Below are 57,671 nucleotides of genomic sequence, written 5' to 3'. Positions count from 1 at the left end.
CGCCCTCGCGGATGCCCTGCTCGGTGACGATGAGATTGCCGCCGCGCAGGATGGGCGAGGACATCAGGAACCAGCGCATGGCATCGGAACCATCGCGGTCAAAGACCTCATTGACGTCCGGGTAGTTACCCTTGGACTTGGACATCTTAAGCCCGTCATTGCCCAAGACGATGCCGTGGGCCACGACCTTCTTGAACGCCGGGCGGTCAAAGAGCGCGGTGGACAGCACGTGCAGCAGGTAGAACCAGCCGCGGGTTTGCCCGGAGTACTCCACGATGAAGTCCGCCGGCGAGTGGGTTTCAAACCACTCCTTGTTTTCAAACGGGTAGTGCTTTTGCGCAAACGGCATGGAGCCAGACTCGAACCAGCAGTCCAGCACGTCCGGCACGCGGCGCATGGTGGACTTACCGGTGGGATCGTCCGGGTTGGGGCGGGTCAGCTCATCGATGTGCGGGCGGTGCAGCGACTCCGGGCGCTTGCCGAAGTCCCTCTCCAGTTCATCCAAAGAGCCGTAGACGTCCATGCGCGGGTACTCGTCATTATCGGACATCCACACCGGGATGGGCGCACCCCAGTAGCGGGTACGCGAGATATTCCAGTCGCGGGCGCCTTCCAGCCACTTGCCAAATTGGCCATCGCGGATGTGCTCCGGCAACCATTCGATCTCGTTGTGGTTGAGCTCCACCATGCGGTCGCGGAATTCGGTGACCTTTACAAACCATGCGGGCAGCGCCATGTAGATAAGCGGCTCGCCCGAGCGCCAAGAGTGTGGGTAGGAGTGCTCAATGGTCACGTGGCGCACCACTCGACCAGCGGCTTTCAGGTCCTTGATGATGGACTTATTCGCATCGAAGACCAGCTGGCCCTCGTACGGCGGAACCTGGGAGGTGAACTTGCCGTCCTCATCCACTGGGACCACCAGCTCGATATCGTACTCGTTGGTGGTATTCATATCGTCTTCACCAAAGGCGGGCGACTGGTGGACAACACCCGTACCGTCTTCGGTGGTGACGTAGTCTGCCAACAGCACCTGGTAGGCATTGCGCAGGTCTGGGAAGAAGCCGAAGATTGGCTCGTACTTAAAGCCCTCGAGCTGTGCGCCGGTAAAGGTCCCCAGTACCTCGGCCTCACCCAGTTCCTTTTCCAGGGTGCCCAGCAGGTTTTCGGCCATGATGAACGTGCGGCCGGCGAATTCGCCGTCGGTGGCCTTAAATAGTGCGTAAGTGACCTCCGGGTGGACCGCCAGCGCCTCGTTGGACGGCAGGGTCCAGGGGGTGGTGGTCCAGGCGAGGAAGGAGGCATCGGCAAGCGCGGGGTTTTCCGCCAGCGTCTTTTCCGCCGCGGTGCCCTCGCGAGCACCTGAGACTGGGAAGGTCACCGTCAAGGTGGGATCCTGGCGCATCTTGTAGGAATCATCCAAGCGCGTTTCCTGGTTGGACAAAGAAGTATGCTCCGCCCAGGAGTAAGGCAGCACGCGGAAGCCCTTGTAGATCAGGCCCTTGTCATACAGCTCCTTGAACGCCCACATGACCGATTCCATGAAGTTGATATCCATGGTCTTGTAGCCATTGTCAAAGTCCACCCAGCGAGCCTGGCGGTTGACGTAATCTTCCCACTCATCGGTGTATTCCAGCACCGACTTAGCGCAGTACTCGTTGAACTTATCTAGACCCATGTCCTCGATCTGGGCTTTATCGGTGATCCCGAGCTGCTTTTCCGCCTCCAGCTCCGCTGGCAGGCCGTGGGTATCCCAGCCAAAGACGCGGGGGACGTAATTTCCGGCCATCGTGCGGTAGCGCGGCACGATGTCCTTAACGTAACCGGTCAACAGGTGGCCGTAGTGCGGCAGGCCATTGGCAAAGGGAGGGCCATCATAAAAGATGTATTCGGGGCAGTCCTTGGTCTTTTCCAAAGAGGCCTGGAACGTATCGTCCTGCTTCCAGTACTTCTGGACTTCTTCTTCCATATCCGGGAAGCGGCTCGAGCCGCCGGTCATATCGACCTTGGGGTAAATCTTTTTCACCATTATCTTCCTTCACGCTGTAACTTGATGCAGGGACGGGCCAATGGCTCGCGGTACCACCCTGCTTGAGCTAAAAAGCTCCGCTTCGTTTCGGTGAAGGAGATAACGGTCCCACCCGTTCAGTTCTACTGAGCCTTATGGCCGTTCTTCTGAATTGCTTCCCCGGTGATAGCCGGATCATCGCATGTGCCCGCCAGTATAGCGCCACACGAACGCTGTGCACAAAAGTTATCCACAGGTAGAAATTTTCCTGTTGTACGCGGTTGCGCGCGGCCATAGATTATGAAGCATGACCGCGCTCGAGAATTACTTAGCAGCTATGGCCCCGGGGATGGATATCGTCGCCGGGTGCACTGGCCTGTCTGAGGACGATCTGCGGGCGCATGGTGCGCCGGAGCACACGGCGCGGGAGCTTATCCTGCTCAAAGAGGCTTATTGCGGAAACACCAAATTCACCGGCCGGCGCCGGCGAGCCATGGACGGTGCCCGGCGCAATGGCCATTCCATCGTGGCGTTGTCCATCATCGAAAAGTATGCCCGCAAGATGCCCACGCTTTTCGATGCCTGGCTTCTCCGCGAGCAGCTCTGCACCACCAACGCCGGCACGACGGACCTAGAAAAACTGGCAAAATCCAAGCTACCTGCGAAAAAGAAGAAGGTTAAGCCTGGGGTGCGTATCATTCGCCGCAAGAACGCGCCGTGGACCCTGGCCATCGATGCGCGCTCCTCGCTCATTGCGGACCTGCATGCCGCGCTAAAAGAGAGCGGCAAGGAGCCGCTCGAGGCGGTGGAACAGACCTTTTTCGGCGACGGATCCGCCGTAAAGACCACGGTGATGACCAATGTCCTGGTCAACCTGGATGACTACGTGCGCATCATCAATGGCGATGGCGAAGAAATCCAGCTGCAGATGACCAACGGGGCAACTCTTACTGGCGCCGAGTACCTAGAGCGCGCCCTCAAGGAACGCGGGCTCATTACCCTCATTAGCCCCTTTGAAGGAGCGGTCAATCTATACCGCACGGAGCGCTTTGCCAATGCGAAACAACGCCTTATGGCCGCCGCAGAGAATCCCATCTGCCCGTGGCCGCGGTGCAATAAGCCCGCAGACGAATGCCAAATCCATCATTTGGAACCGTGGTTGCACGGTGGATTGACCAATATAGGTAACTTATCCACAGCCTGCGCCTACCACAACGGGGTCAACGACGATGATCCCAATGCCCCGCCACTGCGCGGACACCTGGTCCGCAGGAATGGGACCATCCGGTGGGAACCTCCGGATTAGGCAGGAGCATCTGAAAGCTCGTGGCGCATTCCCGGCGGGGGATCCGTTTGGGAATTCGACGCCGGATCCGAGGAAACCGTCATCCAATAAACCGCAGAAGTTGTGGGTGACACGATTGCTACTGAGGCTCGGGTCCCAGCCAGTTGAGGCGCCGGCGTGCGCCTACTTTGGCATGCCGTAATTGCGTGGAAATTCTTTCTGGCCGCTCACTTTGATCGACTCAACCAAGCCGCACCGAAAGTGAACGGACCTAGACAGATGTGAGCGGTGAAGAGCCTTAGTTCTGCTTCCATCCATGGGACAAGTCTTCTTCAAGGGCATTATTATCCGTTCGGTACTTGCGCGCCCAGTCGATGATAAACAAAACGATGCCAGAACCCGCTGCGATGAAGACGAGGTACAACGCCCAATCGGCGGTATTTAAGACATACGTCACCAAAGCCACGAAGGCCACGAGGGCGAGGACGAGGGCGGCAACGAGCATGGCAGTTCCTCTCAGGGGTTAAAAAGAAGCGATGGGAACAATCATAGCGGGGATAAAACCACAATAGCGCCCACTCCCCTAGAGGTGTGGGCGCTACGGGTAACTAATTTAGTTTAGTTACTGCCAACCAGCTACTTAGTTCTTGCCGGCATCGCCGTTTGGTGCGGCGGTTCCGCGGGTCTCGAGCTCTTCCAGCTGGGACTCGAGGAGGGTCTTCAAGCGGGTGCGGTACTCGCGCTCGAAGGTGCGCAGCTCGGAAATGCGTGCCTCCAAAGCGGTCTGCTGCTGCTTGACCGTGTTCATCACTTCGGTGTGCTTCTTCTCGGCATCGGCCTGCAGCGATGCGGCTTTCTCCTCTGCCTGGCGAATCTGGGCCTCGGCACGGGAGGAAGCATCGGACTCGGTCTGCTGAGCCTTCGACTCTGCCTCAGAAACCAGCTTCTTGGAGCGGGCTTCTGCATCCTGCACCTGAGCGTCGTACTTCTTCTGCGCCTCGGCAAGTTGTGCCTTGGAACGAGAGTCGGCATCGGAAAGCTGCTTTTCTGCAGCCGTGCGGGCCTCAGACAGCATGGACTCAGACTCGGCGCGAGCCTCAGAGGTCAGACGATCCGCCATCTCCTGGGCCAAGCCCAGCACGCGGGCTGCCTGCATGTGCGTATCCGGGGTAGCCAAGCCATCTGCGCCCTGTGCCGCACCAGCACCGGCAGCGGCCGCTGCGGCGCTGGAGGCAGCCGAGTTCGAGGAGCCAGCGGCAGACGCGGACTTCTTCAGGCTCTCGTTCTCGCGCTGGGAAGACTCCAGCTCCTTCTTAGCCTGCTTAGCCTCTGCACGAGCCTCCTCGGCTTCCTTCTTAGCCTTCGCAGCTTCGTCGCGAGCCGCCTTGAGCTCGGCGGTATTAGCGGCAGCGGTGGCACCAGCTGCTGGGGCATCGGCACCGCTTTCCTTTGCCTTTGCGGCCTCAGCCTGGGCGGCCTTGACCTGCTCCTGGGCCTTCTTGGTTTCTTCCTTAGCGCGAGAAACCTCGGACTTGGAATCTGCCAACTTGGTTTCATACTCAGCACGCAGCTTAGCCTCAATCTCCTTGCGCAGAGCTGCTTCATCTGCACCAGAGTTTGCGGCGGCTGCGGCACCAGCCCCTGCTCCGCCGGCCTTGGCCCCGGAGCTAAGATCGCTCACCTGCGCCTGCAGGTCTTCATTTTCATCCTGCAATTGGGCAAGGGCATCCTCAACGAGGTCGAGGAACTGATCTACCTCATCCTCGTTGTAGCCACGCTTGCCAATCGGCGGCTTGCTGAACGCGACGTTGTGTACATCAGCTGGTGACAGTGGCATGACTTGTCTTCCCCTTCGAGTTGATACAACCCCGGAGGTTCCAGGGCCTTAGGAGCTGCGGTTCCAGTTTATTTAAACCTTCCCCACAAAGTTATATGTAGTTCATGATACGGGTTATCGCATTTTATTGTAACCGAAAGTCCACAATAATGGACGTAACGCTGACTCTCAATGTCTACCACAGGTTACGGGGTGATGCGGGGTTGTCCTACAAGAAAATAAGCTGCAGGAAAAGCGTCAGGAACGACAGGATGAAAAACAGCACTAGGACGGAAACATCCAGCGCGATTCCGCCCATCTGCAGCGGAGGAATAACCCGACGCAGCGCTTTGACCGGTGGATCCGTGATGGCGAAGAGGGGTTCAGCGATGATCATGAACCAGCGCGGGGGGTTGAATTGCCGCGAGAAGGATTGGATCATCTCGATAATAATTCGGGCAATCAGTACCCATGTATAAACCCTCACCAAAAAGATGAGAATAATTCCAATTTCAGTCACGATTACTCAGCCTATCGAATAGTCCCCCGCACGTGCGCATTGCGCTCCGTACGGGGGTTATTGGGTGTGCGTCGTTGTGCTTGGGCCGCGCTCCTAGCGCAGGCCGGCGGCGCGCTCCAATTCAGGTTTGGCGATATCGGCGGACTTCGGCACGACGGCGAATACCTTGCGCTGGGTATCCATACCCTTCGACAGGTTGAGCATGCGGCCTTCTAGGCCGAAGCAAAGACCCGCTGCAAAGTCGATGAAGCGCTTAGCGGTGCCGCGCTCGGCATCGGTAAGTTCAAAAACCACTGCATCGCCATCGCGGAAGGGCTCACCCACCTTGGCGGCATCGTTGAACGAGGTCAGGGAGATTGCCACGATAGTCGGGACGAACTTTTCCTCGACGGGCGCCGGCGCCGGGGTTGGCTCATAAGCCTGCGGGGCGCGGCGCGGGGCGTAGGCCGCAGAAGTGGCCGCTCCGTTGCCCGCGTAACGCGGCTCGTCGTTGTAGTAGGCGTCGTCTTCTTCGAAATCCATCGGACCAAGCCCGAAGAAATTCTTCGTCCTATCAATGAATGACATTTTTGGGTCTCCCTCTGACCTAAATTTGTTCAAGTTCAAGCGCGCAAATGTGAATGATGTGACTCATGTGATTTACGCTGTGAAATGCGCTTTTGCGATATTTTTAACCTACTGGGCGCTTTCCCATGATGCTGGTTCCGACACGCACAATATCGGTGCCCGCAGCAATCGCCGCATCCATATCCGCGCTCATCCCGGCCGATAGTTTGAGCTGCCGGCCAAGGCGTTCGGAGAGGCGATCCACGTCCGCGCGCACTGTAGTAAACACCTCCCGCGCATCGGCATCAAGGGGAGGAACCACCAAAAGCCCTGCGAATTCTAGGTGCTCCGCCGCCTCAACGGCCTCAATCACCTCATCCAATTCCTCGCGGATTACTCCCCCGCGGGAGGTATCGCCATCGGCGGAGACCTGAATAAATACCGGAAGGTTAGTATCTCGCTCGCCGCGCTCGTGCGCGAGGCCCACACCACGGTCCAGCGCATTGGCCAGTTTCGCCGAATCTACCGAATGCACGCTAGTGGCCCACCGCGCGACGTGGTTGGCCTTCTTGGTTTGAATCTGGCCAATCATGTGAAAGCGCAGCTGGTCTAGTTTCTGCGCCTTTGCCCGGGCTTCTTGCTCGCGGTTTTCCGCTACATCCTCTACCCCAAGCTCCGCTAGAAGGGCGATATCCTCTGCGGGGTGAAACTTGGTCACGACCAATAACTGCGGTGCTGGGCGGTCATGCTCGGCGGCAATGGCTCTAATGTGTTCTTTTGTTGCGGCGAGATTATCTGCCAATTCTTGTTTCCGGTTACTCATGATTAGCCTCCAACCAAATCACACCGGCCTGGCGGCCAGTGGTTCCTTCGCGGCGATAAGAAAAGAAATCCGTGTCCTCAATGGTGCAGCGCGGATCAGAATCGATATTGGTAATGCCCAAGCCCATCAATTGACGGATCAGCCCCGCGCGCACGTCGATGCCCCACGTCCCTGTCGCGGTCTTACATTTCGAGCCGGGAAGGCGCCGTTCGACATCGTTGGCCATGTTTTCCGGCACCTCGTAGTTTTTCCCGGATGCGGCGGGTCCCATGACCACCTGGATTCGCTCCGGCTGAGCGCCAAGTTTCTGCATCTCGCGCACGGTATTGACCACGATGCCGTTGCGGGCACCGAGCCGGCCGGCGTGGACGGCGGCGATGACGCCGGCGGGGACATCGACAAGCAGCACGGGCGTGCAATCCGCGACGAGGACGCCAAGGCCAAGCCGGCGTTGCGTGGTCACAATCGCATCCGTTGCTGGCACTGGGGACTCTTGCGGGCCATCGATGACGGTGACCGTATTTGTATGGAGCTGTTCCATCCACACAATGTTTTCGAGCCCGATAACGCGCAAGAGGCGCTCGCGGTTAGCCGCCACGTTGGTGGGATCGTCGCCGACGTGGCCGCCAAGATTAAAAGACTCATATGGATATGCAGACGCCCCGCCTGCACGGCTGGTAAAAACCATGCGGACGGGGCGGCTGGTGCGATGTTCCTCGTTTACTGGCATGCACACCAGCGTAGCGGTTTGCGCTTAGCGCATGAAGGACGGCACATCGAGATCGTCGTCGCCATCATCATCGCGGCGCTGGCTTGGCCGGGACAGGCGGTAGTCTTCGCGACGCTCCTCGCGGAAACGATCGGAGTTGGTGAACAGGCCGCTAGACTCGCTGCGGCGCTCCTCGGGGCGGCGTTCTTCCACGCGGCGGTCGTCGTAGCGACGATCGTCTACGCGGCGCTCATCAGCGCGGCGATCCTCCACGCCACCCTGGCCGGCGCGTGGCTCATAGGAGTGGCGCGGTGCGTAGTCATCGGCCGCGGGCTGAGCAGGCGCCGGGGTGGCGGAGTTGCCGGACTCGCGGTCGCGGTTATCAAAGAGCGAACCGGGCTTGCGCTGCTCGGGAGCGCGCTGTGAAGATGCTGCCTGAGCGGCATTAGCCTCGGCATCGAAACCGGTGGCGATGATGGTGATGCGGATTTCATCGCCCAAGGTGTCATCAATGATGGTGCCGAAGATGAGGTTAACGTCTTCATCCGCGCGCTCTTCGACCATGGAGGCTGCGGAGTTGACCTCGTGCAGGCCCAGGTCGGAGCCGCCGGCGATGGACAGCAGCACGCCCTTGGCGCCTTCCATCGTGGATTCCAATAGCGGGGAGTTGATGGCCTGCTCGGCGGCGGTCATGGCGCGGTTATCGCCCCGTGCGGAGCCGATGCCCATCAGCGCGGAGCCGGCATCAGACATGACGGAGCGAACGTCAGCAAAGTCGACGTTGATCATGCCCGGGATGGTGATCAGGTTGGTAATACCCTGGACACCATTGTGGAGGACCTCATCGGCCGCGCGGAAGGCTTCCACGATGGAAAGCTCTTCCCCACCGAGCTGCATCAGGCGGTCATTAGGGATGACAATGAGGGTATCGCAGACCTCGCGCAGCTCCTCGATGCCGGCCATAGCCTGGCGGGTACGGCGCGCGCCCTCGAACTTGAAGGGGCGGGTGACAACGCCCACGGTCAGCGCGCCCATCTTCTTCGCAATGGAAGCTACAACGGGAGCGGCGCCCGTACCGGTGCCGCCACCCTCGCCGGCGGTAACGAATACCATATCGGAGCCCTGCAGGGCGTCCTCGATTTCGGACTTGTGGTCTTCCGCAGAGGTCTTGCCCACCTCAGGGTTGGCGCCTGCGCCCAATCCGCGGGTGGCTTCGCGGCCGATGTCGAGCTTGGTATCGGCATCGGAGAAAATCAGCGCCTGGGAGTCAGTGTTGATGGCGACGAATTGGACGCCCTTCAGGCCTTCTTCGATCATGCGGTTCACGGCGTTGACGCCGCCGCCGCCGACGCCGACGACCTTGATATCCGCGAGATTGTTGTTGGAAGAGATCATGTGAGCAGGTCTCACCTTTCGCTACTTTAAGTCTGCACGTGCATTAAACGAGGATTGTATGCGCTTCACCAGAGTGAATCGCGTTCCCCTCCATCTTTAACGACACACCTGTAATTTTCATGCTCATTTTACGCGTGTCGAGACTCTCAAGTACCACTTTAGGGTTGTTGGCCTGCGGTTTTGTCCGCCACTTCCGCACCATTGACACCACCCGAGAGAGAAAATAAAAGACCCTGCAGCGCATACGCTGGGGGCGCGGCGCGGCAGGGAATTTTTCGGGTCTATCTCAACCTCCACCGAGGTATCTACCCTATCCGCGGGTAGTGACCAGTTCAGGGTTAGAGATATTCCATTCTTGGCCCTCCATCTTCAGCACGGTGGCGAAGGCGCGAGCCTTATCATCGTTATTTTTATCGCTGGCACCCCAGAAAATGCGGCGATCATCCTTGGTAGTGAACTGCAAGGAATAGGAATCGGTGACTTCGAGGGTGGCGACGTGGTGGCGCACGTCATCAGACAGCGCGGCAATGGCAGCCACCGCGTCTTGGGCCTCGGAGGAGCCACTGTCGATGTCCCCGGTAAGTTCCACCGCACCTTCAGGAGGCTCTGCGGAGGTAAACTCCTCCCCCTTGTCATCGATGAGGAAAGTAGTGTCGTCTCGCTTTACGAAGGCGACGGGCTTGTGTTCCTGCACGGAGATAGTCAAGGTCGATGGCAGGTCACGCGAGACCGTCACCGAATCCGCCCAGTCCAAGCCGGCGACTCCACTGGCGGCCGCGTGCGCGTCCACCCGCAAGAGATTTTCGCCCTCGGGCACGCCTGCGGCCTCCTGCACCTGGGCGGCATCGAGTTGGTGCACGCCTTCTACCTCAAAATTTTTCACCTTAAAGATGGGCAGCGCCCACACCGCGATGGCCACCAGCAGCACGAGGGCAAGCAGGCCACCGACGATGCCGAAAATGAGTTTCTTCGACACCCGCACTAGTGGGCCCGCAATTCATCGAGGATTTCCGCGGCCACGAGGGTGATAGAACCGGCGCCAATGGTCAAGATGATATCGCCCGGCTGTGCGATGGAGACCACGTCCTTGGCCGCGGCGGAAAAGTCTGGCTCGAAGATAACCTCCATCTCTTCCGGCATCTTATTGGTAATAATGCGCGAGGTAATGCCTTCCACGGGTTGCTCGCGGGCGCCGTAGATATCGAGTACAACGGCGGCATCGGCAAGCGCAAGCGCCTGCGCAAACTCGGCGTCGAATTCCATGGTGCGCGAGTACAGGTGCGGTTGGAAACAGGCGATGACGCGGCCCCCATTGCCTTCGGCCGCGACCTTAGCGCGCGCGGCCCGCAGCACCGCGGCGACCTCGGTGGGATGGTGGGCATAATCGTCGAAGACGCGGACGCTACCGCCCTGCCAGTCCACGCTGCCCCGGTACTCAAAGCGGCGGCGCACGCCGCTGAAATCCGCGAGTCCCTCCGCGATGGTGCTGGGCTCGCCGCCCGAAAGCACGCCGGCGATAAGCGCCGCCATGGAGTTGAGCACCATATGGTGGCCTGGAATCTGCAGCTGGTAGCTCACGGATTCCTCCACGCCGGGCAGGGAAAGTTGCACCGTGCACGCCATGCCGGCTGCGGTGGTCTCCTCCGCAGTCAACGTTGCGGCAAGCGGCACAGAGGTAGTGCGCGCCTTCTCCGCGCCGCCATAGCCGATGACGTTAATGCCGCGGCTAAGTGCTTGCTCACCGATCTCGGCGGCATGCTCGTCCTCTGCGCACACAACGAGGTAACCGGTTTCCGGGGTGACCAAGTCCGCGAAGTCCGCAAAGACCTTGAAATAGGCGTCCGCGGAGTGGAAATAGTCAAGGTGGTCCGGCTCCGCGTTGGTAATGACGGCAATATCGGGGCTATAGCGCAAGAGCGAGGCATCGGACTCATCAGCCTCGGCAACAAAGGCCTCGCCAGTGCCACCGTGTGCATTGGTGCCGGCGCGATTGAGCTGACCGCCGATGGCAAAGGAGGGATCCAACCCCGCGTGCTGCATGGCGCTGACGGCCATCGAGGTTGTTGAGGTCTTGCCGTGCGTGCCCGCCAGCAGCACCTGGGTGTGGCCCTCCATCAGCGCGGCAAGCAGGTCCGAGCGACGAATGAGCGGAATATTATTCTCCCGCGCGGCGACGAGCTCTGGGTTATCCTGCGGAATCGCTGCGAAGGAGGTGACGACGGTGGTGGGCAGCTCGCCGGAAAGCTTGAGGTTTTCCGCAGCGTGGCCGATGGCTACCTTGGCGCCCATGGAACGCAATACCTCCACTGGGGTGGAGTCCTTCACATCGGAACCGGTAACCACGGCGCCGCGTGCGGCGAGGATGCGGGCCAGACCCGACATCCCAGAGCCGCCGATGCCAATGAGGTGGACGCGGCTGAGATCGTACTGTGCGGGATCGGTCATTTACTTATCCTTCTTTCCTGCCTGCAGTTCTGCGTCCTTCACGCGGGTGGCGATGCGATCAGCGATGATGTGCGCCGCATCCCCCGCTGTGGACTGGTCTGCGGCCCGCGTCATGGATTCCAGGCGCTCTGGGTTATCAAGGATGGCGCGGACCTCTTCGATAAGGCGCTCGGGATCCAACTCGGCATCGGGAATCTGCACCGCAGCGCCGGCTTCTACCATTTCGCGCGAGTTCAACGCTTGCTCGCCGTTGCCGTGCGGCAGCGGGACGTAGATGGCGGGAAGGCCCGCGGCGGTGACCTCAGCCACCGTCATCGCGCCCGAGCGGCACACCACAAGGTCCGCTGCAGCCAGCGCGCCGGCCATATCATCGATATACGGCAGAGCGGCGTAGTTCGGGTGCGGCTTGGGCGGTTCGTTTTTCTTGCCATAGGCGTGCAGGAGCTGGAAATCCTTAGTGAGGTCCTCCGCTGCGCCCGCCACAGCACCGTTGATGCTGGCTGCGCCCTGGGAGCCCCCGGTAATGAGGATGGTGGGCAGCTGCGCCAAATCCCACTTCGTGCGGGCATCCGCGGCGGTATTCCCGTCCTTATCCGCGGCAGCCGCGGCCAGGCTTGGGCGCACCGGGATGCCGATGACTTCGCCCTCCATGCCGGAATTGGCGTGGGCGTTGAGCCCAATGCCGCCGAGCTTGACGCCCAGCTTATTGGCCATGCCCGCCAGGGCATTGGTCTCGAGGACGTAAAAGGGAATGCCTAAGGTCTTCGCCGCTATATAGGCGGGCCCAGAGACGTAACCGCCAGTACCGAATACGACATCGGCCTCCACATCCTTTAAGACCTTCCGCGCCTGGCGGACAGAGCGTGCGAGCTTGACAGGCAGCTTGGCCAGGTTGGTGCTCACCTTGCGGGGAATCGGCACGGGGGTAATCAGGCGCAGGTCCACGCCGCGGGCGGGAATAATATCGCTTTCCAGCCCCTTTTCGGTCCCTAATGCGGTAATCCGAGCGCCGTAGCGCTCGCGTAAAGCTTCACCGACGGCAAGTGCGGGCTCAATATGTCCTGCAGTGCCGCCACCTGCAAGGACGACGGAAAATGGCGTGGAATTCATAGCCTAAAGGCTACCAGCGCCTACCGCCTCGGGCGGTGCTCGGCGCGCGGATACCTCCGCCCACTTCCGGTCACCGGCCGGCCGTAGCGCTCGTCGCGCACCCGCGGACGGGGCTCCTGCGGCTGAGCATGCCGGCCCCGCTTTTTCGGCTTCCTCGCCGTCGGCGCCTGCGGCTCACCAATGAAAAAGAGGCGATCAAACAGTGGGCGCCCAAAGTTCTGCATGGCAGAAATCTGCATCGGTTCGTGGCGCGCGACGTTGCACAAAATGCCCATCGAGCCAATCGTGATAATTGCCGCCGTACCACCCGCGGAAATCATCGGCAGCTGAATACCGGTCACCGGCAACAAGCCAACGACGTAGGCGATATTGATAAACGCCTGGGTCACCACGCCGATGGTCAGCGTCGCAGCCAGCAGGGATTGGTACTGGTTCTGCGCGCGGGTCGCCGTGCGCAGCCCCACATAGCCCAAGGCGGCGAAGAGGAAAATAACTAGTGCCCCGCCCCACAGGCCGAGCTCCTCGCCCACGATGGCGAAGATGAAGTCGTTCTTGGCTTCTGGCAGGTAGAACCACTTGGCGCGGGATTGGCCGAGGCCAACGCCCCAGAAGCCGCCATCGGCAAGCGAGAGAAAGCCCTGGTAAGACTGAAAGCCCGTGCCCTGGGTATCGGAGATATTGCCAAAGAGTGCATCGAAATAGGTGTGGAAACGGTGGGAGCGGAAGCCGCCGATGAGGAAAACGGCGACCAAGCCCAGCGCACAGAGAATGCCGATGATGATGGGCACGCGCCTGTTAACACCAGCGAAAAAGAGCGTGAAAACCACCACGAGGGCAAAGGACAAGGCCATGCCTAAGTCGCCCTGTCCCACAATGAGCAGGAACATCAAGCCCGCGATGAGCGAGTACATCATGAACGGGTCCGAGAGCTTGAGGGAATGGTGTTCCTTATCCGCCAAGACCGAGGCGCCGAACATTCCTACCGTGATGCGCGCCAGCTCGGAAGGCTGCAGGGAAATCGGGCCGATATAAATCCACGACTGGGAGCCGACCTCCTCGCGGCCGGTACCGACGCCCGGGATGAGCACCGCGATCAACAGCAAAATAGAAAGGGCCAAAAGCCACGGGATGAATTTGCGCAGCGTATGCGGGGAAACTTTCAGGCCGAGCCAGAATGCGCCCAAACCAATGATGACCATGGCGGTTTGCCGCAGCGCCTGGTTCCACACGCCACCATCTTCTGTCAGCGACGTAGCCATGGACGAGGAAAAGACCATAACCACGCCAATGCCAATGAGCGAGAAGATAATTAGGCGCAGCAGCTGATAATCCAGCCCGGCTTGTTGGCGGGCTTGTTCGCGCACATCACTAATGCGCTCGCGCAGGCTCTTTGCCCGGGGGCGCTGCGGGGAGGTGGCCGTCATGAAGTCTCCTAATTTTTTAAAAAGGTCTAATGCGCGCGGGCGATATCCCGCGCTGCCGCGGCAAAAAGGTCGCCACGTTGGGCCATTCCGGTGTACATATCCAACGATGCCGCAGCCGGCGCCAAGAGGACGGTATCGCCTGCCTCGGCGTGTTGCACGGCTGCGCGCACTGCAGCGTTCATCGCTGCCTCCGGGTCGGTAGCCTCGATGAGCTCAACCGGGGTTTGCGGGGCGCGGCGGGCCAGCGCTTTAGCAATAATGCTCTTGTCGATGCCCACCAGCACCGCCGCCTTCAACCGCGCGGCGTGAGTAGCGATGAGCTCATCCACATCCGCGCCCTTAAGCTGCCCGCCGGCGACCCAGACAACAGAATCGAATCCCTCTAGGGCAGCATCGGCCGCATGCGGGTTGGTGGCCTTGGAATTATCGATAAAGGAAATCCCGCCGTACTCGTGTACCACGGCGCCGCGGTGACCAGCCACCGCGTAGGCGGCCAGGCCCTCCTGAATGGCGGCGGGGCTGGCACCCGCCAACCGCGCCACGCTCGCGGCAGCCGCCGCGTCGAGGACACCTGCAAGGCCCGCCGGCTCGATTCCCTCGGCGGAGGCGAGATCTATGGCATCCTCTCCGTCCAGCCTGGAGACCAGGCGCCCGGCGCTCACCCCTACCTCACCGGCAACCGGTTCGCCGGCTGTAAAGCCGTACACGCCGTCGATTCCTTCGGCGTAGCTGCCCGCCGCGGCATCGTCCTTGCCCACCACGGCGCGAGTGCCGCGCAAGGCCTTGGCCTTGGCGCGGGCGTAGGCATCGAAGGACCCGTGCCAATCCAAGTGGTCTTCGGCCACGTTGAGCAGCACGCCGACATCGGGGCGCAGCTCGCTGGACCAGTGCAATTGGAAGGACGAAAGCTCGGCGCACAGCACGTCTACCCGCGGGGTGGCGGTCAGGGCATCAAAAAGCGAGACCCCAATATTGCCCACGGCTTGTGCGCGTAGCCCGCTGCGGGCGGTATCGGCCTGCATGATCTGGGTCAGCATTCCCGTGGTAGTGGTCTTGCCATTCGTGCCGGTGACTACGAGCCAGGTGCGAGGTGAGCCGAAAACCTCGGCGCGGTCGAGACGGTAGGCCAGCTCGACGTCGCCGATGACCTCCACGCCTGCGGCCTGGAAGGAGTCTAAGAGGGCGGAATCGGGCCGCCATCCCGGCGAGGTCACCACCAGGTCATACTCACCCGGTGCTGGAGCGTCGGTCGATACGGTCGCTACGCCGAACTCTTCTGCCAAGGCCGCTAAGGCCGCTGCGTTGGAATCGGCGACGGTGGTATCTACGCCTAGGCGCGCGAGCATCGCCACGCACCCACGGCCAGAGACGCCGGCTCCTGCGACGAGGACGCGCCCGCGCAGAAAAGGTGGTAGCTCAGCCATGATGAGTGCCTCAATCCTTAAGTATCTAGTGCCAAAACTTTATTGCAGGTTTCCAAAGCTGACTGCAGAGAGCCAATCGCCGTAGAAGATGCAGATGCCCGCCATTGCGGCCATTGCGCTTAAAAGCCAGAAGCGCGTGACAACCGCGGTTTCGGCCCAGCCGCCGTTTTCAAAGTGGTGGTGGATGGGCGCCATTCGGAAAAAGCGCTTGCCCGTCGTGCGGAAGACCACGATCTGGATGACTACGGAGACCGTCTCGATGACGAAGATGGCGCCGATGATGATCATCAGCAGCTCGGTGCGGGTGGTCACAGACAGGCCGGCGACGAGGCCACCGAGCGCGAGCGAACCGGTATCGCCCATGAAGATTTTCGCCGGTGCGGCATTCCACCACAGGAAGCCGAGGCAACCGCCTAGGCCCGCCGCTGCGAGAACCGCGAGGTCAAGAGGATCGCGGACCTCGTAGCAGCCGGCGGCCGGGGAAATCGAGCACGAGTTGCGGAACTGCCAGAAGCTAATGAGCGTGTAGGCACCCATCACCATCGCCGTGGTACCGGCGGCGAGGCCGTCGAGGCCATCGGTCAGGTTGACCGCATTCGACCACGCGGCGATGAGCAGGTACAAAAAGACCAAGAAGATGATCGTGCCAATAACGGCGCCGCCGACGGCAATATCGAAGGTGTCGAAGTCGCGGACGAAGGACAGGTTGGTCGAGGCCGGGGTCAGCCCATTGGCATCCGGGAATTGTAGGGCGAGGATGCCGAAGATGAGCGCGATGGCCAGCTGTCCTACCAGCTTCGCTGTTTTATTAAGGCCGAGGTTGCGCTTTTTAAACAGCTTGATGAAGTCATCAGCAAAACCCAGTCCGCCGAGTCCCATGGTCAAGAAGTAGACCAATAACCCCGAGGGGCTAAATCCACCGTTGCCTGTCGCGCGGGCATAAATTCCCACGATGAGGTAGGCCACGGTGATGGCCAGCAGGATCGCCAGTCCGCCCATCGTCGGGGTGCCCCGCTTGCGCAGGTGGAGCTGCGGGCCGTCTTCGCGGATTTCTTGGCCTTTTCCGACGCCAGAAAAATACCGAACCAAAACTGGGGTGGTAAAAATCGCGACGAGGAAACTAACGACGCCCGCGATAATGATCTGAGTCATTGCTAGAGATCTTTCTCCTTGAGATAGGGACTATCGGCGATTGAGCTGTTCTGCCACGCGCCACAGGCGCTGGGCATTCGAGGATTTCACGAGGACGACGTCCTTGGCCGTGCGCGCGAACCAATCCTCCACCCCAGCAGGGGCTACCCGCAAGATATTGTCCACGGCCGCCGTCGCGGCCTCAATATCGGGGCAAAGTTCAGTCTGGATGCCGTGCGCGTGCGCGGCCTCCGCCATGGCTACGGTATGGGCTCCTTCTCCTACCGCGACGAGGTGATCCACATGGTACTTCGAGAGCACCGATCCAAGAATGCGGTGGGCTTCGACGGCCTCGCCGCCGAGCTCGCCCATCTCACCGAGCACCGCGATGGAGCGGGCATCGGGACGGGCCGCGGAGGTATAGGCCAAGGCGGCAATCGCCGCGTGCATCGAATCCGGGTTGGCATTATAGGAGTCATCGATGACGGTGACGCCATCGCGGCGGGTGCGCACGTCCATACGGTGCGCCGAACTCGTCTGGTGTCCGCTGAGCGCACGCGCGACAACCGTGGGTTCCACGCCCGATTCGATGGCCGCTGCGGCCGCAGCCAGGGCGTTGGAGACCTGGTGCTTTCCAAAGACCTGCAGTTTAATCTCCATCGGCGCGACGCCAGGGGCGTGGAAGGTAAAGGACGGGCGGGCGACATCGTCAAGCTCAATGTCTGTGGCATAGTACTGCGCATCCGCGGCTTGCGGTCGATTGGCGGAATAAAATACCACCTTGGCCTGCGTGCGCGGTGCCATAGAAGCCACGAAGGGATCGTCCGCATTCAGCACCGCTACCCCGCCGTCTGCCGCGGCGGGCAGGGCCTCAATGAGCTCGCCCTTGGCCTGGGCGATATTTTCGCGCGAGCCAAACTCCCCCAGGTGGGCGGTGCCCACGTTGAGCACCACGCCCACCGTAGGGGCCGTGATCTCGGTCAAGTGGCGAATATGGCCAATCCCGCGCGCGGACATCTCCGCCACGAGGAAACGCGTATGCTCATCGCAGCGCAGGGCGGTATAAGGAAGGCCCACCTCGTTATTGAAAGAGCCGGGCGGGGCGACGGTTTCGCCCTCGGCGCGGAAGATGGTGGCCAGCAGATCCTTGGTAGAGGTCTTGCCCGCGGAGCCGGTAACGCCGACAATATCCAGGCCTTGCTCTGCGGCGAGGCGGGAGGTCACCTCGCGTGCGAGATCGGATAATGCCCCGATCACAGCCGCGGCGGAACCATCCTCATCATTGGCATAAATATCCGCATTCGCGGAATCACCAGTCACGCGGCCTTGGGGCTTGACGATGACCGCCGGTACCCCCACCGGCCGAGCGGCCAGCACGGCCACGGCGCCTTGTTCTATGGCTTTTTCAGCAAAATCATGGCCATCGACGCGGGCACCCGGCAGGGCTACGAACAAGCTGCCGCTGGTGACCTTGCGCGAGTCAAACTCCACGAAACCGGTCACGCGTTCATCGGGATCATCAACGCTATCCAGGCTACCGCCGGTTATCGCGGCGATATCTCCAATAGAAAGTGGAATCATTACTACTCCTTCGTATCCCTAAGAGTATCGCGATGCGCCGTTCCTGCCAGCTTTTCCTCAATGGCGCGCGCCATTTCCTCTCGGTCATCAAAGTGCAGGGTGCGCTCGCCCACAAGCTGGCCTACCTCGTGGCCCTTGCCGACGACGATGATGGCATCGCCCGGCTGCGCCCAATCCACGACTTCATCAATGGCGCGTGCGCGCGAGCCCTGCTCTCGGATATCGGCGTCCGGCGCAGCTTCCCGGGCGCCCTGGATAACCGCCGCGCGGATTGCGGCGGGGTCTTCGGTGCGCGGGTTATCATCGGTGACCACCGTGAGATCCGCCCGGGTGGCCGCAGCCTCTCCCATAATCGGGCGCTTGGTGCTATCGCGGTCACCGCCGGCGCCGACGACGACACCCACTCGCCCGGAGGTGCCCTCCAATTGCAGGCGCAGGGTATCGAGCACTGCAGCAATGGCTGCGGGCTTGTGGGCATAATCCACTACGGCCACGAAGTCCTGACCGCGGTCGATCCTTTCCATGCGGCCCGGAACGGCGACGTTTTCCACGCCGGTCAAAAAGACCTGCGGGTCTTCGCCCACCGCAGTAGCCATCCCTAGGGCGAGCGCGGCGTTGGAGATATTGAATTCGCCGGGCAGCGGTAGCCGGAAGGAATAGTCGGTGCCATCTAGGTTGAGGTCAACCTCCTGTGCACCGGTAGCCTCGGTGGCCGTCTGCTGGGCGGAGATCGTGGCATCGCCTGCGCGCGTAGCCACCGTCGTAACCGGGGTATCCGCGTCTTCTACCATTCCGTGCAGACGCTCACCCCACTCATCATCAACGCAGATGACCGCGCGCTCGGCGGCCTGCTCACCTAGGAATAGCCGGGACTTGGCCGAAAAGTACTCCTCCATCGTGGGATGGAAATCCAGGTGGTCCTGGCTGAGGTTGCTGAACCCAGCCACGGCAAAGTTGGTGCCGCGCACGCGGCCGAGCTCCAAAGCGTGGGAGGACACCTCCATGACTACGTGGGTAACACCCTCGTCCTTCATGCGGGCGAAAAGCTCTTGCAGCCGTGGGGCTTCCGGCGTGGTCAAGGAGGTGGGCACCGGCGTGCGATTGATGCGGGTGCCGGTCGTGCCGATAAGGCCTACGGAGTGGCCAGCCTGCAAGAGACCAGCCTCCAACAAGTAACTAGTCGTCGTCTTGCCGGACGTGCCGGTAATCCCCAAGACCGTAAGATCGCGAGTGGGGTGCCCATAGATTTCTGCGGCGATGGGGCCTAAGACGGAGCGGATATCGTCTACCACGATGATCGGCCGAGTCTCGTTGGCCTGGCGGAGGTGGTCGAGCCCGGGGGCATCGGTAAGCACCGCGCCCGCCTTGGTATCCCCGACGAACTGCGCGCCGTGCACGCGCGTGCCCGGAAGGGCGGCAAATAATGCGCCTTCGGGAAGGCTGGTGGAATCCAATCCGCACGCGCTGACCTCAACGGTGCCATCACCGATGACGCGTCCGTGCGAAAGCTGCGCAAGTTTTTCTAAGGAAACAGACATTTCAAGCTCCTATTGTTCCCGCAGGGTCATCCGCGGCGCTGGTGTCGAGGTCGGAATATTGTCGCGATTGAGCAGCCAGGAAGAAATATCCCGGAAGATGGGGGCCGCGGACTGGCCGCCACCACCATTGTCTTCCACGCCGGACTTAGGCTCATCGAGCATGACTGCGACGACGAAACGTGGGTCATCGGCAGGCGCAATGCCCGCGAAGGTAATCCAGTACGCGGAATTAGAATACGCCCCGGAATTCGGGTCCACCTTCTGCGCGGTACCGGTCTTGCCGGAGAGCTGGTAGCCATCCAATTGGGCATTAGCGGCCGTACCGTTTTGCACCCCGGCATCGTCATCTTGGAAGACGGCGCGGAACATATCCACCGTAGTTTTGGCGGTTTCCTTGTCTACTACCTGGGTCTTCTTTGGCTCGGGCAGCTTTTCCGTTTCGCCATCGGGGTCTTTGATCTCGTCGATGATGCGCGGTTCGATGCGCTCGCCGCCATTGGCCAACGCTTGGTACACGCTAGCCATCTGCAGCGTCGTCCACGCCTGACCTTGGCCGATGGGCAAGTTGGCAAAGGTGCCGCCTGACCACTGCTCTTGGTCTGGCACCGTGCCGGCGGATTCATTCGGCAGCTCAATGCCCGTGTTAGCGCCCAAACCAAACTTCTTCAGGTACTCCGCATATTTCTCAGGCCCGAGCTTATCCGCGATCATCAAGGTGCCCACGTTGGAGGACTTACCAAAGATGCCGGTGGTGGTATACGGCTCGGTGCCGTGAGTCCAGGCATCGTTGACGGTCACGCCAGCCATGTCGATGGAGCTCGGAACCTGGTGCACCTCGTCCGGAGTAGTGATACCCTCCTGCAATGCGGCTGCCGCCGTCACTATCTTGGCAACGGATCCCGGCTCATAGGGGTGGGAGATGCTGCGGTTCTCAAAGTCCTTGCCCTCTTTGAGCTGGTCTTCGATATTCTTATTCGGGTCCACCGTATCGGTATTAGCCATGGCGAGCACCTGGCCCGTCGCGGCATCAAGCACTACAGCCTCGGCACCCTCCGCCTGCGAATTGGCCTTAGCCTTTTCCAGATTTTGCTGGACGTAAGTCTGCAGATCCAAATCGAGGGTGAGGGTGACGTCGCGGCCGTCAACGGCATCCACGACATCGCGCAGGGTGCCGGGGATAACCTGCCCATCGGTGGAGACATCCTCCGTTGACTGCCCATCAATGCCGGTCAGCTCGGTATCACGGGCTGCCTCAAAGCCAAATTGGCCGTGGCCATCCATCGAGACCTTGCCCACGACGTTTTCTGCAATCGCCCCATTCGGGTACTGGCGGATATCCTGCCGGTCCGCCGCCACACCGTGGTACTTATTGGAAATCTCTACGGCAACATCTGGGTCCACATTGCGGACCAAGACCTCGTACTGCGTATCGGCTTTGAGCTTGTTTTTAATATCGTCCGCATCCACCTTGGAGGCAGAGGCACCCGAATCCTCAATCATCTTCGGAATGCCCTCAGACATCTCCTTGAGTTTGTCCTCCATTTGTTTGGTGAGGTACTCCTCTTTTTTGTTGTCATCCATGCCCTCGAGTTTCCCCTCGGACGTGGCTTCCATTTTCGCCTGCTCTTTCAGTTCATCGCGCAGGCGCGTGGGAGAGACAGTCAAGGAACGAGACTTCATCGTATAGGCCAAACGCTGACCATCTCGGTCCAAGATCTCTCCCCTGCGGGCGGGGTCGATGTAGACGCGTTCGCGCTGGGTAACAGCCTTCGCCGCAAGGTCTGGACCCCAGACCAATTGCACCCAAGCAAGGCGGCCGCCCAAAGCGACGGTGGCGACGACGACACAGGTCAAAATGATGCGCAGGCGCTGGCGCATGATCGCTTTTTGGGGCACAACAGAGCTAGCAGCGCGGCGCGGCCGCGGACGGTGTCCACGGTTGCCACCATTATTCGGTGCAGTCACGGTGTTCAGTCACCTTCCCTTCGCCGCCACAGGTTCTTGCGTGTATCGATTGTGCCCTACAAGATGGGCAGTGCCCGCGCTACCACGCGCGAGCACAGAGAATTTCACCACTTATTCTGTCCGTTTAATCGGCCTGGCTGGTGTACGGCGCGCGGGCGGGAAGGTTGGGGCGACTATCGCTGGCGTTATCGCGGTTTTCGTCGTCATCGCTGCCACGGTGCTCATCCCGGTTCTCGTCCGCATCGTTGCCGCGGGCATGTTGCTGCTGTCCGCGCGGCACAGCGTTGAGGGAATCAGACATCCCCTCCGTATCCTTTGGATCGCTCGAGGCTTGGCCCGGGCGGATGGGTTCACCGTTGACATCGATAAGCTTTTCCGTATCCGGGGTGCCTTCGCGCTTGGCGATGATCTCTCCATCCCCGCCTACCTCAGTCACGCCGGGTTGCTTGGGCACTGCCATGCCCAATTCATCCGCGCGGCGGGCAATATCAGCCGAGGAGCTCAAGTTTTCGGCGTCCCGATTCAGCGATTCAATCTGATTATCCAACTGCGATTCCTGCACCGTCAGCTGCTGGATTTTAAACGTCTGTGAGGTGGACAAACCAGAGAGCCACATGGCCAGCACTACCCCGCCAATGAGCAAGGTAACGGCCAAGACGGCAACTCGGACAAAAGCGTTATTCTGCTTCGTCTGCTGTTGCAGCCGCCGGCCGCGGAAGCTGACGACCTGCTTCGAACCAAGCCGGTTCGGCCCGCGGTGCGGCACCCGGGTACGGCTAGGGGCCGTGCGGCGCGCCGTTTTGCCAGTGGTCCTGGTGGAGGTGCGCTCGCGCACTGCGGTCGGCGCTCCCGTATCGATTCCGGTGGTGAAGTCTCGGCTGGCGCCCATGCTGCGAGTGGCCTCCCTGTCGCGGCTATCCGTTAAGTGCTGGTTTCGGCGTGGGATAGTGCTCATTTCTTGCCTCCCGGGGTTAAAAATTCTGGCGTGCCTTCAAGCCGTTCTAGGGCGCGCACGCGCACCGACGCGGCGCGGGAATTTTCTTCTACTTCCGCCTGAGATGCCTTTTCGGCCCCACGGGTAACCGTGGCGAATTCCGGTGCGGTACCCGGCAGGTCCATCGGCAAGCCGGCAGGCGTAGTGGACGTAGAAAGGTCCTTGAATGCCGCTTTTACGAGGCGGTCTTCTAAGGACTGGTAGCTCATAAAGACCGCGCGCGCCCCAATGGAAAGCGCATTTGTAATAACGGGAAGCACATTTTCAATGGCCTCCAACTCGCGGTTGACCTCTACCCGCAGCGCTTGGAATGTGCGCTTTGCGGGATGCCCACCCGTGCGGCGCGTTGCCGCCGGAATGGTCGAGTAAAGAAGCTCAACCAGTCGGCCCGAGGTGCTAAAAGGTTCCTTCTCGCGCTCCTTGAGCACGGCGGAGGCAATCTTGCCCGCGAAGCGCTCGTCACCATAGGTCTTAAGAATCCGCGCCAAGTCCCCGTGCGAATACGTATTGAGTACGTCAGCGGCGGTAAGTCCATGGCTCGGATCCATCCGCATATCCAGCGGCGCATCCGTCTTATAGGCAAAGCCGCGCTCTGCTTGATCCAGCTGCATGGAAGAAACACCCAAATCAAAGAGGGCTCCCGCAATACCGTGGGCGCGGGCAGCTTCAAAGATATCGCCCTCGCCCTGGGCAATGGCGGTGCCGAGCTCATCGAAGCGAGCATTAACCGCGCAAAAACGCGGGCCGAAGGCCTCTAGCCTGGCCGAAGCATTGCGCAATGCCTGCTCATCGCGATCCACACCGATAACGCGCGCCTGCGGAAAGGTCTGGAGGAAGTACTCGCTGTGGCCGCCGGCGCCCAAGGTGGCATCGACAAGCACAGCCTGCGAGCCCGCATCCTCTACCCCGGGGCGCAGGAGCTCTGCCATGCGCTCGCGCATGACCGGCACATGGCCGTGGTTATCCGCCACATCGTAATTAAGGTCAGTTGTAGCCATGTCTCCCCGCGTCCCCCTTTCTTATTTCCGCTGTGCAGGACTTCCTATCGTGGAAAGCACGACGAGTGCATATAGGGCCCTGTCCGAGGCAGGTTTCTGATATCGGGGAAGTACACCAGAATCATCCGCCTCGGACAGAGTCCTTACACGCACTCGAGATGCGGGCTTCTACAGCAAGCCCGCAAGTACGTCATCGGCATCTGCTGCCGAATAAGCATCTTCAGTTTGCGATTGATACTCAGCCCACGCGGCTGCATCCCAAATTTCAAGGAAATCTACCGAGCCAACCACCACGCACTCTTTGGACAAGCCCGCGTACTCACGGTGGCCTGCGGACAAGGTGATGCGACCATGCCCGTCGGGCCGCTGTTCGTCCGCACTTGCCGCCAAGTTACGAATGAAAGCGCGTGCTTCCGGATTGGTTCGAGAAACCGCCGCAGCCTTCCGTGCGCGTTCGGCGAACTCTTCGCGCGGGTACACGGCCAAAGAATGGTCTTGCCCCTTAGTGACCATCAGGCCACCTGCGAGTTCATCACGAAATTTTGCAGGAAGCGTTAAGCGCCCTTTGTCATCAAGTTTCGGAGTGTAGGTTCCGAGAAACATCCCGGCGTCCACCTTCCTCACTCGACAACTCCGGATTCCCTCACGTCAGAAGAGAGTTTTTCAACCCCATTCCTCCGCTGCGCCCCACTCTACCCCACTTTCCCCCACATGCCCCACTTAAATCGCTATATTCTTAATAACTCAAAACGTATGTGCAGTTAAAAGGGTGTTTTTACGGTGGGCAGATTTCCCGCGCTCCACCTTGACAACCCCGGAGATCCACCCCTTTAATCCCACCTACAACATCAAAATTACTTCACCCCATACACCACTTACAGCGCATTGCCTGCATAGAGCCCAGGTATTTCCCCCTCCAGCGCCCATAATCCCCCACCGCACCGCAGTTTTGGTAAGAAGGTGGGGCAAAGTGGGAAATTTTGGTGAGCCATAAAAAATCCCCAGCCACCCTTTATGGTGACTGGGGAAATGAAAAGTTCGCGGTTAGCTCTCCTCAAAGCGCCGACGGAAGTTTTCTTCCAGCTTGCTGCCTACTCCATTACTACGGGATGACGCTGCCTTCTTTGTCCGCCCATTAGTGGACTTTTTCTTTCCTGTGCTAGCGGGCTGGTCGCCACGAAGCATCCACACACCAGAGGCAAACATGACAAGGAATCCGGCGATGGACAGCGCAATAAACCACAAGTTTTGCTGCGCCAAGGCCACGCCGCCGACGAGCATGCACAGACCAACCACGATGAGCGCAACCCCACGCAGGGTAAAAGCGCCGCCGGAACCGCCGATCGAGGTAGATTCAGACACAGAAGCGCCAAATTTAGGATCGTCCGCTAATAACGATTCCTCTATTTCACGGAGCGTGCGTTGCTCCTGTTCAGAAAGAGACACTTTTCCTCCAACTAGGGACTGGGCTTCGGCCGATATATCTTCTACCAATACTAACGTCCAGAGTAACCAGTATGTTCCCCAAAAGGTAGTTATTCCTCTCAGCAGTGATTATGCCGCGGTTATGCCGCAAAAGAGCCCAGAATTGTCTCGGCTTCACTCTCATCTAAAAACTGCGCTGCCTGCTGCATTAATCCGTAGACATACTCCTCATCCGGAGTTGCATCCAGGCCAGATGCAACCCGGGCGCGAGTGCGAGAATAGGACTTGAAAGCCTCCGCCCACTGCTTTTCTTCGGCCCCGATTAGAGCCAAGCGATCCCACGCGCTCGTTGGCAGGCGCCGGCGACGAGAGACCACCGATACCGCTACCCGCGCGCCAGCCGTACGCAATGCAGACTGATAGGCCACCTCTAACGCCTGATCAAAGCGACCCTCCGCCGCGTAGCTTCTCGCCTGATCTAAAAGCTCGCGGGCTTGAAATAAAAAGTGTGCCCGCTTCGCACCCCGCTTACCAGTGAAGCGACCGGTAGTGCGGGACTGCGTTGCCGAAATAATCTGTGCCATTGTTTTTCTCCTGTAGTGCGCCAATAACTAACCGTGTTCGACTGCCGTTGACTTTAAGCAGCCGACTGGACATCTAGTTTCTATTATAGGTCACTTGTTCGAATCATTCAAGAGTTTTACCAGCCATACCTCTCTGCGTATCGAACATTGTTCGATAGTTTTTAATGTTCGATGGAATAACCCCACCCCACCCTCGTCCGCCGGTAGCCGCACGTATCTGGTGAGATAGATACCGTGAGTTTCGAAATCCGCCGCTTAACCCCGCAAGAATTCTCAATGTTGTCTCCTCAGCTCGTGGAGATATACATCGAGGCCATGGGATATGACCCGGTCACGTTTTCGCGCAGTGTTGACCATTGGCGGGCGGATTCCATGCGCCCAGGGTTTACAGCGCTTATCGCCACGCATGACAACGGCGTCGTGGGCGTGGCATATGGATTTTTGGGATCACCGGATAGCTGGTGGGATTCCGAGCTGCGCCGAGCCCTGCGCCGAAATGGCGGCCCAACGGAGTCCGAATGGCGCATGCTGCGCAATTACTTTGAAGTAGCCGAAGTACACGTGCTACCGGCCTTTCAAGGACACGGTTTAGGCAGGCAGCTACTTAAAGGGCTGCTGTGGAATATCCCTGCCCAATACGCTTTATTATCAACACCGGAGGCGCCACAGGAAGCCAACGGGGCGTTTCGCCTCTACCGGTCTGTGGGCTTCTTTGATGTCGTGCGTCACCATCGCTACCCCGCGGATCCCCGGCCCTTCGCCATTTTGGGAGTGAGCCTGCCGCTATAAACCTGCGTTATTTCTTCTTGGCCCTAGGCGGTATCGTGTGGAGGTGTGACTATGACGAATATTCCTGAGCTTGCGGATATCCCCGGCGCGGTGCGCGAAAAACTGGCCATCTTCTTGGATCAGCGCCGGGATCACGTGGCAGAGATCGGCGCCCCGGTCAGTACCGCCATGAGCTTCTTGGAATCATTCGTCCTCGATGGCGGAAAAAGAATGCGCCCCATGTATGCGTGGGCGGGTTACCTCGCCGCAGGCCGCGGCTCGGAATCCCCTGAGGCCATGCTGCGCGCGGCGTCCTCGCTGGAGTTTATCCAGGCCTGCGCACTTATCCACGATGACATCATTGACGCGTCGAATACCCGGCGCGGGAAACCAACGGTGCATCGGGAAGCAGAGCGCCTCCACCGGGAATCTGATTTCTTAGGGGATCCGGAATTCTTTGGTACGTCGGTCGCCATCTTGGTGGGTGATTTTGCGCTGGTCTATGCCGAGGATATGTTTCAGGATTCTGGGCTCAGCTCGGAGGCGTTGCAACGTGCACGCGGGCCTTGGCGTGGAATGCGCACCGAGGTTTTGGGCGGCCAATTGCTCGATATTTCCCTCGAGGCAGCCGGTTCCGAATCCGTGGCGCTGAGCAATTCCGTCAATCGCTATAAAACCGCCGCCTATACCATCGAGCGGCCCCTGCATTTGGGCGCTGCCATCGCGGGTGCGAGCGAAGAGTTAATCTCGGCTTTCCGCGGCTATGGGCACGATATCGGCATTGCTTATCAGCTGCGCGATGACCAATTGGGAGTTTTTGGGGATCCTGCGATCACCGGCAAGCCCGCTGGGGACGATCTACGGGAAGGCAAGCGCACGGAGCTTCTCGCCCTAGCGCTACAGCGCGCCGATGAACGCGATCCCAGCGCCGCCGCTACCCTGCGGAAATTCATCGGCCGCACCTCCGATCCGCAGGACTTGCTGCGCCTATCCCAAATCATTGCGGATTCCGGCGCCCCCGATGAGATTGAGCGCCGCATTACCGCGTTGACGGAATCCGGGTTGGCTCATCTGCGTGCGGCACATGTGGATCCGCAGATTACGGAAACACTAGAGCACCTAGCCATTCAGGCGACGACGCGACAAAAGTAGGTATCACTGTGGCCAAAACCTACTCCTTGCCAGTCCCCCGCGCGCTCCCGCTGGGCCTCGTGGCCTCGTGCATACTTCTTTTTTCGTCTTTTTCTGGCGGCTCGACCCGCAATCGCGGCGGCGTGCTCGAAGCGCTCAATATCGGCTTCTTATCGTATGGTCACGGGCGCAACCTCGGGTTGGTGCTGTATTGGGTGGGCATTTTCCTCCTCGCCGCCGCCTGGGTGCTTGCCGGGCGCATGATTATTCGCCGGCAGCTTAAGCACCCGCGCCCGGAGGGAGGGGTGCGCGAGTTACAACGCATTCTTATCGCATGGGTCACCCCGCTGCTTTTCGCCGGCCCCATGGCTTCCAGGGACGTGTATTCCTACCTCATGCAGGGCGCCATGGTGCGCGACGGGTTCGACCCATATACCGAGGGCGCCGCCATCAACCCTGGGCCCTTCCTGCTGGAGGTCTCGCAAGATTGGCGCAATACCACCACCCCGTACGGGCCACTGCACCTGTGGATTGGCAAGATCGTCACCACCGTCGTGGGCGATAACGTCACTGCCGGGATCATCATCTATAAGCTGCTTTCACTATCAGGCTTTGTCCTCATTGCGTGGACGGTGCCGCGCATTGCCCGAAAGCTCGGCGCGGATCCGGCGGTCGCGCTGTGGATTGGCGTTGCCAACCCGGTCATCATCTTGCACCTTATCGGTGGCATGCACAATGAATCCCTCATGGTTGGCCTCGTGTCCTTGGGGCTATTGGCCGCGCTGCACCAGCGCTTCCACGCCGCGTTGCTGTTAGTCGGTACGGCGGTGGCAATGAAGGCTACCGCGATCTTCGCCGCCCCCTTCATCGTCTGGCTCATGGTGCACCGCTACGCGCCTCAGGGTTCTACCGTGGTGCGCACGGCAGTAGCCTTCTTCTGCTCAAGCGTCATCGCGGCCGTGGAAATCATCGCCACGGTAGCGCTTATTACTTGGGGCTCCGGCACCTCATGGGGGTGGCTTTCCCAGGTCAGCGGCAACTCCAAGGTGATTAACCCCTTGGCGGGGCCGACATTGGCCGCAGACATCATCGTTCCCGCGGTCCACATTTTTGATCCGGACGCCTCCTATAACGCCATCTTGGGCGTTCTGCGCACGATCGCGATGGTATGCATGCTCATCGGCTTAGTCATCGTGTGGTGGCTAAGCCGACATACTGTCCGCGATGCCATTATGGGCACCGCGGCGGCCTACCAAGTTGCCTTCGTATTCAACTCGGTGACCCTGCCGTGGTACTACGCCTCCATCTTTACGCTCATGGGCACCTTCCGCCCGCCGCTGTGGCTGCTGAAGTTTACCTCTGGCGTAGCGTTATTTATCAGCTTGAGCTTTTCCGGCGACGGCAACCACCAGCTCTATAACTGGTTCTGGGTCATCGGCCTCATCGTTGTGTCCTGGTCCGCAACGCAGTGGATGTTCGATGGCATTGGGCACAAAGGCCCTCAACTGCCCACACGCAGGGCTAAAAAGCAGACGCCTGAGCCCGCCGAATAACCTCGCGCGCCAGGTGCCCGTGCAAGGCGTCAATGGCCCGGCCAGGCAGGGAGTCATCTGCGGTAAATAGGTGGCGCAGGATTTCCTCGTCGTCATAGCCGCCATCGGTAAGCACGGTAATAACGCCGGTGACATGCTTGGCGATGCTCCCCTTGTCATTGAAGAATGCCAGCGGCACACGCTTGCCTTCGGGCGAGTCCCAGACAATGAATTTGCGGTCCTGGAGCAGGTCATAGGCGCGCGTGATGGGAAGACCTAGCTTGTCTGCCACCTGCTGCATGCTGAGCAGCTCTTCGCCGGCCAATAAGGAATTCAGGGAATTTTCTGCATTAGTCACGCCACCTACTTTAACGCGCCCTAGTGGATCGGCCATACTGGGAGTATGACTAGGTTGGAAATTGGTGACGTGTTGGAAGACCGTTACCGCATCGATCGCCCCATCGCCCGCGGCGGTATGTCTACCGTCTATCGCTGCGTGGATATGCGCTTGGGCCGCCAAGTGGCCGCAAAGGTCATGGATGAGCGCTATGACGATGACCCGGTTTTTATCAAGCGCTTTTCCCGCGAGGCCCGCGCGATGGCGCGGTTGCAACACCCCAACCTCGTGGCCATTCATGATTTTTCCGCCGATGGCGAGCCCATTTACCTCATCATGGAGCTTATCGATGGCGGCACCCTGCGCGAGCTGCTTGCCGAAGGCGGCCCGCTGACCGTCCCTGCCGCATTATCGACCCTGCGCAGCGTGCTCCAAGGCCTGACCGAGGTACACTCTACAGGGCTTATCCACCGCGATATTAAACCCGACAACGTGCTCATTACCTCGCATCACCGGGTGAAATTGGGCGATTTCGGCCTGGTGCGTGCGAGGAATGCGCAAGCGACCTCGAATATGATCGTCGGCACCGTTTCATATTTGGCGCCGGAACAGGTCACCGGTGAGGATATAACCCCCGCCACCGACGTGTATTCCGCCGGTATTGTGCTATTTGAACTCTTGACTGGAACCGTGCCCTTCTCCGGGGATACCCCGATCGCGCACGCCACCGCTCGCCTATATGCGGATGTTCCCGCCCCATCCACGCGTGGTGAGGACGTGCCCAAGCTTGTCGATGCCCTCGTGGCCACCGCCACTGCCCGCGATCCCCGCGAGCGCTTTGCCGATGCCGAGGAATTTTTGGATGCCCTCGAGGACATTTGCCGGGAATTGGATCTGCCCACGGTAACCATCCCGGTCCCCCGCAACGCCGCTGCCGCGCGCACCGCACAAACGCCCACTGACTATTCCGGCATCGGCGCCACGGATGTATTTGAGCCCACGCGGACCATCCCGCAGGGCGCCACCGAGCACTTGGACGGCGGGCCCACCGAGGTTATTCCTCCCGAGCCGGATCCGCAGCAGCCGGACTTTGAAACGCGCCTCGATGTGCCCAAGGCACCGGTCCCCCCGGAGCCGCCACTGCCGCCTGCTCCAGCAGCACCCGCTGCGGGCGTGGGGGAAGCGCATTCTCCTGTACAAGCCCCCGCGCAGGTGGCAGAAGAAGAACCCGCTGAGCGGCCGCTAACCAATCGCCATCCTGCATCACTGCTGGTCTTTCTCCTCGCAGTGGTGGTGGCAACCGGTGCGGTCGCTATCAGCGGGTGGTGGTTTGGTTCCTCCTATTACGAAGGAACTCCTTCCCTCTGGGTCTAGTGGGAGCTAGTTCCGCAGCATCTCTGCGATGAGGAAGGAAAGCTCGAGGGACTGTTGCGTGTTCAGGCGCGGATCGACGGCGGATTCATAGCGGCCCGGCAGATCTAGGTCGGTGATGTCCTCGGCGCCGCCGAGACATTCCGTGACATCTTCGCCGGTGAACTCGAGGTGCACGCCGCCCGGGTGGGTGCCCAAATCGCGGTGTACCTCGAAGAAGCCCTGCACCTCGTCGACGATCTTGTCAAAGTGGCGGGTCTTGTACCCGTTGGACGAGGTAAAGGTATTGCCGTGCATGGGGTCGGACTGCCACACCACGGTGTGCCCGGAGTCTTCGACGGCCTTGATGATGGGTGGCAACACGCTGCGGACCTTATCGTGCCCCATGCGGGAGATGATGGTCAAGCGGCCGGGCTCGCGGTTGGGATCCAACTTTTCGGCATATTCCACGGCCTGCTCAGGCGTGGCGCCAGGACCAAGCTTGATGCCCACCGGGTTGCCGATCATGGCGGCGAAGTTGACGTGGAAGTCATCCAGACCACGCGTGCGCTCACCAATCCACACTTGGTGCGCGGACAGGTCATAAAGCTTGGTATCACCATTATCGTCTTGGCCCAAGCGCAGCATGGAACGCTCGTAATCCTTCAACAGCGCCTCGTGTGAACAGTAAATATCCGCCGAGTGCAAGGTGGAATCCTGCACGCCGCAGGCATTCATGAATTTCAGGCCGTTTTCAATCTCGCGGGCCAGATCCTGGTAGCGGGCACCGGCGCGCGATTTACGGACGAACTCCCGGTTCCATTCGTGCAGGCGGTACAGGTCAGCGGTGCCGGAGGAGGTCAAAGAGCGTACCAAGTTCATGGCCGCGGAAGAGTTAGCGTAGGCGCGGATCATGCGTGCCGGGTCATGACGGCGATCCTCATCGGTGGGTTCCACGCCATTGACAATGTCCCCACGGTAATTCAACAAGCCATTCGCGTCCGTATCCGAAGAACGCGGCTTCGCATACTGCCCAGCAATGCGACCCAGCTTCACCACTGGAACGGAAGCACCATAGGTCAAGACGACGGCCATCTGCAGTAAGGTTTTGACGTTGCCGCGAATATGCGGTTCGGTATTCGATTCAAAGGTCTCGGCGCAATCGCCGCCTTGCAGGAGGAAAGCGTTTCCTAGTGCGACATCGGCAAGCTGCCGCTTGAGCTTCTCAATCTCCGGGGCAACCACGATGGGCGGCACCGACTCGAGAATCTTGCGCACGTTATCGGCTTGGGTGGGATCCCAACTAGGCTGTTGCTTTGCGTCACGCTTGATGACGTCCTGGAAGACCTCCTCAATGCCCTCTGGCAATGGTGGAAGATCAGGCAGAACACTTTGCGGAATATCTACTGTCCAACTCACTCTTCCATTTAACCATTTACTGCCTGTCGATTGGTAGTTAACTGCTAGAAATTGATTCTATTCCCCTTGGACAAGGGCAAGACCTCGGTGCAGGCGCGGAATTTAGCGAGGTTATGGCGGGCATCGACAAGCGCATCGTGATTGCCCTTAGGCACGGCCGGCAAGCTGGGGCGGCCGGCGAACTCCCACAGCTGCTTCAACTCGCGGGTATAGCGCGGCAGGCGCTTGGGCAAGCTCGCCATATCGCCCCACAGCTGCGCCAAGACCACGTGGTCATACGCGCCGACCCAAGCCCACAATTCAATTGGCGTAGAGCTGCGCGTGAGAAACTCCAGGATTTCCGTGCGGATGGTGCGGGCCGGCTTCCATGCAGAATCCTGGGGGCTGGGCAGCTTAGCCAACACGTTTTCCTTGACCCAAGAATTGGCCTTAGACGGGTCAAAATCCGTGGATACGGCATAATATTCACTTCCGTTTTCACCGACGATGCCGATGGAGACCAATTCAATGGTCTTGCCATCCTCGATAAATTCGGTGTCATAGAAGTAACGCACGTTTCCCAAGCCTAGCGCTGCGGCGATGGGCGCGGGAAATTGGCCCCACGATCGCGCCACTGTAAAATTTTGCGGGTGAGCAGAACCGATAATAAAGCCCTGTGGATCACCGCCCTCCCCCTAATCCTGTCTGCGCTCGCGGCGCTGTGGTGGATTATCGATATTCCTGCGTTATTCTCGGGCGAGCTTCGTGCCTTTTACCACATTGACCTCAATGTTTACCGCGAAGGCGGGGCAGGTTTCGGCAGCGATCTTTATGATCGTGACTATTTCGTAGGCACTGACCGCAACTTTTCCCTGCCTTTTACCTACCCACCGTTTGCGGCCCTGCTCTTCGCCCCTCTGCAGTGGATCCCCCTCACCGCTGCCGCCGTGGTAGTCACGGTCCTCTCCGTACTCGCATTGTGGGTGTGCATTGCGCTGGTATTGCGCTCCCTCAACTGCCAGGAATGGGCGGCTTGGGGGCTTTTTGCCGCCATGCTGGCCGAGCCGATTACGCAGACCTTTAGTTTTGGTCAGATCAATATCCTGCTGACCGCACTAGTGGTCATTGATTTGCTGTGGGTGAAAAAGGCCCGTGGCATCCTGACCGGCATCGCCATTGCTATCAAGCTCACTCCCGCCGTCTTTTTAGCCGTCTTCTTCGTCCGCCGCGAATGGAAGGCCTTCTTTACCACCCTGGGATCCTTCGTAGCCGCTGGCCTCATAGCCTTCGCCGCCAATCCGCATAGCTCGATTGAGTATTGGACCTCCACCTTGCGGGATTCCGAACGCATCGGCGGCCTAGCCTATAGCGCCAACCAGTCCTTGCGCGGCTTGTTTACCCGCCTTAGCCCCGATAACGCTGAAACTCTGTGGCTCATTGGCGTTATCGTCGTCATTGCAATTGTGTGGTTTGCCATGGAGCGCCTTTCCCACGGCAATCAGGTCGTGCTCATGCTGCTGGCGGCGTCTGTGTCGCTGCTGTGCTCCCCCGTATCGTGGTCACACCACTTCACCTGGCTGGTATTAGCGGGCGTCTACTTGGTTGCCAGCCGCCGCTGGATCCTAGCGGCACTCACTTGGCTGGCGCTATTTGCCCGCGGCCACTGGAAAGTTCCGCATACCGAAGACCAAGAACTGGACTGGACGTGGTGGCAGCACATCGTTGGCAATGACTACGTCATCATTACCGTGTTGTTGGTTGCTTGTTCGCTACTATCGGCTCTACGGCGGGGCGGCGCCTACCGATCCGCGGCGGAACCAGTGTCCAGCCAAGGATAGGGACCTTCCCCAGCGCCCACAGTGCAAGCGAAGAAATAGCCGTAAAGATAAAGCACATAGCGATCCAAAACCACGTGTTTTCCAGCGGCCACGTCCCCGCCAAAGACACGACATAATCGTGATGCGCCATGTAGTACCCGTAGCCCACCGTCAAGCCAATAGGGTGCGACAAATAAATCGGTAGCGTGTGCCGTCCGACGAACTTCACGCCTTCTGCAATCCACGGAATGTGGCTAATGAGCACGGCGCCGATAATGCCCGCCGGCACCTCCAGTGCCTGTTCCACGAGGCGCACTAATAAGTTGACATCTCCCCAACCTAAAAAGTCCGCGCCCAGCAGGGGCCAGTTAAAAGCAACATCAGCATCGTTGCCATCCCACACGTGGCGCAGGGCCAGGCCTGCACAATAAGCGCCGACGGCCGCGGCATACGCTCCAACACTGCGCATACTCCACGAGCCGCGGAATATCTCTTCTGCCGCAGCAGCAAAACGCGTGATTGGCTCGCGAAGAAAGGCGGCGCCTACGAAGATGGGAAGGAACATAATGGCCTTGCCAATAAACTGAAACTGTTCCTGCCACGCAATAAAAAGCACGGGAGTAAAGCTCAGGCCGATTCCTGCCCACGCCGGTAAAGCACGCACACACCACAAAAATAAATTGAACAAAATGAGCGCGTGGATAAACCACGCCATCGTATGGCCAAGGAAAAGATTTTGCAGCATCTCGGCCATACCCATGGAGGAGTCACCGAAAAGCCACCGGTATTCCAGCTGTTTGGTCATATGCTCTACGGACATCCACACCAAATATGGGATGAGGAAAAACCAGAGCCGGCGGGTAAATAACTCCGCGAAACTGTAACGAAAGACTTTATAAGAGAAGTAGCCGGAGACCAGAAAGAACAGGGGAAGGCGCAGGGGGTCGAGAAAGGTATTGAGAGTTGCTAGCCACGTTTGTTCGGCTCCTGGCACCTTCAGCGTGATGTGTAGGAGCACCACGCCGATGATAGAAATTCCTTTTGCGGTATCCGGCCACGCTAAGCGGGCCTGAGGAATTGTAATTACCTCCCTTTAATCTCCGCACCGGCGGGGTATCCGTGGCCGGCCTTTAATGATTCCTTTACATCAGCCGCATAGACATCCACATAGGGATTGCCGGAGAGCTCGGCTAGTGTCCCCATGACCATGTCCGTGAACGCTCGAATGGTCTCGTGCTGCTGCGGATCCATGCCGTGCTCGCGCGCCCAATCGTGCGGGTAAATGGGATCTCCCACGCGCATCCCCACCTTGGCGGGACGGACAATCCACGAGCCGATTGGGTTAGCCTTGCGAGAATTGATCATAACGACGGGGTAGACCGGCTGATTGGTCTCCATGGCAATGCGCCCCATCCCGGTACGCCCCTTGTATACACGCCCATCTGGAGACCGCGTTCCCTCTGGGTAGATACCAAAGAGATCACCGCGCCCCAAAATCTTCCGTGCGGTCTCGAGCATGGCCTCCCCCGCTGATTCATGATCCCGCTCAATGGGAACTTGCCCGACGGAGCTAAAGAACCACTTCTGCATGCCGCCCACGAGGCCGGGGGTGGTGAAATACTCCGCCTTGGCCAAAAAAGTAATTTGGCGCGGGCACAGCAGGGGGAAGAAGAAGGAATCCATCACCGCTTGGTGGTTGGACACCAAAATCGCGGGCCCCTCAGCAGGGATTTTTTCCATCCCTTCTGACCAAGGGCGGTTCCATACACGCAGGGCGGGCCCGAAAAAGATGTGCTTAAACGCCCAGTACCATTTGTTTTTCATCTCCAGCTCGTCCTTCGCTCATTCTAGTGGCCGCGGCGGGCCAGGTCAGCTACGCCAATCATACCTGCTGCCGAGCCCAATTCCGCGGTTGCAACGCGAGCAAGGGGGCGATGCCCAGCGCCGACTATATCCCGGCCCATGGCAGCGGTGGCTTCCTCTAAGTACATATCCGCATCTTGGGACACGCCGCCGCCAATGACAATGAGCTCCGGATCAAGCACATCAGCCACGATGGATAGGCCTTGGCCCAACCACTGCCCAAAGTTCTCCATTACCGCAACACCAAGTGGGTCTCCCCCACGTGCCGCGCGTGCAACCTGCTCACCGGTGGGATACGGCGGCAAGGAGGTCTCATCATAGTTTGGGCGCAGTTCGCGCGCGGTATCCGGCAGGGCCGTGCCAGAGGCATAGCGCTCCAAGCAGCCCCGTTTGCCACACGAGCACTGCCTGCCATTGGGAACCACAACGATATGACCAAATTCCGGAGCAGTTCCAAACGCGCCGCGGTAGATGGTGTCGTGGGTCATCAAGGTAGCGCCAATGCCGGTGCCGACCGCAAAAAATACCCAATCCTTCGCGCCGCGCCCCGCGCCAAAGCGCCATTCTCCCCAAGCGGCGGAGTTGGCATCATGCTCCAACCGGACATGCAGCCCCAAGCGCTCCGCAAGGTTTTTCCGGACGGGCGCATTCCGCCACGGAAGATGCGGGGCGAAGCGGACGGTCTCACACTCTGGATCCAAAAATCCCGCAACAGCAAGGCCCACCGCACCCACGGGATAGTCTGCGCGCAGCTCCTCGACGATTGCTACCAGGTCATCATCAAGTTGGCGCGGGTCGCCCGAGGTTGGCATGGTGCGACTCGCGAGGATGTCCCCGTCTCGAGTAATTACTCCACCGCGCACATTGGTGCCACCGACATCGAAGCCGATAGTAAGATCGGCGGAGTTGTTTTCAAGCATGGATATCAGAATATACCGACAACCGGGCCAGGGTCACATCAAGCCATAAGCTTTCTCAGCCGCTGCCCCATAATCTCCCAGCTCCAGTGCTTTTCGACGTGCCTGCGTCCCGCCTGCCCCATACGAGTACGCATTTCCGGCGAGCGCAAGAGCGCCTTCAAGGCAGCCACAAGCTCATCAACAGATGTGCCCTTGACGACGATCCCCGTCTCCTCCGAAATAGTCTCCGGCGCTCCCCCAGAATCACCAGCGACGACCGGGACCCCGCAGGCCTGTGCCTCTAGGTAAACAATGCCCAAGCCTTCTACGTCCAAGCCTCCGCCGCGAGTGCGCGCCGGCATGGCAAAAATATCCGCGGCATGAAGTGCAGTTTCGATGCTGGGAGCCGGCTGAATCACCGCATCGGGGCAATAAAGCTCCGCCAATTCTCGCAACGCATCGTGATAACGCCCGCGCCCAATCAGCATCAACTGAGCATCCGGGAATTCTTCTCTGACCTGCGGCATCGCCCGCAATAATTGGTCTTGCCCCTTGCGCGGGACTAAACGGGAAATACAGACGATGGTAGGTCCGGTCACTCCGAACTCCGCCTTCGCGGCCGCGCGCTGGGCAGGGGTTGCGGGAGAAAGCAAATCTAGGCTGACTCCAGAGGGCAGGTGAGCCCACTCTGGGTGCGGGCCAAAAGGCCCGCGCAGGCGCCGCAGAGTGTAATCCGAGATATATGTAATGACGTCGGCGTTATTGCCAATCAACCGCAGGCATTGCCGGGCCAGTGGAACCATAGACCAGCCCACCTCGTGGCCATGCGTCGTTGCCACCACGCGGCGTGCCCCTGCCTGCCGCGCAGCCTTGCCCATCAGCGCCAACGGTGCTGCCGCACCAAACCACACGACGTCAATGCCTTCCTGCCGGATGATCTCCTGCATGCGGCGCGTGGTTGCGAGGGTGGGCAGCATCACGCGATGTGGCCACCGAATGACTTTGTAGGCAACCGAGGCGTCATAGTCCTCAGGTGGCTCTTGGGTTGAAGCGAATACTACGACATCGTCTGGGTCAAGCGCTTCAAGGTAGTCCCGCAGGTAGGACTGGATTCCTCCGACTTTGGGAGGAAAGTCATTCGTTACCAGCAGTATGCGGGCCACTTAGAATCGTGCAGTCCCCGAAATAGGCATCGAGTTGAGCGGCACGACCTGAACCGGCACGCCATAGGTTGAGGCGTGTACTACCTGGCCGTTGCCAATGTACATTCCGACATGGGTAACTCCTGGGTAGTAGCCCACGATATCGCCAGGCTGCAGCTGATCAACCGGCACGGAGGTGCCACCTGCAATTTGTGCTTGCGAGGTACGCGGAATGGTCTTCCCAATTTGCTGGTATGCCCAGTACATCAGACCAGAGCAGTCGAACTGGTTCGGGCCGGCAGAACCCCAGCCATAGGGCGAACCCAGCTTGGACAGAGCCGCAGAGCTAGCGCCATCAGCGATCTCTCCCAGGTCGAAATCCAGTTTATCCGTGCCGCCGAATTGTCCTTCCCAAGCTTCGCGCTGTTCATCGCTCAGCGCATCCACCTGAGCTTCGATGTCCGCCTGCTGCTCTTCCAGCGCATCCTTTTGCTTCACCAGCTCATCGCGCTGCTTTTCGAGGTCCTTCTTTTCCTCGCGCACCTTTTTCGCAGCGTCAGCGGCTTCTTGCTGAACCGCTTCAGCCATTGAGACGGCATTTGCCTTTGCATCGAGGGTGCGTTGTGCCTTGCGGGAAAGCGCACCCAAATATCCCATGCGTTCTACGGCGTCTGTTGGGTCTTCTGCAGCCAGAGCGCCCGAAACGGCGGAACGGGAGTCTCCCCGGTAGCGGGACTGTGCCAAATCGTCCACGCGGCCTTGCTGCGTAGAGACATCGCCCTGCGCGTCATGTACGCGTTTTTGGGCCTCTGCGGAGACTTGCTCCGCTTGAGCGACCTCTTCTTCCTTGGCCGCGAGCCTATCTTCTAGCTCTTTGACTTCCTCATTCTTCGCCGAGACCTTACGAGCGACCTCTCCGACGCGATCCACCAGATCATCGACGTTTTCAGAAGTAGATTCTTGGTTCGGTTCCGCCTCCTGCGCGATAACTTGCGGGAGGCCAGTAAGAGAAGTGACAGCGAGGACTGCGGTTAATGCAGCAGCTGGGAGCACACGTTTAGACACGAGAAGACCTTCAACTCAAAATTTTCAAAAATCGATTTTACTATAGCGGGTTTTAGCCGCCGTTGCACAACAAAACCCTTCCCTTTTTCGCAAAGGGAAGGGCATGTCATTTCACTGCGAATTAGAAGCGCACAGCGTTGTTAATCGGCATGTAGTTCAAGTCGCGCTCCTGCACAGGGGTGCCGGAGTTAAGCGCGTCAATGATGGTGCCGTTGCCGGTGTAGATACCGACGTGGGAAGCGCCACCGTAGTAGGAAATGATGTCACCAGGCTGGAGCTGGTCCAGGGAAACAGGGGTACCGCCAGCGGCCTGAGCCTGGGAGGTACGCGGAATCTGAACGCCAGCCTGGGAGTAGGCCCAGCTGGTCAAGCCGGAGCAGTCGAAAGCGTTTGGGCCAGCAGCGCCGTAAACGTACGGCGAGCCGAGGACGGAGCGTGCAGCTTCCAGAGCCTTCTGACCAACGGTGGACGGTGCCGGAGCAGCCTGCTGCTCTGCAGCAGCGACGAAGCTGTCGCCACCCTGGTTGGAAACCTGGCCCAAGGACGGGACATACTTGTCAATGTTTGGGACCTGGTCAATGTTCGGGACGTTTTCCAGACCGGCAACCTCGAAACGGTAGTCGGTATTAGGAACAACGACCTCGGCAGCCTGAGCAACGCCTGGGGCGGCGACAGCTGCGGTTGCAGCGATGGCTGCAGTAGATGCGATACGACGGGTATTTACAGTGCCCTGACGACGGTGCTTTGCCACGAGAAAAACTCCAAATCTTCCTACGCGTCTACTTTTCCTTGTAGAAAAGCTCTGACCCTAGGGCCTAGTGTTCATTGGAGGACCGTTCCTTTAGGCCTTCCTCCACTCGGCCCCTCAGTAGGAGGAGCCAGATGCGACGCTTTAAATTTTCATTTCCTATTGAGCACCTTTTCGGGCGGTAACTCAATGTCTCAAATAGGTTACGAAATCATCACAATCAATGTCCATTCACGATCCCGGATCCGGCTTCGTTACACGTTCGTTATCTTATTTTGACCAAGCCGAGACAAACACGCCATAACGAACATCCAATAAAGCTATTACTGAATTTTACTGGCCATACACTGCAGAAATAGCCGAAAGTCACGCACTCCGCAACCGGCAATCCACTCCTCGAACCCCAAATAAAGAGTGCCAAAAAAGTTATATGTGAGGTTCCTCACACGTCTTTTGGTTCGGCCCCTTCCGTGTCAACAGACTAATTCTTTAACAGACCCTAGCCATTCAAAAAATATTTAACCGCTGTCGATTTGGGGTAGTTGGTACCGTGAGTCCGCGTAGTTGGTACCAGGGTTACGCTTACCTGGTACTGCAAGGGTTTTTCTTTCATAGTTGATGTTGGCGACACCACGATTCGTTGGTGTCGCATCAACTTCTACTTGGAAAGAAGCTCATTGTTGTGGCTAACTTCAAACAGATTCTTACGATATGCCTTGACGGTGCTAGCTATACGCAGATCGCACATACATTGGGGCGGGGCCTAACCCCGACGTGTCTATTTTCCGGGGGTCAGGCCCTCAGTCGTAAGCCGTCTCAACAACGGCCACCGAATCCACATAGGAGACTTTGACATGCGCAAAGCCACATCCCCAATAGGACCGGACAAATAGAGCAAAAAGCCGGGCCGACTCATTCGGGCCGCCCCGGTACCAACTACCCAGAACACGGCAGTACCGAGTCCCCAGAACACCGGTACCCAAAACTCGCATCTGACAACCGCAATCCGCAACTGGCTAACATTACTTGGAATATGTGGATCCCAAACTGAGCTCCAGGCCCCTTCTCGCTATACAAGACCAGTTGCTGCTCGTCTATGCCCGCCCCTTCAACGCGCAACATCGGAACAACCCCTATATGCCGTAGGTCCGGCGACAAAGTTGCTTTCCTTGGCTTGTGTAGAAAATTCGCCCTCTGTGCCGCGTGGGTCTGCCTACTATGCCCGGAAATTCTGCAGCTTTTTCATCCATCAAAACGAACCATCCAGCGTCAATACCAGCACCAGCCCCCGTCACCCCCGTATGCGCTTGCAACAAACTCGACGGTCACTCCAGTCGCGTTGGTGGCACTTACGCGACGACTGCTATGACTACACGCTGCCTCAATTCTTCGGTTGCACCACTGCATTCGTCACCATAAACGGCGCATCAAATATCCCACAGTGCAGAGGTGCCTACAGGCTCAATTTGTTAGGCTGAAAATTGGCTGTCCTGATACTGAATTTCAGCTGAAATTTCAAATACACCGTGCTGCCGTGACCGGAGAGCCATGGCTCGATACACCGTTTACTTTAAAGAATTGGAGAAGAAAATGCGTAGAACGCTTACCTTAGGAAGCGTCTTACTGGCCACTTCGCTAGCAATCACTGGCTGCGGCTCCTCTGGAGGGCCAGAAAAGGCTCTTAAGAATGCCGCTGACGAGCAAATGGAAGTTCACACAAACCTGTTGGAAGCTGCTCAGCAACACCAATCTGGCGACAGCAAAAAGGCCGAAGAATCGGCACACGAGTGGGTAGATCAAGCTAATGAATTCCAGACAGATTATCTCTGCAAAGAGCAGCGAAACCCAGTATCCCCAGATGAAGTTGTTGCGACAGTCCAAAGCTTGAATCCCTCAGATGTCCCAAGTGAAGAGGAACTCGAGGAGCTAAAGGACAAGAAGGACGATGCGCTCAAAGATCTAGAAGAGTCTGATTCCTCGTCAGATGATGAAGCTTATGTAACTTCAGATAACGAAGATTTTGCAAACTATTTCAATACCAGCGAAATCGAGTTGAAGAAGGAAGATGGAGACTGGAAAGTTTGCGACAGTTCTTTCCAGCTCTTTTAAACAGAACTTCGAAAAATCAATTGTTGCTCGTTGCCTTCTCATCGAGCAATATTTGGACTAAGACATTGAAATAGTCCGTTGATCGTTGAGAGTTATTTTCTTCGCTCCCCTAACGAGGTAAAAAGGCCCCCTTCGTATGGGATATAGGCCGACACTACATCCCTACAATCGTATCGGACTAAGGCGCCAATCTCGCTGACACTTTTGAATACTGCCTGACGACTCTAGTTTCGCCAGGCAGTTCTTTCGTTTGGTGTCGAGAGCATCGACTATGCGCGTTGGACCCGAATTACCCTGCCTTTATGCAAAGGCCTACTAGGGATGAGCTCGGTAGCCCTTTTACAAGCGCTGACACTACTTCTATTCTCGCGATAGAGATCCAGTAGCCTACGAACTACTCGTCGTTTCCTAAGACATCATTGCGCGAGGTTACCTTTTCCAAGCCACATGCACTAGACCTTTAAAAAAGTGTTTGCGGTAGAGAATTTAGACAGTAGAACCGCCCGCAGCTATCAATAAGTTCGAAAACAAACAAGCCCGCTGTTCGCCTCAAATTAGGCGAACAGCGGGCTTATCTAGTGAGCGTGTATCGAGCTAACCCAAGGAGAGGCTAGATGCGGCCGTTTTCCTCGTCATCACGACGGTTGGCCTCGTTGAGGCGGCGGAACATTTCCGCTTCCTCCTCGTGGTTCTCCTCGTGAATCTCGTGAACGCGACGCATGAGTTCCGGATCATCCGGGCTGAAGGTGCCCTGGATTTCGGAATCAGCGTAACCAAGGTGGTTAAGTTGCTTCGGCACCTGAGCGCCTGCGTACTCAAGCGGTACTGCGTGGCCGTGCTCGTCAACGGGGCCAAGCGGCTGGTGGACCTCAATGAAGGCACCATTAGGCAGCTGCTTGATAACACCGGTAGCGATACCGTGCTCGAGCACCTCCCGGTCAGAACGCTGGAGACCAACACAAATGCGGTAGGTCATGAAGTAGGCAATCGGCGGCAAGATAATCAGGCCGATACGGCCCACCCAAGTCATCGCATTCAGCGAAATCTGGAAGAAGTGCGCGACGTGGTCGTTACCACCGGACAAGGTGACCAGCAAGAAGAATACGATTGCTGCTGCACCAATTGCGGAGCGGGTAGGAACGTCACGCGGACGCTGCAGAAGGTTGTGGTGTGCATCGTCACCAGTGAACTTCTTCTCCAAGAACGGGTAGGTGATAAGCAATACGACCATCAGGCCACACAACAGGGCTACCCAGAACGCAGAAGGAATCGTGTAGTTGCCCAAGTACAGCTCCCAAGCTGGCATGACACGAGCCACACCGTCTGTCCAGAGCATGTAGATATCGGGCTGGGAACCTGCAGAAACCTGGGAGGGGTTGTACGGACCAAGCAACCAGATGGCGTTGATGGTCAGCACACCGGACATAAGAGCCAGCACACCAGCAACCATCATGCCCATACCAATGGCCTTAGTTGCGAAGACCGGCATAATGCGGACACCGACGACGTTGTTCTCTGCACGACCCGGTCCAGGGAACTGGGTGTGCTTCTGGAACCAAACCATGATCAAGTGGGCTGCGATAAGGCCCAGGATGATGCCTGGGATGACCAAAACGTGGAGGATGTAGAAGCGGTCCAGCATCAAGTCGGACGGGAAGTCGCCGTTGAAGATGGCCCAGTGCAGCCAGGTACCGATAATCGGCAGACCCAGAATGATGGCGGACATAATGCGCAGACCAACACCGGAAAGCAGGTCATCCGGCAGGGAGTAACCGAGGAAGCCCTCGATCATGCCCAGCAGGATAAGGGTGCAACCAATAATCCAGTTGGCTTCGCGCGGGCGGCGGAAAGCACCGGTGAAGAAGATGCGCAGCATGTGCGCAACCATCGACATCATGAACAGTAGTGCTGCCCAGTGGTGCATCTGGCGGACAAAGAGGCCGCCGCGTACCTCGAAGGAAATATCAAGGGCCGTTGCGTAGGCGCGCGACATCTCAACACCGTTAAGCGGTGCGTAGGTGCCGTCATAGATGACCTTCGTAATAGAAGGGTCAAAGAAAAGCGCCAGGTATGTACCGGTTAGTAGAAGAATGATGAAGCTATACAGCGCCATCTCACCGAGCATGAAGGACCAGTGGGTCGGAAAGACCTTGTTCAGCTGCGTCCTTAGCACGCCGGCGGCGCTGTAGCGCTCGTCCATGTTGTTGCCCATTTGGGCGAGTTTATTGCTCATTATGACTTACGCTCCCAGAATGCCGGACCGACAGGCTCAATGAAGTTGCCCTCTGCAACAAGGTAGCCCTCATCGTCCACCGTGATAGGCAGCTGTGGCAAAGCACGAGCAGCCGGGCCGAAGACCGGCTTACCGTAGTGCAATGCGTCGAACTGCGACTGGTGGCAGGGGCACAGGATTCGGTTGGTTTGTGCCTCGTACAACGAAGTTGGGCAACCAATGTGAGTACAAATCTTGGAGTAGGCGTAGTAATCGCCGTGGTGGAAGTCTTCCTGTCCCTCACGCTCGATTGCCTTCTGCGCATCGGAGTGGCGCAGACGAATCAACATCACCGCATTGCGGTTGCCGTGGATGGAGTGCATGTGGTTTTCGTATACGTCGCGCTTAGCGTCGTATTGATCACCGTCGTTAACGTCTTCTTCCGCAAGCGGGAAGACGGTCTCCATGCCGCCGGCGGCCAAGTCCTCTGGGCGAACGCGCACGAGGCGGGTAACGCCTTCGGTGGTGTAGTGCTCGCCGGACTCACCGGAGTGCTTCTCAGCAATGGTACCGGTATCACGCGCGAGGTAAAGCTTGACGCCCTCCTCGTGCAACGTCCAACCGGAGGTCCACAGCGTGCCGTCACCGGCGTAGTTCAGCTCGTGACGTACCTTCCATGGGTTGCGGATTGCGCCAGCGAGCGGTGCGATAACCGTCAAGCCGAAGAGCACACCGGCTCCACCGAGAAGACCCTGGATAGTCTTGCGGCGACCGAGCGTGGAGGTCTTCCACGAGTCGTTCAAGAGAGCGGTAAGAGTACGACGGTCAACTTCTTCCGAAGGACCATCGTGGCGACGCTGCACTGAAATCTCTTCCGGCAGAATCTTCTTGACGTACTGCACGATGGCAAAGCCGAGTCCAAAAATGGAAAGTGCGGCGGTAATACCAAGCAGCGGGGTGTAGAGAGTGTGCCATACAAGGCCGTCCTCCCCTAGCTGCTTGTACTGCCAAGGCCAGAAGAGGTAAACACCCAAGAAGCCCAAGCCGCCGATAACGGAGATTGCCAGCCAAATGGCGACGTTGCGCCCCGCGCGCTTTTCTGCGGGGTCACCTTCAACCGGGAAGCGCTCCTTACGGAACGCTACGGTCACATCATCGAGCTCGGTACCAAGTGCAGCAAGTTCATCATTGCTCATCTTATCGAGCTCTGCGTCAGTGTAATTCTTTTTCACATTGCTCATGAGCGCGATCCAATCCACATAGCAGCGGCGCACAGGGCGCTGATACCAATAATCCACATTGCCAGGCCTTCAGCCACTGGGCCGAGACCGCCAAGGTCCCAACCGGCTGGAGACGGAGTCTCTTCTGCAGACTTCAAGTAGGCGATGATGTCCTTCTTTTCGTCTGCAGTCAGCTGGCGGTCAGAGAACTTTGGCATGTTCTGCGGACCGGTCAACATTGCCTGGTAGATCTCCTGCTCGTTAGCAGGCGCGAGCTCAGGAGCGTATTTACCGGAGGAAAGTGCGCCACCCTGGCCGGTGAAGTTGTGGCAAGATGCACAGTTCATGCGGAACAGCTCGGAACCCTTAGCAACGTCTTCGGCCTGAATCTGGCCGTTGTAGTTAGCGCCACGAAGGGATTCCTGAGCGATGCTTCCATCGTCGTTGTAGACGATGTCCGCGCCGCCACCGTTAGCTGCAACATAAGCGGCCAGCGCCAAGGTCTGCTGCTCGGTGTAACGCGGAGCCTTGCGCTCTGCCTGAGCGTCGTTGGACATCATCGGCATACGGCCGGAGTGAACCTGGAAGTACACCGAGCCGGCACCGATACCTACGAGAGAGGGGCCACGGTCTTCGATGCCCTGCAGATTGGCACCGTGGCAAGTGATACAAGCGGTGTCATAGATGTCCTTACCCTCTTGAACGAGGGCTTGGTCATCTTTTTCCGCCGTAGCGACCTGAGCGTCAGGCGTCAAGGCAGAGGCCAAGACGCCAGCGCCGGTCAAACCGATGGCCAAAGCGAAACCACCTGCGAGGGTGCGCTTCGCCTTGCGGCGACGGCGGGTCTTCTTAGCCGTGGCAGTGGTCTGCTCCACTGCCTCGGACTGCGAATTGTTATCCATCATTTTCCTTTAGATAACTCGAACACGGGAGGACTGTTTTGGGGAGAGGTTCGCCGACACTACTGAATCAAGTAGATAACGGTGAACACACCGATCCACACAACGTCAACGAAGTGCCAGTAGTAGGACACTGCCATGGCGGCAGTAGCCTGTGCCGGCGTGAATTTAGATTTAGCGATACGCGCCAGAATGATTGCAAAGGAAATCAAACCGGCGGTTACGTGCGCAGCGTGGAAGCCGGTGATGATGTAGAACACCGAACCAAAGACGCTGGACTGTACCGTCACGCCTGCGTGAATCAACTCAGCCCACTCAAACGCCATGATGCCTAGGAAGACAACACCCAATACCAGCGTGATGGTGTACCAGAGTCGAAGCTTGTAAACGTCACCCCTTTCTGCGGCAAACACGCCGAACTGCGAGGTCACGGAGGAAGAAATCAACACTGCAGTAATGAGAAAGCCCATTGGCAGGTTGATATGGGCAGTGTGCTCTGCCCAATCGCCTTCCTGGCCGTTCGCTCGCGAGGTGAACCACATCGCGAACAGTCCGGCAAAGAACATCAATTCCTGAGACAGGAACACGATGGTGCCCACGCTGACCATATTGGGTCGGTTCAGCGAGGCAACACGTGGTGCTGTCATACCTTGGTTAGAAACTACGCTCGTCACAGTGGTAATTATGGCTGTTCTAGACTCTAAAGTCACTTCAATTCCCCCCGCTTCCGCCATTCGGTTTTCACCAAATTGCCAGCTACCGATAAGGAATGTCTTGTGGCCTACCAAGATTAATTACCTGGGAACTTTTTGTATTCTTTTCCGACGAGACATCAACGCAGGTGACACACTTAAACTTCATCTATAGCCACGATCGCTACCTTTTTGTCTGCTCGAATCACGACAATCCATCCTTCATCCGCAACCGATTTGGACAAGTTTCTTAGAGAGATAAATCACACGGCGGTTTCCGGGGAAAATTGCCCGTTTGCAACTTTCGGATGACCCCCGCAGAAATAGGGGTTTACGTGCTAGGATGCCCCTTTGCTGCCCACTTATAACCTGGGCGCATCCGCTCTCCCCCTCCCCTAAAAAAGTTCTGGATTCTCGGGAACTTTCCTATTTTGTTTACGACGAGGATCGCCAAAGCCCTCCCCACCGTGGTGTGGTGAGGAGGGCTGAGAAGTTTAGGCAGTGGTTGCGACTAGATATGTACTAGTGCTTTTCCTTAGACAGGCCATACTGCAGGGACAGGCCGGCACAGGCTGCAATCAAGCAGACAGCGCCCAAGGCGATGAGCCAGTAGTACAGGAAGATGACGCCAAGGCCCAAGAATCCGATGGAACCTGCCATAGCCAGTGGCCAGATGGAGCTCGGGGAGAAGAAACCCAAGATACCAGCGGAGTCTTCGGTCTCTGCTTCTTCCCAGTCTTCCGGCAGAACGTCGCTGCGGTTATCGGTGAAGTGAAGGTAGCCACCCAGCATAAGGCAGAGCATGACGGAGAGGAACATGCCTACGATGCCAACCCACTCGGCACCGTAGAGGTAACCATCATCCTTCACGAGGGTGACGCCAAAGATATAAACAATCAGCGAGACGAAAAGGTAAGTCGCGATTGAGTAAAAGACTTTCGATGTTGCACGCATTGTGTAATGTCCTTATCTCTTATGCCGCGGTCTTGACGTAGTTGTCACCATCGGCCGTGTCACGCTCGCCGGAGAACGGGTGGGTGGTAACTGCGTACGGATCCTGGCCAATTTCCTTCAACGCCTCAGCGTTGGTGGCATTCGGGTTCTTCTCGCGGAAGTCCATGTAGGCATTGAAGTCCTCTGGGGAGACAACGCGAATCTCAAAGTTCATCATGGAGTGGTAGGTACCGCACATCTCGGCACAACGGCCAACAAAGGCGCCTTGCTTATCAATCGACTCGACCTGGAAGCTGCGCTCCTGAGCGTTAGATTCAGGGTGTGCATAGACGTCGCGCTTGAACAAGAACTCCGGAACCCAGAATGCGTGAGAAACGTCAGCGGAAGCCAAACGGAATTCGATTGCGGTATCGGAAGGAAGAACCAGAACCGGAACCTCCTCGGTGGAACCTACGGTCTCAATCTTGTTGTAGTTGAGGTAGGAAAGGTCGCCCTTGGACTTACCGTGAATTGGGTTGGGGTTATCCACGCCTTCAGGGTCATGGGCGGTCTTTTCCGCTTCGGCCTGGCGCGCTTCGTCCGCACCGTTATAGTTCTCACCATTGACGCGGTTCTCGGCGTAGCCGAACTTCCAATTCCACTGGAATGCAGTGACGTCGACAACCACCTTTGGATCCTTATCCAATGCGGTGACCTTTTGCTGGGTCTGCACCGTGAAGAAGAACAAGGCCATGATGATCAGGATTGGAACGATGGTCAATACCATTTCCAATGGCACGTTGTACTGCGTCTGGCGCGGGAATTCACCCTTGCCATCGCGTTTGGCCTTCTTCGCGCTCCAGCGGAAGATTGCAGTAAGGAAGAGGCCCCACATGACGAAGCCGACAATCCAAGCTGCAACCCAGACCCAGATCCAGAAGTTGTACATTGCCTCAGCCTCAGGGGTCACACCCTTTGGCCAACCGAATCCCAGGAGGTTCTCTACAGCAGTTGGCGCCTGAACGTCACAACCAGCCAGGGCGAGACCGCCTAGGGCAAGTGCGCCAGCTACGCCCGCCTTACGGGCGAAGGTGCGCTTATTACGCTGTCCCACGTGTGTTCTGCCTTTCTGTCCACACAAACTTCTCGAATACTCACAGAGCACCCTTACCCAATCAGAATAATGGATAAATGCTTGGTTCCCAGCCTTTTTGAAGCTTAAAAGGAGACCCAGGGCGCTCAATTTATATCCACGTTCCAGTAGGTTACCGCCCCACCTGCACAATGTTCCAACCGTACCCCCGGTCTGCACCTTTGCCATGTGCCTTAACTCACAGGGAACAATTCCGGCCATCATCCGAAAGTTCGCACCCTTACGGGGAAGCTGAATTTAAGCTTTTCCGCAGCTTCTTCCAAGCCGTGGCGCTTTCTGGTTTCCACCCCATGCACCGTAGAGTAGGACACCGAGCACTAGTCGCTTAATTAAAAGGAGCTATCTTTACATGTGCGGACTTCTTGGCATGCTCGCGGCCACCGGAAACGTGGACAAATATGTCGACGCGCTCGAGCGGTCGCTTCCTTGCATGCACCACCGCGGACCGGATGCAGCCGGTACTTGGCATGATGGCGACGCCGCCTTCGGCTTTAACCGCCTGTCCATTATCGACTTGGAACATTCCCACCAGCCCCTGCGCTGGGGTCCCGAAGATGAACCAGAGCGGTATGCCCTTACCTTTAACGGCGAGATCTACAACTACGTTGAGCTCCGCGAAGAACTCAAGGCCTTGGGCTATACCTTCTATACGGAAGGTGATGGCGAACCCATTGCGGTGGGCTATCACCACTGGGGCAAGGACGTCGTCGAGCACCTGCGCGGCATGTTTGGCATCGTTATTTGGGATACCAAGACCAAGACCATGTTTGCCGCGCGCGACCAGTTCGGCATCAAGCCGCTTTACTATGCCACCACGGACGCCGGCACCGTCTTTGCCTCCGAGATGAAGTGCATCCTGGAGATGGCCGAGGACATTGGTCTAGAACTCAACCTTGACCGTCGTGCTATTGAGCACTATGTCGACCTGCAATACGTCCCGGAACCGGAATCCCTGCACGCCAATATCCGCCGGGTGGAATCCGGCTGCACTGTGACCCTGAAGCCGGGCGAGGAGGTCGTCTCCGAGCGCTACTTTAAGCCGCGTTTCCCGGTCCAGCAGGTACCAGAAGGAAAAGAACAGCAGCTCTTTGACCGCATTGCAGAAGCGTTGGAGGATTCCGTCGCCAAGCACATGCGTGCCGATGTCACCGTTGGCTCTTTCCTCTCTGGCGGCATCGACTCCACCGCCATCGCTGCCTTGGCCAAACGCCACAACCCGGATCTGCTGACCTTTACTACAGGCTTCGAGCGCGAAGGCTATTCCGAGGTGGACGTGGCCGCGGAATCGGCGGCCGCCATCGGCGTGGAGCACATCGTCAAGATCGTCTCGCCGGAAGAATACGCCGAGTCGATTCCTAAGATCATGTGGTACCTGGATAACCCGGTGGCCGATCCTTCCCTCGTGCCGCTGTACTTCGTGGCCCAAGAGGCCCGCAAGCACGTCAAGGTGGTCTTGTCCGGTGAGGGCGCCGATGAGCTCTTCGGTGGCTACACCATCTATAAGGAGCCGCTGTCGCTCGCCCCATTTGAGAAGATCCCCTCTCCCCTGCGCCAGGGACTGGGCAAGCTTTCCCGCGTGCTGCCAGAAGGTATGAAGGGCAAGTCCCTGCTCAACCGCGGTTCCATGACCATGGAGGAGCGCTACTACGGCAATGCGCGGTCCTTTAACTTTGAGCAGATGCAGCGCGTTATCCCATGGGCCAAGCGCGAGTGGGATCACCGCGAGGTCACTGCGCCCATCTATGCGCAGTCGGAAGACTTTGACCCGGTAGCCCGCATGCAGCACCTTGACCTATTTACCTGGATGCGCGGTGACATCCTGGTCAAGGCCGATAAGATCAATATGGCCAACTCCTTGGAGCTGCGCGTGCCATTCCTGGATAAAGAAGTATTCAAGGTCGCAGAATCCATTCCGCACGATCTGAAGATTTCCCACGGCACCACCAAGTACGCGCTGCGCAAGGCCATGGAACAGATCGTTCCCGCGCACGTCCTCAACCGCAAGAAGCTGGGCTTTCCCGTACCCATGCGCCACTGGCTGGCCGGCGACGAGCTCTACGGCTGGGCACAGGACACCATCAACGATTCCCAGACGGAGGACATCTTCAATAAGAAGGAAGTTCTGGAGATGCTCAAGGAGCACCGCGATGGCGTCTCCGATCACTCCCGCCGCCTGTGGACCGTGCTGTCCTTTATGATCTGGCACGGCATCTTTGTGGAAAAGCGCATCGACCCGCAGATCGAGCAGCGCGACTACCCAGTCAAGCTTTAGGCCGCATTGGGTAAAGCTCTACACCGAGCCATAAAGACATAAAAATAGGGTGAGTGCCGCGAAGCACTCACCCTCTTTCTTTATCCTTCGGTTTAGTTGAAGGAGTCGCCACACGCGCAGGAGCCGGTAGCGTTCGGGTTATCAATGGTAAATCCCTGGGACTCGATGGTGTCAGCGAAGTCGATCTTGGCACCGGTAAGGTACGGCACGGACATCTTGTCCACGACGAGCTTGATGCCACCTACCTCGTCGACCTTGTCACCATCGAGGCTGCGGTCGTCGAAGTAGAGCTGGTAGCGCAGGCCAGCGCAGCCGCCGGGCTGCACTGCGATGCGCAGGGAGAGATCGTCGCGGCCTTCCTGATCAAGCAGGCCCTTTGCCTTTGCGGCTGCGGCCTCGGTCAGAATGACGCCGGTTTCGGAAACTGGAGCGGTCATCACTTCTCCTCAAATGTGTCTTGGTTGCGTAGCCACTACCCTACCCGCATCTACGAGGAGGGAAAAGGTAGCCCATAGTAATAACAACGCCGTGGGCGGGCCTATTCCCCTCTCGGGAGCGAAACCTTGTAGTCTGATCAGCGTGAAACTTCCGTGGCAAAAAGATGACAAGACCTCCCCTGAACCTGCTCCCGTGCAGGAAGAAGTTCAGGAAGAAACCCACCGCAAGGGGTATACCCCTCCGAAGGGTCGTCCCACGCCAAAGCGCCAGGAACAAGAAATCGCGCGCGGCGTGAAGCGCGATCCACATGGGGTATCCGATGCGCAGCGCTACAAGCGCCGCAAGGAACTCAAAAAGTCCATGAGCAAGGACGAGTGGAAAGAATATAAAAAGCAGGAGCGCAAGGAACGCAACCAACGCAACCGCGAAAGCCAAGAGCGCATGGCTGAAGGCGATCCACGCTTCCTCCCTGCCCGCGATCAGGGCGAAGAGCGCGCCTACGTGCGCGATTGGATCGACGCCCGCCGCACGCTTTCGGAATGGGTCATGCCGATGGCGCTTGCCCTTATCGTCGTGGTCTTCGTGACCTATGCCGCCCCCAGCATCGCCGACCTCATCAATGCGATTGCCATGGTGGTCATCCTCATCTTCGCCATCGACGGCATCTGGCTGGGCCGCCGTGCTAATAATGCTGTGCGCAAGAAGTTCCCCGGTACCACCGCCACCGGCTTTGGCCTGGGATTCTACGCATTTTCCCGCGCCAGCCAGCCCCGCAAGTGGCGCATTCCTCGCCCGCGCGTAGAGCGCGGTGCCGACGTTTAAGGAAGCACGCTCATGGCTGATTCCCCGCAGCTTTACCCCTACGGTCGGCTAAGCGGTGCCGCACAGTGGCTAGCCGCCTGCCAGGATCGCTCCCCCGCTTCCGAGCCACATCGGGTGCGGGCCATCATCTTCGCCGAGGACGGTGACGGGATCCCACAGGCCACGGAGACCGCCGCTCGGCGGGTCGGGGCCAGCATTAAATCCGTCACGGTGACGGATTGCTCCACCGCCTATGACCTAGGCGTGCAGGCAGCGGATGCAGAGATTGATGGCGGTGCGGATCTATTGATTCCTGGCGGCATCGACAGCACGCAGGCTGCCGCGGCCGTCATGGGGGTCATGGCGCAGGAGGAGCCGGTGGTGGTCGTCGGCAAGCAGCCAAGCGTCGAGGCTTGGAAGGCCGAGGTTGCGGCCATTCGCGATGCCATGTTTCGGATGCGCGACCTGACTGGGCGGGAGCTCATCAAGGCCTGCGGCTCCCCCGTATTGGCCGCGCTGGTCGGCTTTATCTCCCAGGCGGCGCGGCGGCGCACACCCTTGCTTGTCGATGCCCCCTTGACCTCCACCGCCGCCGTATGCGCCGCTGCAGACACGCGGATCCACGACTGGATCCTTGCCACCAATATCGCGCCGCAGCCGGCTCACCGGTTGGCCTTAAAAAAGCTGCGGCTGGAGCCCCTGCTCGAGCTGCCGATGGAACCGGTACCGGCGCTCGGCGCCTTGGCTGCCCTACCCCTTTTATTACTGGGCGTAGAAATCACCGCGGACGCGACGCAGGCAGAGGCCTAACTGCGCGCCGCAGGTCCGCCTCGCGCCGCGTTACACCGCGGCGCGCTAGACCAGAGTGTGCAACCAGCCGTGGGCATCCTCCACGGCGCCGCGCTGGATACTGGTCAGGCGCTCGCGCAAGGCCATGGAGACCTCGCCTGCCTCGTTATTGTTGACGCTGAAATCGGTGTCCTCACCAAGCACGCGTCCCACCGGCGTGATGACGGCGGCGGTACCGCAGGCAAAGGCCTCGGTCATCTCACCCGATTCCACATCGCGCTGCCATTCTTCGGCAGTGATGCGCCGCTCGGTTACCTTGTACCCCATGTCTTCGGCGACCTGCAGCAGGGACTGGCGGGTAATGCCGGGCAAAAGGGAGCCGGACAGCGCCGGGGTGACGATCTCGGCGTCGTCGCCGGTGCCGTAGACGAACATGAGGTTCATCCCACCCATTTCCTCGATATAACGGCGTTCGATGGCATCCAGCCACACCACCTGGTCACAGCCCTTTTCTTCGGCCTGGGCCTGCGCCAATAAGGAGCCAGCGTAATTGCCGGCGAATTTCGCGGCACCAGTTCCGCCCGGCGCGGAGCGGACAAAGTCGGTAGATAACCACACCGAAACCGGCTTGATGCCGCCGCTAAAATACGCACCGGCGGGCGAGGCCAAGAGGATGAAGCGATAAGCATTGGCCGGGTGCACGCCCAGCGATACCTCGGTCGAAATCATAAAGGGGCGCAGGTAGAGCGATGCTTCCCCGCCTGCCTCTGGGACCCAGCTCTTATCGATGTCCACCAGCTGGCGCAGCGCCTCGATGAACTCTTCTTGCGGTAGCTCGGGCATCGCCAAGCGCTGGGCCGAATTAATAAAGCGTTGCGCGTTTTGGTCGGGGCGGAAGGTAACGATGGAGTCATCGGGCTGGCGGTAGGCCTTGATGCCCTCGAATACGGCCTGGCCGTAGTGGAAGACGTTGCTCGCCGGGTCCATCGTGAGTGGGCCGTAGGGGCGGACTTGCGCGTCGTGCCAGCCCTTTTCCGCGGTCCAATCGATGGTGACCATGTGGTCCGTAAAGTGCTGGCCAAAGCCGGGATTGGCCAGGATTTTATCTAAATCTGCTGCCGCCGTTGGTTGATTCGTACGGGTGATCGTGTAATCAAGCATGCCCACAATCTACTCCTTTTATCTATAGCCGGGTAGGAATATGTTCACTCTAGCGCGGTATCATGGGCAGAAGCTTCATTAGCACCAATTAAAAAGGAGGACTTTATGTCTCAGCACACTGGACCCGCACGTGGGGAATTTCCGGAACTTAAGCTAGAAAAGAAGGCCCCGAAGAACGCGCAGGCCCTACTCATCGCCGCATTTAAGGGCGAGGAGGGCATTGAGCTTCCGGGCACCTCGCTACTCAAGCCGGCCGCGCTGCGCGAAGCATACGAGTCCCTTATCGCCGTGGGGGCAACCGGCAAGGCCAACGAGGTCACCCGCATCCCTGCGCCTAAGAAGGCAGAGGTCGATTCCATCATCGCCGTCGGCCTTGGCGATGCCGAAGACCTCGATGCAGAAACCTTGCGCCGCGCCGCCGGCAGCGCCGCACGCTCGATTTCCAAGGTGGAAGAGATGGCCACCTCCTTGGGCGATTTTGGCATCGCACCCACAGTAGAAGGCCTTACCTTGGGAGGTTACAAGTTCAAGGGTCTACGCTCTAAGTCCGGCAAGGATTCCGAGCAGCCAGCCGCCTTTACCGTGGTGGCAGAAAAGTCCGCGCGCAAGGAGTTCGAGGCAGCGAAGATCACCGCGGAGTCCGTGGTGATTGCCCGCGATCTGGTCAACACCCCGTCGAACCTGCTGTACCCAGAGTCTTATGCAGACTTCCTTTCCGCCCAGGCTAAAGAAGTTGGCCTCGAGGTAGAAATCCTGGATGAAAAGGCGCTGCAGAAGCAGGGATTTGGCGGAATTACCGCCGTTGGCCGCGGTTCTGCTCGCCCGCCGCGTTTGGTGCGCCTGAGCTGGAGCCCCAAGAAGGCAAAGAAACACGTGGCGCTCGTGGGCAAGGGCATCACCTTCGATACCGGCGGCATTTCCTTGAAGCCAGGCTCTGGCATGTGGGACATGATTTCCGATATGGGCGGTTCCGCAGCCATGGCCGCCTCCATCATCGCCGCGGCAAAGCTCAACTTGGCCGTGAAGATCACCGCTACCCTGCCGCTGGCGGAAAACATGCCTGGCGATAATGCCACCCGCCCGGGCGATGTCATCACCCACTACGGCGGCATTACCTCTGAGGTTCTCAACACAGATGCAGAGGGCCGGTTGGTGCTTGCCGATGCCATCGCGCGCGCCAGCGAGGATAACCCCGATTTCCTCATCGAAACCGCCACGCTAACCGGCGCCCAGATGGTCGCCTTGGGCGGGCGCACCGCCGGCGTCATGGGCTCGGAGGACTTCCGCGACCGCATGGCTGGCATCGGCCGCGAGGTAGGCGAAAATGCGTGGGCCATGCCGCTCTTGGAAGAGCACGATGAATCCGTGAAATCCGCCAGCGCCGATATCCGCAATATCAACGCCAAGCGCGAAGGCGGCATGGAATACGCCGGTACTTACCTGAAGCACTTCGTGGGCGAGGGCATCGAATGGGCACATATCGATGTCGCGGGGCCTTCCTTCAATACCACCGGCGCCTATGGATATACGCCAAAGATGGGTACGGGCGTTCCTACTCGCACCGTCATCGCTGCTTTGCGTGAGATTGCTGAATCAAAGTAATACCCCGCGCCGCCGACTGGGCATAAAATAGCGGAGTTATGAATACTGCTTTAATCATCGTTGATGTCCAACACGATTTTTGCCCAGGCGGCGCGCTCGGCACCGATCGCGGCAACGAGGTTGCAGAGAAGATCTCTTCTTTGCAGACCGAGTATGACACCGTCGTTGCCACACAGGACTGGCACATAGATCCGGGTTCCCACTTTGCGGAGAACCCGGATTTTGTCGATTCTTGGCCGGTGCACTGCGTTGCTGATTCCTATGGGGCCCAAATGCACGAGGCGATCGGGCCTGCGCAAGCATATTTCCGCAAGGGTGAATACACCGCCGCGTACTCCGGCTTTGAGGGTGAAGCGGACGGCGTATTGCTGGCGGATTGGCTGCGCGAGCACGCTATCGATGCGGTAGACATCGTCGGCATTGCCACGGATCATTGCGTGCAGGCAACCGCGGCGGATGCCCTAAAGGAAGGCTTTTCCGTCCGTGTCCTGAACGAGTACTGCTCCCCTGTTGATCCAGACCGCGGTGATGCCGCCTTAGCAAAGCTAGGAAAAGCCGGCGCCACCATCGTCTAGGCCTATTAACTTAAGTCTTGCCCCGAATCAGGGTTCTCGCCGCGCTCAAAACGGGCGCGGCGAAGGCGCTGTTCTTCCCTCTTGCGCAAGATACGTTGGCGTTCCATACGCTCGCGCATGCGTTGGGGGTACCCGGTTTCTTCGACATCAAAAACGTCGCACTGCAATAGTTTTCCTACCGCGTCAATCCCCTTCGGCCCGCCGATGCGCCGACGGATAAACTCACCTTTTTCATCCACGACGACCACAGACATTTCATTGACCACGGTCTCAGGCTCGATAAATGCCTCGACAAACGCCTTATCAGCCGCCCACAATTTGAGCTCTTGTTCATCTTCTGGGCGAATAGTTTCTCCCGGACCGCGGGGCGGTCGCAGTGGCGATCGGGACTTATTGCGGCGGAAGAGGTTGAACATAACCCACTAGTTTACCCGCATGGAGGGTATTACTAACCCCACTACTGCACGATGACGGGCATCACGCTGTAAGATTGTGCGGTAGCGATAGAATACTTCCAACTTTTCGAGGAGTCTTAAAACTCATGGCGAACTCCGTTGAGATGCCCGAGCTGGGCGAGTCCGTAACCGAAGGCACCATTACCCAGTGGCTTAAGTCCGTCGGCGACACCGTCGAGGTGGACGAGCCTTTGCTCGAGGTCTCCACCGACAAGGTCGACACCGAAATCCCTTCCCCCGTTGCCGGCACCATTCTAGAAATCAAGGCCGAAGAAGACGACACCATCGAGGTCGGCGAGGTGATCGCCGTCATCGGTGATGAAGACGAGGCTGACTCCTCTTCCTCCTCCGATGATTCTGACGACTCCGACGACGACAAGTCTGAGGACAAGGAAGAATCCACGTCCGAGGATAAGAAGGAAGACAAGGACGAGAAGAAGTCTGGCTCTAGCTCCAAGGCTTCTGGCGAGGCCACCGATGTGGAGATGCCAGAACTCGGCGAATCCGTCACCGAGGGCACCATTACCCAGTGGCTTAAGTCCGTCGGCGACACCGTCGAGGTGGACGAGCCTTTGCTCGAGGTCTCCACCGA

Annotated in this window: 53 protein-coding genes (1 of these 53 running past the window's edge); 13 read left to right on the top strand and 40 right to left on the bottom strand. The window is 58.7% G+C overall.

The window, feature by feature from the left end; translation table 11 throughout:
* Positions 1-2,026, bottom strand: partial view of an isoleucine--tRNA ligase gene (gene ileS, locus ABRP64_RS01115; RefSeq protein ID WP_349865117.1) — the 5' portion only. 1,139 nt of this gene lie to the left of the window's left edge; 2,026 of the gene's 3,165 nt are visible here — the first part of the coding sequence; the start codon lies at positions 2,024-2,026; its stop codon lies off the left edge, out of view.
* A gap of 286 nt (positions 2,027-2,312) precedes the next feature.
* On the opposite strand from ileS, the gene ABRP64_RS01110 reads away from it, so the two are divergent.
* Entirely contained in the window at positions 2,313-3,311 is a 999-nt protein-coding gene (locus ABRP64_RS01110) for an HNH endonuclease signature motif containing protein (RefSeq protein WP_349865116.1), read from the top strand.
* 277 nt (positions 3,312-3,588) lie between these two features.
* Here ABRP64_RS01110 and ABRP64_RS01105 read toward each other — a convergent pair whose 3' ends face one another.
* The 21 genes from ABRP64_RS01105 to ABRP64_RS01005 form a co-directional block, all read right to left on the bottom strand.
* Positions 3,589-3,795: a zinc-binding dehydrogenase gene (locus ABRP64_RS01105; protein WP_284769522.1), complete on the bottom strand. Its 207-nt coding sequence runs from the start codon at positions 3,793-3,795 to the stop codon at positions 3,589-3,591.
* A gap of 135 nt (positions 3,796-3,930) precedes the next feature.
* Positions 3,931-5,127 carry a DivIVA domain-containing protein gene (locus tag ABRP64_RS01100; RefSeq protein ID WP_349865115.1) on the bottom strand — a complete coding sequence of 399 codons (1,197 nt, stop codon included), beginning with the start codon at positions 5,125-5,127 and terminating at the stop codon, positions 3,931-3,933.
* 208 nt (positions 5,128-5,335) lie between these two features.
* Complete coding sequence (locus ABRP64_RS01095; RefSeq protein WP_349865114.1) at positions 5,336-5,626, bottom strand: YggT family protein; 291 nt, start codon at positions 5,624-5,626, stop codon at positions 5,336-5,338.
* Positions 5,627-5,719: 93 nt separating this feature from the next.
* Positions 5,720-6,193: a cell division protein SepF gene (locus ABRP64_RS01090; protein ID WP_239269925.1), complete on the bottom strand. Its 474-nt coding sequence runs from the start codon at positions 6,191-6,193 to the stop codon at positions 5,720-5,722.
* 103 nt (positions 6,194-6,296) lie between these two features.
* Positions 6,297-6,995 carry a YggS family pyridoxal phosphate-dependent enzyme gene (locus ABRP64_RS01085; RefSeq protein WP_349865113.1) on the bottom strand — a complete coding sequence of 233 codons (699 nt, stop codon included), beginning with the start codon at positions 6,993-6,995 and terminating at the stop codon, positions 6,297-6,299.
* On the bottom strand, positions 6,988-7,725 hold the full coding sequence (pgeF, locus tag ABRP64_RS01080) for a peptidoglycan editing factor PgeF (protein WP_349865112.1): 738 nt from the start codon (positions 7,723-7,725) through the stop codon (positions 6,988-6,990). Before pgeF ends, ABRP64_RS01085 begins: the two co-directional genes overlap by 8 nt.
* A gap of 24 nt (positions 7,726-7,749) precedes the next feature.
* Positions 7,750-9,099, bottom strand: a complete 1,350-nt coding sequence (ftsZ, locus tag ABRP64_RS01075) for a cell division protein FtsZ (RefSeq protein WP_284769518.1) — start codon at positions 9,097-9,099, stop codon at positions 7,750-7,752.
* Positions 9,100-9,409: 310 nt separating this feature from the next.
* The gene (locus ABRP64_RS01070) at positions 9,410-10,081 is read right to left on the bottom strand and encodes a cell division protein FtsQ/DivIB (protein ID WP_349838866.1); all 672 of its coding nucleotides are present in this window, start codon (positions 10,079-10,081) and stop codon (positions 9,410-9,412) included.
* Positions 10,081-11,544: a UDP-N-acetylmuramate--L-alanine ligase gene (murC, locus tag ABRP64_RS01065; protein WP_284769516.1), complete on the bottom strand. Its 1,464-nt coding sequence runs from the start codon at positions 11,542-11,544 to the stop codon at positions 10,081-10,083. Before murC ends, ABRP64_RS01070 begins: the two co-directional genes overlap by 1 nt.
* Positions 11,545-12,654, bottom strand: coding sequence for an undecaprenyldiphospho-muramoylpentapeptide beta-N-acetylglucosaminyltransferase (murG, locus tag ABRP64_RS01060; RefSeq protein ID WP_284769515.1), 1,110 nt, complete (start codon positions 12,652-12,654; stop codon positions 11,545-11,547).
* Between the two features lie 20 nt (positions 12,655-12,674).
* Positions 12,675-14,078, bottom strand: coding sequence for an FtsW/RodA/SpoVE family cell cycle protein (locus ABRP64_RS01055; protein WP_284769514.1), 1,404 nt, complete (start codon positions 14,076-14,078; stop codon positions 12,675-12,677).
* 26 nt (positions 14,079-14,104) lie between these two features.
* Positions 14,105-15,502, bottom strand: coding sequence for a UDP-N-acetylmuramoyl-L-alanine--D-glutamate ligase (murD, locus tag ABRP64_RS01050; protein ID WP_349865111.1), 1,398 nt, complete (start codon positions 15,500-15,502; stop codon positions 14,105-14,107).
* 39 nt (positions 15,503-15,541) lie between these two features.
* Positions 15,542-16,654 carry a phospho-N-acetylmuramoyl-pentapeptide-transferase gene (mraY, locus tag ABRP64_RS01045; RefSeq protein WP_005278411.1) on the bottom strand — a complete coding sequence of 371 codons (1,113 nt, stop codon included), beginning with the start codon at positions 16,652-16,654 and terminating at the stop codon, positions 15,542-15,544.
* Positions 16,655-16,684: 30 nt separating this feature from the next.
* Positions 16,685-18,214: a UDP-N-acetylmuramoyl-tripeptide--D-alanyl-D-alanine ligase gene (locus ABRP64_RS01040; protein ID WP_284769512.1), complete on the bottom strand. Its 1,530-nt coding sequence runs from the start codon at positions 18,212-18,214 to the stop codon at positions 16,685-16,687.
* Positions 18,215-18,216: 2 nt separating this feature from the next.
* On the bottom strand, positions 18,217-19,752 hold the full coding sequence (locus tag ABRP64_RS01035) for a UDP-N-acetylmuramoyl-L-alanyl-D-glutamate--2,6-diaminopimelate ligase (protein WP_349865110.1): 1,536 nt from the start codon (positions 19,750-19,752) through the stop codon (positions 18,217-18,219).
* Positions 19,753-19,761: 9 nt separating this feature from the next.
* Positions 19,762-21,630 carry a peptidoglycan D,D-transpeptidase FtsI family protein gene (locus ABRP64_RS01030; protein ID WP_349865171.1) on the bottom strand — a complete coding sequence of 623 codons (1,869 nt, stop codon included), beginning with the start codon at positions 21,628-21,630 and terminating at the stop codon, positions 19,762-19,764.
* Between the two features lie 211 nt (positions 21,631-21,841).
* Positions 21,842-22,672: a cell division protein FtsL gene (gene ftsL, locus ABRP64_RS01025; RefSeq protein ID WP_349865109.1), complete on the bottom strand. Its 831-nt coding sequence runs from the start codon at positions 22,670-22,672 to the stop codon at positions 21,842-21,844.
* Positions 22,669-23,709 (bottom strand): 16S rRNA (cytosine(1402)-N(4))-methyltransferase RsmH, encoded by a 1,041-nt coding sequence (gene rsmH / locus ABRP64_RS01020; RefSeq protein ID WP_284784538.1) that lies wholly within the window; start codon positions 23,707-23,709, stop codon positions 22,669-22,671. Before rsmH ends, ftsL begins: the two co-directional genes overlap by 4 nt.
* Positions 23,710-23,877: 168 nt before the next feature.
* Complete coding sequence (mraZ, locus tag ABRP64_RS01015) at positions 23,878-24,312, bottom strand: division/cell wall cluster transcriptional repressor MraZ (protein WP_034654127.1); 435 nt, start codon at positions 24,310-24,312, stop codon at positions 23,878-23,880.
* 441 nt (positions 24,313-24,753) lie between these two features.
* A complete protein-coding gene (locus tag ABRP64_RS01010) occupies positions 24,754-25,155 on the bottom strand; it encodes a DUF3040 domain-containing protein (RefSeq protein ID WP_284784540.1) in 402 nt (133 codons plus the stop codon).
* A 119-nt stretch (positions 25,156-25,274) separates the two neighbouring features.
* Positions 25,275-25,718: an SAV_6107 family HEPN domain-containing protein gene (locus ABRP64_RS01005; protein WP_284784541.1), complete on the bottom strand. Its 444-nt coding sequence runs from the start codon at positions 25,716-25,718 to the stop codon at positions 25,275-25,277.
* A 234-nt stretch (positions 25,719-25,952) separates the two neighbouring features.
* On the opposite strand from ABRP64_RS01005, the gene ABRP64_RS01000 reads away from it, so the two are divergent.
* The 3 genes from ABRP64_RS01000 to ABRP64_RS00990 are packed head-to-tail and all read left to right on the top strand — an operon-like array spanning position 25,953 to position 29,170.
* Positions 25,953-26,507 carry a GNAT family N-acetyltransferase gene (locus ABRP64_RS01000; RefSeq protein ID WP_284769506.1) on the top strand — a complete coding sequence of 185 codons (555 nt, stop codon included), beginning with the start codon at positions 25,953-25,955 and terminating at the stop codon, positions 26,505-26,507.
* A 51-nt stretch (positions 26,508-26,558) separates the two neighbouring features.
* Entirely contained in the window at positions 26,559-27,638 is a 1,080-nt protein-coding gene (locus ABRP64_RS00995; protein WP_284769505.1) for a polyprenyl synthetase family protein, read from the top strand.
* Between the two features lie 8 nt (positions 27,639-27,646).
* On the top strand, positions 27,647-29,170 hold the full coding sequence (locus ABRP64_RS00990) for an alpha-(1->6)-mannopyranosyltransferase A (protein ID WP_284783557.1): 1,524 nt from the start codon (positions 27,647-27,649) through the stop codon (positions 29,168-29,170).
* On the opposite strand, the gene ABRP64_RS00985 is transcribed toward ABRP64_RS00990, so the two are convergent.
* Positions 29,139-29,543: an Rv2175c family DNA-binding protein gene (locus ABRP64_RS00985; protein ID WP_349865108.1), complete on the bottom strand. Its 405-nt coding sequence runs from the start codon at positions 29,541-29,543 to the stop codon at positions 29,139-29,141. The two genes, ABRP64_RS00990 and ABRP64_RS00985, sit on opposite strands and share 32 nt — an antisense overlap.
* A gap of 9 nt (positions 29,544-29,552) precedes the next feature.
* On the opposite strand from ABRP64_RS00985, the gene ABRP64_RS00980 reads away from it, so the two are divergent.
* Positions 29,553-30,860, top strand: coding sequence for a serine/threonine-protein kinase (locus tag ABRP64_RS00980; RefSeq protein WP_284784542.1), 1,308 nt, complete (start codon positions 29,553-29,555; stop codon positions 30,858-30,860).
* A 6-nt stretch (positions 30,861-30,866) separates the two neighbouring features.
* Here ABRP64_RS00980 and ABRP64_RS00975 read toward each other — a convergent pair whose 3' ends face one another.
* On the bottom strand, positions 30,867-32,255 hold the full coding sequence (locus ABRP64_RS00975) for a class II 3-deoxy-7-phosphoheptulonate synthase (protein ID WP_284769502.1): 1,389 nt from the start codon (positions 32,253-32,255) through the stop codon (positions 30,867-30,869).
* Between the two features lie 44 nt (positions 32,256-32,299).
* Complete coding sequence (locus tag ABRP64_RS00970; RefSeq protein WP_284784644.1) at positions 32,300-32,809, bottom strand: polyadenylate-specific 3'-exoribonuclease AS; 510 nt, start codon at positions 32,807-32,809, stop codon at positions 32,300-32,302.
* Positions 32,810-32,884: 75 nt separating this feature from the next.
* Between ABRP64_RS00970 and ABRP64_RS00965 the strand changes: the two genes are divergently transcribed.
* A complete protein-coding gene (locus ABRP64_RS00965; RefSeq protein ID WP_349865107.1) occupies positions 32,885-34,072 on the top strand; it encodes a glycosyltransferase 87 family protein in 1,188 nt (395 codons plus the stop codon).
* Here the strand turns inward: ABRP64_RS00965 and ABRP64_RS00960 are convergent.
* From ABRP64_RS00960 to ABRP64_RS00935, 6 genes are all read right to left on the bottom strand, one after another.
* Positions 33,978-35,072 (bottom strand): acyltransferase family protein, encoded by a 1,095-nt coding sequence (locus tag ABRP64_RS00960; RefSeq protein ID WP_349865105.1) that lies wholly within the window; start codon positions 35,070-35,072, stop codon positions 33,978-33,980. The genes ABRP64_RS00965 and ABRP64_RS00960 overlap by 95 nt on opposite strands.
* A gap of 62 nt (positions 35,073-35,134) precedes the next feature.
* On the bottom strand, positions 35,135-35,875 hold the full coding sequence (locus ABRP64_RS00955; protein ID WP_284769499.1) for a lysophospholipid acyltransferase family protein: 741 nt from the start codon (positions 35,873-35,875) through the stop codon (positions 35,135-35,137).
* Positions 35,876-35,898: 23 nt separating this feature from the next.
* Complete coding sequence (locus ABRP64_RS00950; RefSeq protein ID WP_284769498.1) at positions 35,899-36,834, bottom strand: ROK family protein; 936 nt, start codon at positions 36,832-36,834, stop codon at positions 35,899-35,901.
* Between the two features lie 38 nt (positions 36,835-36,872).
* Positions 36,873-37,976 (bottom strand): glycosyltransferase family 4 protein, encoded by a 1,104-nt coding sequence (locus tag ABRP64_RS00945; protein WP_284769497.1) that lies wholly within the window; start codon positions 37,974-37,976, stop codon positions 36,873-36,875.
* The gene (locus tag ABRP64_RS00940) at positions 37,977-39,020 is read right to left on the bottom strand and encodes a C40 family peptidase (protein WP_284784549.1); all 1,044 of its coding nucleotides are present in this window, start codon (positions 39,018-39,020) and stop codon (positions 37,977-37,979) included.
* A 121-nt stretch (positions 39,021-39,141) separates the two neighbouring features.
* A complete protein-coding gene (locus ABRP64_RS00935; RefSeq protein ID WP_284851948.1) occupies positions 39,142-39,771 on the bottom strand; it encodes a C40 family peptidase in 630 nt (209 codons plus the stop codon).
* Positions 39,772-41,316: 1,545 nt separating this feature from the next.
* Here ABRP64_RS00935 and ABRP64_RS00930 point away from each other — a divergent pair.
* Positions 41,317-41,877, top strand: coding sequence for a hypothetical protein (locus ABRP64_RS00930; protein WP_284782420.1), 561 nt, complete (start codon positions 41,317-41,319; stop codon positions 41,875-41,877).
* A 610-nt stretch (positions 41,878-42,487) separates the two neighbouring features.
* Here the strand turns inward: ABRP64_RS00930 and qcrB are convergent.
* The 6 genes from qcrB to ctaC all read right to left on the bottom strand — a co-directional run bounded on the left by qcrB (position 42,488) and on the right by ctaC (position 48,947).
* The gene (gene qcrB / locus ABRP64_RS00925) at positions 42,488-44,110 is read right to left on the bottom strand and encodes a cytochrome bc1 complex cytochrome b subunit (protein WP_284782419.1); all 1,623 of its coding nucleotides are present in this window, start codon (positions 44,108-44,110) and stop codon (positions 42,488-42,490) included.
* Positions 44,110-45,330, bottom strand: coding sequence for a cytochrome bc1 complex Rieske iron-sulfur subunit (gene qcrA, locus ABRP64_RS00920; protein ID WP_284852533.1), 1,221 nt, complete (start codon positions 45,328-45,330; stop codon positions 44,110-44,112). Before qcrA ends, qcrB begins: the two co-directional genes overlap by 1 nt.
* The gene (qcrC, locus tag ABRP64_RS00915; protein ID WP_284769491.1) at positions 45,327-46,214 is read right to left on the bottom strand and encodes a cytochrome bc1 complex diheme cytochrome c subunit; all 888 of its coding nucleotides are present in this window, start codon (positions 46,212-46,214) and stop codon (positions 45,327-45,329) included. The genes qcrA and qcrC overlap by 4 nt, the downstream gene beginning before the upstream one ends.
* A gap of 56 nt (positions 46,215-46,270) precedes the next feature.
* Positions 46,271-46,882 carry an aa3-type cytochrome oxidase subunit III gene (ctaE, locus tag ABRP64_RS00910; protein ID WP_369707792.1) on the bottom strand — a complete coding sequence of 204 codons (612 nt, stop codon included), beginning with the start codon at positions 46,880-46,882 and terminating at the stop codon, positions 46,271-46,273.
* A 540-nt stretch (positions 46,883-47,422) separates the two neighbouring features.
* A complete protein-coding gene (gene ctaF, locus ABRP64_RS00905) occupies positions 47,423-47,854 on the bottom strand; it encodes an aa3-type cytochrome oxidase subunit IV (RefSeq protein WP_349865103.1) in 432 nt (143 codons plus the stop codon).
* Between the two features lie 19 nt (positions 47,855-47,873).
* Positions 47,874-48,947: an aa3-type cytochrome oxidase subunit II gene (ctaC, locus tag ABRP64_RS00900; RefSeq protein ID WP_284782417.1), complete on the bottom strand. Its 1,074-nt coding sequence runs from the start codon at positions 48,945-48,947 to the stop codon at positions 47,874-47,876.
* A 388-nt stretch (positions 48,948-49,335) separates the two neighbouring features.
* Here ctaC and asnB point away from each other — a divergent pair, with 388 nt between their 5' ends.
* Complete coding sequence (gene asnB, locus ABRP64_RS00895) at positions 49,336-51,258, top strand: asparagine synthase (glutamine-hydrolyzing) (RefSeq protein WP_284795970.1); 1,923 nt, start codon at positions 49,336-49,338, stop codon at positions 51,256-51,258.
* Positions 51,259-51,350: 92 nt separating this feature from the next.
* Here the strand turns inward: asnB and ABRP64_RS00890 are convergent, their stop codons facing one another.
* A complete protein-coding gene (locus ABRP64_RS00890) occupies positions 51,351-51,695 on the bottom strand; it encodes a HesB/IscA family protein (protein ID WP_005283948.1) in 345 nt (114 codons plus the stop codon).
* Between the two features lie 142 nt (positions 51,696-51,837).
* On the opposite strand from ABRP64_RS00890, the gene ABRP64_RS00885 reads away from it, so the two are divergent.
* A complete protein-coding gene (locus ABRP64_RS00885; RefSeq protein WP_284769487.1) occupies positions 51,838-52,518 on the top strand; it encodes a DUF3043 domain-containing protein in 681 nt (226 codons plus the stop codon).
* A 12-nt stretch (positions 52,519-52,530) separates the two neighbouring features.
* On the top strand, positions 52,531-53,307 hold the full coding sequence (locus ABRP64_RS00880; RefSeq protein WP_284782414.1) for a nicotinate-nucleotide--dimethylbenzimidazole phosphoribosyltransferase: 777 nt from the start codon (positions 52,531-52,533) through the stop codon (positions 53,305-53,307).
* Positions 53,308-53,352: 45 nt separating this feature from the next.
* On the opposite strand, the gene ABRP64_RS00875 is transcribed toward ABRP64_RS00880, so the two are convergent.
* The gene (locus ABRP64_RS00875) at positions 53,353-54,447 is read right to left on the bottom strand and encodes a branched-chain amino acid aminotransferase (protein ID WP_349865101.1); all 1,095 of its coding nucleotides are present in this window, start codon (positions 54,445-54,447) and stop codon (positions 53,353-53,355) included.
* Positions 54,448-54,552: 105 nt separating this feature from the next.
* Here ABRP64_RS00875 and ABRP64_RS00870 point away from each other — a divergent pair, with 105 nt between their 5' ends.
* Positions 54,553-56,049: a leucyl aminopeptidase gene (locus ABRP64_RS00870; protein ID WP_349865099.1), complete on the top strand. Its 1,497-nt coding sequence runs from the start codon at positions 54,553-54,555 to the stop codon at positions 56,047-56,049.
* A gap of 38 nt (positions 56,050-56,087) precedes the next feature.
* Entirely contained in the window at positions 56,088-56,624 is a 537-nt protein-coding gene (locus ABRP64_RS00865; RefSeq protein WP_284784561.1) for an isochorismatase family protein, read from the top strand.
* Between the two features lie 5 nt (positions 56,625-56,629).
* On the opposite strand, the gene ABRP64_RS00860 is transcribed toward ABRP64_RS00865, so the two are convergent.
* Complete coding sequence (locus ABRP64_RS00860) at positions 56,630-57,040, bottom strand: oxidoreductase (RefSeq protein ID WP_284769482.1); 411 nt, start codon at positions 57,038-57,040, stop codon at positions 56,630-56,632.
* A 125-nt stretch (positions 57,041-57,165) separates the two neighbouring features.
* Between ABRP64_RS00860 and ABRP64_RS00855 the strand changes: the two genes are divergently transcribed.
* A partial coding sequence (locus ABRP64_RS00855; RefSeq protein WP_349865097.1) for a biotin/lipoyl-containing protein occupies positions 57,166-57,671 on the top strand: 506 nt, incomplete at its 3' end.

It is taken from the genome of Corynebacterium sp. KPL4015, from assembly GCF_040225725.1.
GTDB lineage: Bacteria > Actinomycetota > Actinomycetes > Mycobacteriales > Mycobacteriaceae > Corynebacterium > Corynebacterium rhinophilum.
The sequence above is the reverse complement of the archived record's forward strand: the minus strand, read 5'-3'. Positions and strand labels throughout refer to the sequence as shown.

Bases quoted from the DNA above. Each gene is read 5' to 3' on its own strand.
- murC (WP_284769516.1), bottom strand. From the start codon at position 11,544: ATGACCGATCCCGCACAGTACGATCTCAGCCGCGTCCACCTCATTGGC.
- ABRP64_RS01105 (WP_284769522.1), bottom strand. From the start codon at position 3,795: ATGCTCGTTGCCGCCCTCGTCCTCGCCCTCGTGGCCTTCGTGGCTTTG.
- ABRP64_RS00860 (WP_284769482.1), bottom strand. From the start codon at position 57,040: ATGTTCAACCTCTTCCGCCGCAATAAGTCCCGATCGCCACTGCGACCG.
- ABRP64_RS00890 (WP_005283948.1), bottom strand. From the start codon at position 51,695: ATGACCGCTCCAGTTTCCGAAACCGGCGTCATTCTGACCGAGGCCGCA.
- ABRP64_RS00930 (WP_284782420.1), top strand. From the start codon at position 41,317: ATGGCTCGATACACCGTTTACTTTAAAGAATTGGAGAAGAAAATGCGT.
- ABRP64_RS01030 (WP_349865171.1), bottom strand. From the start codon at position 21,630: ATGCGCCAGCGCCTGCGCATCATTTTGACCTGTGTCGTCGTCGCCACC.
- rsmH (WP_284784538.1), bottom strand. From the start codon at position 23,709: ATGGCTACAACTGACCTTAATTACGATGTGGCGGATAACCACGGCCAT.
- mraY (WP_005278411.1), bottom strand. From the start codon at position 16,654: ATGACTCAGATCATTATCGCGGGCGTCGTTAGTTTCCTCGTCGCGATT.
- ABRP64_RS01085 (WP_349865113.1), bottom strand. From the start codon at position 6,995: ATGAGTAACCGGAAACAAGAATTGGCAGATAATCTCGCCGCAACAAAA.
- ABRP64_RS01005 (WP_284784541.1), bottom strand. From the start codon at position 25,718: ATGGCACAGATTATTTCGGCAACGCAGTCCCGCACTACCGGTCGCTTC.
- mraZ (WP_034654127.1), bottom strand. From the start codon at position 24,312: ATGTTTCTCGGAACCTACACTCCGAAACTTGATGACAAAGGGCGCTTA.
- ABRP64_RS01090 (WP_239269925.1), bottom strand. From the start codon at position 6,193: ATGTCATTCATTGATAGGACGAAGAATTTCTTCGGGCTTGGTCCGATG.
- qcrC (WP_284769491.1), bottom strand. From the start codon at position 46,214: ATGATGGATAACAATTCGCAGTCCGAGGCAGTGGAGCAGACCACTGCC.
- ABRP64_RS01110 (WP_349865116.1), top strand. From the start codon at position 2,313: ATGACCGCGCTCGAGAATTACTTAGCAGCTATGGCCCCGGGGATGGAT.
- ABRP64_RS00955 (WP_284769499.1), bottom strand. From the start codon at position 35,875: ATGAAAAACAAATGGTACTGGGCGTTTAAGCACATCTTTTTCGGGCCC.
- ABRP64_RS01100 (WP_349865115.1), bottom strand. From the start codon at position 5,127: ATGCCACTGTCACCAGCTGATGTACACAACGTCGCGTTCAGCAAGCCG.
- asnB (WP_284795970.1), top strand. From the start codon at position 49,336: ATGTGCGGACTTCTTGGCATGCTCGCGGCCACCGGAAACGTGGACAAA.
- ABRP64_RS00865 (WP_284784561.1), top strand. From the start codon at position 56,088: ATGAATACTGCTTTAATCATCGTTGATGTCCAACACGATTTTTGCCCA.
- ctaF (WP_349865103.1), bottom strand. From the start codon at position 47,854: ATGCGTGCAACATCGAAAGTCTTTTACTCAATCGCGACTTACCTTTTC.
- pgeF (WP_349865112.1), bottom strand. From the start codon at position 7,725: ATGCCAGTAAACGAGGAACATCGCACCAGCCGCCCCGTCCGCATGGTT.
- ABRP64_RS01035 (WP_349865110.1), bottom strand. From the start codon at position 19,752: ATGTCTGTTTCCTTAGAAAAACTTGCGCAGCTTTCGCACGGACGCGTC.
- ABRP64_RS00980 (WP_284784542.1), top strand. From the start codon at position 29,553: ATGACTAGGTTGGAAATTGGTGACGTGTTGGAAGACCGTTACCGCATC.
- murD (WP_349865111.1), bottom strand. From the start codon at position 15,502: ATGGCTGAGCTACCACCTTTTCTGCGCGGGCGCGTCCTCGTCGCAGGA.
- ABRP64_RS00950 (WP_284769498.1), bottom strand. From the start codon at position 36,834: ATGCTTGAAAACAACTCCGCCGATCTTACTATCGGCTTCGATGTCGGT.
- ABRP64_RS00870 (WP_349865099.1), top strand. From the start codon at position 54,553: ATGTCTCAGCACACTGGACCCGCACGTGGGGAATTTCCGGAACTTAAG.
- ftsL (WP_349865109.1), bottom strand. From the start codon at position 22,672: ATGAGCACTATCCCACGCCGAAACCAGCACTTAACGGATAGCCGCGAC.
- ABRP64_RS01055 (WP_284769514.1), bottom strand. From the start codon at position 14,078: ATGACGGCCACCTCCCCGCAGCGCCCCCGGGCAAAGAGCCTGCGCGAG.
- ABRP64_RS00995 (WP_284769505.1), top strand. From the start codon at position 26,559: ATGACGAATATTCCTGAGCTTGCGGATATCCCCGGCGCGGTGCGCGAA.
- murG (WP_284769515.1), bottom strand. From the start codon at position 12,654: ATGAATTCCACGCCATTTTCCGTCGTCCTTGCAGGTGGCGGCACTGCA.
- ABRP64_RS00880 (WP_284782414.1), top strand. From the start codon at position 52,531: ATGGCTGATTCCCCGCAGCTTTACCCCTACGGTCGGCTAAGCGGTGCC.
- ABRP64_RS01040 (WP_284769512.1), bottom strand. From the start codon at position 18,214: ATGATTCCACTTTCTATTGGAGATATCGCCGCGATAACCGGCGGTAGC.
- qcrA (WP_284852533.1), bottom strand. From the start codon at position 45,330: ATGAGCAATGTGAAAAAGAATTACACTGACGCAGAGCTCGATAAGATG.
- ftsZ (WP_284769518.1), bottom strand. From the start codon at position 9,099: ATGATCTCTTCCAACAACAATCTCGCGGATATCAAGGTCGTCGGCGTC.
- ABRP64_RS00875 (WP_349865101.1), bottom strand. From the start codon at position 54,447: ATGCTTGATTACACGATCACCCGTACGAATCAACCAACGGCGGCAGCA.
- qcrB (WP_284782419.1), bottom strand. From the start codon at position 44,110: ATGAGCAATAAACTCGCCCAAATGGGCAACAACATGGACGAGCGCTAC.
- ABRP64_RS00985 (WP_349865108.1), bottom strand. From the start codon at position 29,543: ATGGCCGATCCACTAGGGCGCGTTAAAGTAGGTGGCGTGACTAATGCA.